Source organism: Actinomycetospora chibensis (assembly GCF_028737215.1).
GTDB lineage: Bacteria > Actinomycetota > Actinomycetes > Mycobacteriales > Pseudonocardiaceae > Actinomycetospora > Actinomycetospora chibensis.
Map to the genome: position 1 here is coordinate 113,147 of NZ_JAQZAM010000010.1, position 56,043 is coordinate 169,189.

At 74.7% G+C, this 56,043-nt stretch carries 56 protein-coding genes and 1 pseudogene (1 of these 57 running past the window's edge); 14 read left to right on the forward strand and 43 right to left on the reverse strand.

Features of this window, described 5'->3' with window-relative positions:
- Positions 1-114: 114 nt before the first annotated feature.
- The gene (locus tag PH189_RS16760; RefSeq protein WP_274189947.1) at positions 115-1,398 is read right to left on the reverse strand and encodes a M23 family metallopeptidase; all 1,284 of its coding nucleotides are present in this window, start codon (positions 1,396-1,398) and stop codon (positions 115-117) included.
- Positions 1,399-1,556: 158 nt separating this feature from the next.
- On the opposite strand from PH189_RS16760, the gene PH189_RS16765 reads away from it, so the two are divergent.
- The gene (locus tag PH189_RS16765; RefSeq protein WP_274189948.1) at positions 1,557-2,279 is read left to right on the forward strand and encodes a Crp/Fnr family transcriptional regulator; all 723 of its coding nucleotides are present in this window, start codon (positions 1,557-1,559) and stop codon (positions 2,277-2,279) included.
- On the opposite strand, the gene PH189_RS16770 is transcribed toward PH189_RS16765, so the two are convergent.
- The 4 genes from PH189_RS16770 to exaC all read right to left on the reverse strand — a co-directional run bounded on the left by PH189_RS16770 (position 2,276) and on the right by exaC (position 5,442).
- Positions 2,276-2,641, reverse strand: coding sequence for a histone-like nucleoid-structuring protein Lsr2 (locus tag PH189_RS16770; protein WP_274189949.1), 366 nt, complete (start codon positions 2,639-2,641; stop codon positions 2,276-2,278). The genes PH189_RS16765 and PH189_RS16770 overlap by 4 nt on opposite strands.
- A 119-nt stretch (positions 2,642-2,760) precedes the next feature.
- Positions 2,761-3,360: a cysteine hydrolase family protein gene (locus PH189_RS16775; protein ID WP_274189950.1), complete on the reverse strand. Its 600-nt coding sequence runs from the start codon at positions 3,358-3,360 to the stop codon at positions 2,761-2,763.
- Between the two features lie 104 nt (positions 3,361-3,464).
- Positions 3,465-3,902, reverse strand: a complete 438-nt coding sequence (locus tag PH189_RS16780) for a DUF779 domain-containing protein (protein WP_274189951.1) — start codon at positions 3,900-3,902, stop codon at positions 3,465-3,467.
- Positions 3,903-3,918: 16 nt separating this feature from the next.
- Complete coding sequence (exaC, locus tag PH189_RS16785) at positions 3,919-5,442, reverse strand: acetaldehyde dehydrogenase ExaC (RefSeq protein ID WP_274189952.1); 1,524 nt, start codon at positions 5,440-5,442, stop codon at positions 3,919-3,921.
- Positions 5,443-5,684: 242 nt separating this feature from the next.
- Here exaC and PH189_RS16790 point away from each other — a divergent pair, with 242 nt between their 5' ends.
- The gene (locus PH189_RS16790) at positions 5,685-7,169 is read left to right on the forward strand and encodes a GAF domain-containing protein (protein WP_274189953.1); all 1,485 of its coding nucleotides are present in this window, start codon (positions 5,685-5,687) and stop codon (positions 7,167-7,169) included.
- A gap of 76 nt (positions 7,170-7,245) precedes the next feature.
- Here the strand turns inward: PH189_RS16790 and PH189_RS16795 are convergent, their stop codons facing one another.
- From PH189_RS16795 to dacB, 22 genes and pseudogenes are all read right to left on the reverse strand, one after another.
- Positions 7,246-8,031, reverse strand: a complete 786-nt coding sequence (locus tag PH189_RS16795) for a hypothetical protein (protein WP_274189954.1) — start codon at positions 8,029-8,031, stop codon at positions 7,246-7,248.
- 150 nt (positions 8,032-8,181) lie between these two features.
- Positions 8,182-9,012, reverse strand: a complete 831-nt coding sequence (locus PH189_RS16800) for a type III pantothenate kinase (RefSeq protein ID WP_274189955.1) — start codon at positions 9,010-9,012, stop codon at positions 8,182-8,184.
- A 251-nt stretch (positions 9,013-9,263) separates the two neighbouring features.
- Positions 9,264-9,647, reverse strand: a pseudogene (gene panD, locus PH189_RS16805) (aspartate 1-decarboxylase); the annotation flags it as partial.
- A 1-nt stretch (position 9,648) separates the two neighbouring features.
- Entirely contained in the window at positions 9,649-10,566 is a 918-nt protein-coding gene (gene panC, locus PH189_RS16810) for a pantoate--beta-alanine ligase (protein ID WP_274189956.1), read from the reverse strand.
- Positions 10,563-11,546 (reverse strand): Rossmann-like and DUF2520 domain-containing protein, encoded by a 984-nt coding sequence (locus PH189_RS16815; protein ID WP_274189957.1) that lies wholly within the window; start codon positions 11,544-11,546, stop codon positions 10,563-10,565. Before PH189_RS16815 ends, panC begins: the two co-directional genes overlap by 4 nt.
- Before the next feature lie 195 nt (positions 11,547-11,741).
- Positions 11,742-12,962: a PrsW family intramembrane metalloprotease gene (locus PH189_RS16820; protein WP_274189958.1), complete on the reverse strand. Its 1,221-nt coding sequence runs from the start codon at positions 12,960-12,962 to the stop codon at positions 11,742-11,744.
- Between the two features lie 51 nt (positions 12,963-13,013).
- A complete protein-coding gene (locus tag PH189_RS16825) occupies positions 13,014-14,021 on the reverse strand; it encodes a DUF6779 domain-containing protein (RefSeq protein ID WP_274189959.1) in 1,008 nt (335 codons plus the stop codon).
- Positions 14,022-14,110: 89 nt separating this feature from the next.
- Positions 14,111-14,590 carry a DUF3180 domain-containing protein gene (locus PH189_RS16830; protein ID WP_274189960.1) on the reverse strand — a complete coding sequence of 160 codons (480 nt, stop codon included), beginning with the start codon at positions 14,588-14,590 and terminating at the stop codon, positions 14,111-14,113.
- Positions 14,590-15,093: a 2-amino-4-hydroxy-6-hydroxymethyldihydropteridine diphosphokinase gene (gene folK / locus PH189_RS16835; RefSeq protein ID WP_274189961.1), complete on the reverse strand. Its 504-nt coding sequence runs from the start codon at positions 15,091-15,093 to the stop codon at positions 14,590-14,592. The genes PH189_RS16830 and folK overlap by 1 nt, the downstream gene beginning before the upstream one ends.
- Positions 15,090-15,464, reverse strand: a complete 375-nt coding sequence (gene folB / locus PH189_RS16840; RefSeq protein WP_274189962.1) for a dihydroneopterin aldolase — start codon at positions 15,462-15,464, stop codon at positions 15,090-15,092. The genes folK and folB overlap by 4 nt, the downstream gene beginning before the upstream one ends.
- Positions 15,461-16,279, reverse strand: coding sequence for a dihydropteroate synthase (gene folP, locus PH189_RS16845; protein WP_274189963.1), 819 nt, complete (start codon positions 16,277-16,279; stop codon positions 15,461-15,463). Before folP ends, folB begins: the two co-directional genes overlap by 4 nt.
- A gap of 70 nt (positions 16,280-16,349) precedes the next feature.
- Positions 16,350-16,964, reverse strand: coding sequence for a GTP cyclohydrolase I FolE (gene folE / locus PH189_RS16850; RefSeq protein WP_274190086.1), 615 nt, complete (start codon positions 16,962-16,964; stop codon positions 16,350-16,352).
- A gap of 73 nt (positions 16,965-17,037) precedes the next feature.
- Positions 17,038-19,590 carry an ATP-dependent zinc metalloprotease FtsH gene (ftsH, locus tag PH189_RS16855; protein ID WP_274189964.1) on the reverse strand — a complete coding sequence of 851 codons (2,553 nt, stop codon included), beginning with the start codon at positions 19,588-19,590 and terminating at the stop codon, positions 17,038-17,040.
- 168 nt (positions 19,591-19,758) lie between these two features.
- On the reverse strand, positions 19,759-21,342 hold the full coding sequence (locus PH189_RS16860) for a helicase HerA-like domain-containing protein (RefSeq protein WP_274189965.1): 1,584 nt from the start codon (positions 21,340-21,342) through the stop codon (positions 19,759-19,761).
- 210 nt (positions 21,343-21,552) lie between these two features.
- Complete coding sequence (locus PH189_RS16865) at positions 21,553-22,194, reverse strand: hypothetical protein (RefSeq protein ID WP_274189966.1); 642 nt, start codon at positions 22,192-22,194, stop codon at positions 21,553-21,555.
- 25 nt (positions 22,195-22,219) lie between these two features.
- Positions 22,220-23,428, reverse strand: a complete 1,209-nt coding sequence (locus PH189_RS16870) for an ABC transporter permease (RefSeq protein WP_274189967.1) — start codon at positions 23,426-23,428, stop codon at positions 22,220-22,222.
- Positions 23,425-24,135 (reverse strand): ABC transporter ATP-binding protein, encoded by a 711-nt coding sequence (locus PH189_RS16875; protein ID WP_274189968.1) that lies wholly within the window; start codon positions 24,133-24,135, stop codon positions 23,425-23,427. Before PH189_RS16875 ends, PH189_RS16870 begins: the two co-directional genes overlap by 4 nt.
- A gap of 2 nt (positions 24,136-24,137) precedes the next feature.
- Positions 24,138-25,754 carry an efflux RND transporter periplasmic adaptor subunit gene (locus PH189_RS16880; protein WP_274189969.1) on the reverse strand — a complete coding sequence of 539 codons (1,617 nt, stop codon included), beginning with the start codon at positions 25,752-25,754 and terminating at the stop codon, positions 24,138-24,140.
- Between the two features lie 65 nt (positions 25,755-25,819).
- A complete protein-coding gene (hpt, locus tag PH189_RS16885; RefSeq protein ID WP_274189970.1) occupies positions 25,820-26,365 on the reverse strand; it encodes a hypoxanthine phosphoribosyltransferase in 546 nt (181 codons plus the stop codon).
- Positions 26,366-26,379: 14 nt separating this feature from the next.
- Complete coding sequence (gene tilS / locus PH189_RS16890; protein WP_274189971.1) at positions 26,380-27,378, reverse strand: tRNA lysidine(34) synthetase TilS; 999 nt, start codon at positions 27,376-27,378, stop codon at positions 26,380-26,382.
- 10 nt (positions 27,379-27,388) lie between these two features.
- Complete coding sequence (locus PH189_RS16895) at positions 27,389-28,462, reverse strand: zinc-dependent metalloprotease (RefSeq protein WP_274189972.1); 1,074 nt, start codon at positions 28,460-28,462, stop codon at positions 27,389-27,391.
- 40 nt (positions 28,463-28,502) lie between these two features.
- Positions 28,503-29,969, reverse strand: coding sequence for a D-alanyl-D-alanine carboxypeptidase/D-alanyl-D-alanine endopeptidase (dacB, locus tag PH189_RS16900; RefSeq protein ID WP_274189973.1), 1,467 nt, complete (start codon positions 29,967-29,969; stop codon positions 28,503-28,505).
- 179 nt (positions 29,970-30,148) lie between these two features.
- On the opposite strand from dacB, the gene PH189_RS16905 reads away from it, so the two are divergent.
- Entirely contained in the window at positions 30,149-30,640 is a 492-nt protein-coding gene (locus tag PH189_RS16905) for an inorganic diphosphatase (RefSeq protein WP_274190087.1), read from the forward strand.
- A gap of 72 nt (positions 30,641-30,712) precedes the next feature.
- Here the strand turns inward: PH189_RS16905 and PH189_RS16910 are convergent, their stop codons facing one another.
- Together PH189_RS16910 and PH189_RS16915 are read right to left on the reverse strand one after the other, a co-directional pair.
- Positions 30,713-33,424, reverse strand: coding sequence for an MFS transporter (locus PH189_RS16910; protein WP_274189974.1), 2,712 nt, complete (start codon positions 33,422-33,424; stop codon positions 30,713-30,715).
- A complete protein-coding gene (locus tag PH189_RS16915) occupies positions 33,421-33,945 on the reverse strand; it encodes a MarR family winged helix-turn-helix transcriptional regulator (protein ID WP_274189975.1) in 525 nt (174 codons plus the stop codon). The genes PH189_RS16910 and PH189_RS16915 overlap by 4 nt, the downstream gene beginning before the upstream one ends.
- A gap of 195 nt (positions 33,946-34,140) precedes the next feature.
- Between PH189_RS16915 and PH189_RS16920 the strand changes: the two genes are divergently transcribed.
- Complete coding sequence (locus tag PH189_RS16920) at positions 34,141-34,920, forward strand: enoyl-CoA hydratase/isomerase family protein (RefSeq protein ID WP_274189976.1); 780 nt, start codon at positions 34,141-34,143, stop codon at positions 34,918-34,920.
- 166 nt (positions 34,921-35,086) lie between these two features.
- Positions 35,087-35,581, forward strand: a complete 495-nt coding sequence (locus PH189_RS16925) for a hypothetical protein (protein ID WP_274189977.1) — start codon at positions 35,087-35,089, stop codon at positions 35,579-35,581.
- 43 nt (positions 35,582-35,624) lie between these two features.
- Here the strand turns inward: PH189_RS16925 and PH189_RS16930 are convergent, their stop codons facing one another.
- Genes PH189_RS16930 through PH189_RS16940 form a run of 3 tightly spaced genes read right to left on the reverse strand, consistent with a single transcriptional unit; the run spans position 35,625 to position 38,394 of the window.
- Positions 35,625-36,836: an acetyl-CoA C-acetyltransferase gene (locus tag PH189_RS16930; protein ID WP_274189978.1), complete on the reverse strand. Its 1,212-nt coding sequence runs from the start codon at positions 36,834-36,836 to the stop codon at positions 35,625-35,627.
- Between the two features lie 26 nt (positions 36,837-36,862).
- On the reverse strand, positions 36,863-37,315 hold the full coding sequence (locus tag PH189_RS16935; RefSeq protein ID WP_274189979.1) for a MaoC family dehydratase: 453 nt from the start codon (positions 37,313-37,315) through the stop codon (positions 36,863-36,865).
- 23 nt (positions 37,316-37,338) lie between these two features.
- Positions 37,339-38,394 carry an LLM class F420-dependent oxidoreductase gene (locus PH189_RS16940; protein WP_274189980.1) on the reverse strand — a complete coding sequence of 352 codons (1,056 nt, stop codon included), beginning with the start codon at positions 38,392-38,394 and terminating at the stop codon, positions 37,339-37,341.
- Positions 38,395-38,493: 99 nt separating this feature from the next.
- On the opposite strand from PH189_RS16940, the gene PH189_RS16945 reads away from it, so the two are divergent.
- Positions 38,494-38,937, forward strand: coding sequence for an acyl-CoA thioesterase (locus PH189_RS16945; protein WP_274189981.1), 444 nt, complete (start codon positions 38,494-38,496; stop codon positions 38,935-38,937).
- On the opposite strand, the gene PH189_RS16950 is transcribed toward PH189_RS16945, so the two are convergent.
- The 3 genes from PH189_RS16950 to PH189_RS16960 all read right to left on the reverse strand — a co-directional run bounded on the left by PH189_RS16950 (position 38,895) and on the right by PH189_RS16960 (position 41,338).
- Positions 38,895-39,536, reverse strand: coding sequence for a flavin reductase family protein (locus tag PH189_RS16950; protein WP_274189982.1), 642 nt, complete (start codon positions 39,534-39,536; stop codon positions 38,895-38,897). The two genes, PH189_RS16945 and PH189_RS16950, sit on opposite strands and share 43 nt — an antisense overlap.
- A gap of 5 nt (positions 39,537-39,541) precedes the next feature.
- On the reverse strand, positions 39,542-41,044 hold the full coding sequence (locus tag PH189_RS16955) for a hypothetical protein (protein WP_274189983.1): 1,503 nt from the start codon (positions 41,042-41,044) through the stop codon (positions 39,542-39,544).
- A gap of 123 nt (positions 41,045-41,167) precedes the next feature.
- Positions 41,168-41,338, reverse strand: a complete 171-nt coding sequence (locus tag PH189_RS16960) for a hypothetical protein (protein ID WP_274189984.1) — start codon at positions 41,336-41,338, stop codon at positions 41,168-41,170.
- 229 nt (positions 41,339-41,567) lie between these two features.
- On the opposite strand from PH189_RS16960, the gene PH189_RS16965 reads away from it, so the two are divergent.
- The 4 genes from PH189_RS16965 (at position 41,568) to PH189_RS16980 (ending at position 43,658) form a co-directional block, all read left to right on the forward strand.
- A complete protein-coding gene (locus PH189_RS16965) occupies positions 41,568-42,644 on the forward strand; it encodes a sulfite oxidase (RefSeq protein WP_274189985.1) in 1,077 nt (358 codons plus the stop codon).
- Between the two features lie 78 nt (positions 42,645-42,722).
- Positions 42,723-42,896, forward strand: coding sequence for a hypothetical protein (locus PH189_RS16970; protein WP_274189986.1), 174 nt, complete (start codon positions 42,723-42,725; stop codon positions 42,894-42,896).
- Positions 42,897-42,963: 67 nt separating this feature from the next.
- Positions 42,964-43,341, forward strand: coding sequence for a YidH family protein (locus tag PH189_RS16975; protein ID WP_274189987.1), 378 nt, complete (start codon positions 42,964-42,966; stop codon positions 43,339-43,341).
- Positions 43,338-43,658 carry a DUF202 domain-containing protein gene (locus PH189_RS16980; protein ID WP_274189988.1) on the forward strand — a complete coding sequence of 107 codons (321 nt, stop codon included), beginning with the start codon at positions 43,338-43,340 and terminating at the stop codon, positions 43,656-43,658. The genes PH189_RS16975 and PH189_RS16980 overlap by 4 nt, the downstream gene beginning before the upstream one ends.
- Here the strand turns inward: PH189_RS16980 and PH189_RS16985 are convergent.
- Both PH189_RS16985 and PH189_RS16990 read right to left on the reverse strand, forming a co-directional pair.
- Positions 43,630-44,538, reverse strand: a complete 909-nt coding sequence (locus PH189_RS16985) for a DMT family transporter (RefSeq protein ID WP_274189989.1) — start codon at positions 44,536-44,538, stop codon at positions 43,630-43,632. The two genes, PH189_RS16980 and PH189_RS16985, sit on opposite strands and share 29 nt — an antisense overlap.
- 70 nt (positions 44,539-44,608) lie before the next feature.
- Entirely contained in the window at positions 44,609-45,853 is a 1,245-nt protein-coding gene (locus tag PH189_RS16990; protein WP_274189990.1) for an acyl-CoA dehydrogenase family protein, read from the reverse strand.
- A 176-nt stretch (positions 45,854-46,029) separates the two neighbouring features.
- On the opposite strand from PH189_RS16990, the gene PH189_RS16995 reads away from it, so the two are divergent.
- The 3 genes from PH189_RS16995 (at position 46,030) to PH189_RS17005 (ending at position 48,944) form a co-directional block, all read left to right on the forward strand.
- The gene (locus PH189_RS16995; RefSeq protein WP_274189991.1) at positions 46,030-47,004 is read left to right on the forward strand and encodes an MSCRAMM family protein; all 975 of its coding nucleotides are present in this window, start codon (positions 46,030-46,032) and stop codon (positions 47,002-47,004) included.
- A 38-nt stretch (positions 47,005-47,042) separates the two neighbouring features.
- A complete protein-coding gene (locus PH189_RS17000) occupies positions 47,043-47,897 on the forward strand; it encodes a YceI family protein (RefSeq protein ID WP_378015038.1) in 855 nt (284 codons plus the stop codon).
- Positions 47,898-48,062: 165 nt separating this feature from the next.
- Positions 48,063-48,944: a hypothetical protein gene (locus PH189_RS17005; protein ID WP_274189993.1), complete on the forward strand. Its 882-nt coding sequence runs from the start codon at positions 48,063-48,065 to the stop codon at positions 48,942-48,944.
- A 75-nt stretch (positions 48,945-49,019) separates the two neighbouring features.
- On the opposite strand, the gene PH189_RS17010 is transcribed toward PH189_RS17005, so the two are convergent.
- Positions 49,020-50,117: a YoaK family protein gene (locus PH189_RS17010; RefSeq protein WP_274189994.1), complete on the reverse strand. Its 1,098-nt coding sequence runs from the start codon at positions 50,115-50,117 to the stop codon at positions 49,020-49,022.
- A 90-nt stretch (positions 50,118-50,207) separates the two neighbouring features.
- Positions 50,208-52,127 carry an MFS transporter gene (locus PH189_RS17015; RefSeq protein ID WP_378015039.1) on the reverse strand — a complete coding sequence of 640 codons (1,920 nt, stop codon included), beginning with the start codon at positions 52,125-52,127 and terminating at the stop codon, positions 50,208-50,210.
- A gap of 236 nt (positions 52,128-52,363) precedes the next feature.
- On the opposite strand from PH189_RS17015, the gene PH189_RS17020 reads away from it, so the two are divergent.
- The gene (locus PH189_RS17020) at positions 52,364-52,882 is read left to right on the forward strand and encodes an FBP domain-containing protein (RefSeq protein WP_274189996.1); all 519 of its coding nucleotides are present in this window, start codon (positions 52,364-52,366) and stop codon (positions 52,880-52,882) included.
- On the opposite strand, the gene PH189_RS17025 is transcribed toward PH189_RS17020, so the two are convergent.
- From PH189_RS17025 to PH189_RS17040, 4 genes are all read right to left on the reverse strand, one after another.
- Positions 52,879-53,478 carry a hypothetical protein gene (locus PH189_RS17025; protein ID WP_274189997.1) on the reverse strand — a complete coding sequence of 200 codons (600 nt, stop codon included), beginning with the start codon at positions 53,476-53,478 and terminating at the stop codon, positions 52,879-52,881. The genes PH189_RS17020 and PH189_RS17025 overlap by 4 nt on opposite strands.
- Before the next feature lie 213 nt (positions 53,479-53,691).
- The gene (pcaC, locus tag PH189_RS17030) at positions 53,692-54,090 is read right to left on the reverse strand and encodes a 4-carboxymuconolactone decarboxylase (protein ID WP_274189998.1); all 399 of its coding nucleotides are present in this window, start codon (positions 54,088-54,090) and stop codon (positions 53,692-53,694) included.
- Positions 54,087-55,484, reverse strand: a complete 1,398-nt coding sequence (locus PH189_RS17035) for a lyase family protein (protein WP_274189999.1) — start codon at positions 55,482-55,484, stop codon at positions 54,087-54,089. Before PH189_RS17035 ends, pcaC begins: the two co-directional genes overlap by 4 nt.
- A gap of 7 nt (positions 55,485-55,491) precedes the next feature.
- On the reverse strand, positions 55,492-56,043 hold the 3' portion of the coding sequence (locus tag PH189_RS17040; protein WP_274190000.1) for a type 1 glutamine amidotransferase domain-containing protein. Its footprint extends 33 nt past the window's final position; the window shows 552 of its 585 coding nt (coding positions 34-585); its start codon lies off the right edge, out of view; the stop codon is at positions 55,492-55,494.

The following is a 56,043-nucleotide window of genomic DNA, read 5'->3' on the forward strand; positions in this document are numbered from 1 at the left end:
CCGGGCCGCTGGAACCCGGGGCACCACGGCCCGTCCAACCACCGGAGACGTTCGCCTCATCCCCACGAACCGTTCGCCACGGGCGAACCATCCACGCCGGTGAGGTCGCCGCGGTCAGGGCGCGTAGCCCATCACGTCGAGGCCGAGCGGCGACACACCCGCTCGCGGACCGGCCCCCGCCCGGTCGATCGGGAACGGCACGGGACCGGCGGTGCCCTGCTGCAGCGCCTCCTCGGACGTCACCCGGCCTTCGAGGGTGAAGGTGTCGAACTCGAAGGGCAGACCGTTCGACGCGAGCGGGTCGGGGCGGTCCATCACGTGGAAGTGCAGATGGGGAGCATCGGAGTTGCCGGAGTTGCCCAGCTTGCCGAGCACCTGGCCGCGGCGCAGCTGCTGCCCGACGGCGAGGTTCAGCGGGTTCCCCGTCTGCAGGTGCGCGTAGAAGGCGTAGCGCCCGCCGCCGATGTCCTGGACGACGTGGTTGCCCCCGTACTGCTGCAGCGTCAGGCCGCCCGGGTTCGCCCCGGGCGGCTGCTGCGGGAGATCGCCCACGAGCCCGACGACCGGGCCGTCGGCGACGGCGAGGATGTCCGCTCCGACGTACGGGTAGCTCGCGATGTCCGTCGGCGGTCCGGTCATCATCCGGCCGGCCGCGTCGGTCCGGACGTAGTCGATGGCGAAGCGCTCCGGCGCCCACAGCTGCCCGTCGATCGGGCTGACCGCGCCACGGTGCGCCCCCAGGCGGCAGCAGCTGTCGCCGTCGAGCCACCCGGGTCCGCGCAGCGGCGGCGAGATGCGCGCCGGCGGCGTCCGGTCGACCGCCGTCGGCGCCACCGTCGCGGTCAGGGTCGGCGGGACGAGCGGCGGCGACGGCTGGGCGAACGCCGTGTCGAGGCGGTGCTCGAGCCGGGCGGGCACGGGGTCGGTCGGCGCGAGGGTGACGTCCAGCCAGATCAGCCCGCCCTGCCCCCCTTGCAGGTCCCGCGAGCCCAGCTGCCCGCCGAACGGCTTGATCCAGGCGGCGAGGGCGTCGCCCTCCAGCCGCAGCAGCGACCGGCCGTCGCCGACGACCTCGACCGCGTTGATCGTGGCCGGAGAGATCAGGATGTTGTCGACCTGGAGCTCGTAGGCCAGGTGCACCCGGCCGTCCGTTGCGGGCACCGGGATCGGGGCCCGGAGCACCGACGCCGCGACCGGGGTGAACACCGACGTCCCGCCCACCACCGTGTCCGAGGCCGACGGGCCGCCGAACGGACCCTCGACGGACACGGCGCCGAGCGCGGGAGACACCGACGGGGGCGGCGGCCCCGCTGCGGGCGAGCCGCACGCCCCACCCACCAGCACGGCCGCGAGCACGGCCCCGATCGCCGCCGCCCGCCGAGGCCCACCTGTCCGCACGCCGTCTCCCCGAGGTCCCGACGCCCGCAACTGTCGGGGATCCGACGGAGGCGTCGACGAGGAAACGTAGGGAGCCGATGATCGACACGCTGTCACCGGCGTGACAGCACCTCTGGGCCGGAGGAGTGATCCACGGCCGACCCGTTCCGGGAGGTGGCATGACGACGACCGCAGCCGTGCCCGTCGGTGACCGGCGCGAGCACGTCCGGGGCGCACTCCTCGCCTGTCCGCAGCTCCACGGCCTCACGCCGGCGGCCCTCGACGCGCTGGCCGGTGCCGCCTCGGTGCGCCACTACGCCGCCGGGGACGCGCTCTTCCGCACCGGCGAGACGTGCGAGTCGATGTTCGTGCTCCTGCGCGGCGCCGTGGTCGCGCGGACCGGCTCGCCGGACGGGGACGTCGTCGACGTCGGGGTCGCCACCGCGGGGCAGGCCTTCGGGTACTTCGAGGTGCTCCGGCCGAGCCCGCGGGCCGAGGACGCCGTGGCGCTGCGCGACGCGACCGTGCTCGTCCTGCCCGCCGCGGTCGCGCTCCGGGCGCTGCGCACCAGCCCCGACACGCTCTTCGCCCTGCTCGGGGACCTCGTGCGGATCGTGCGGCAGCAGAACCGGGCCGTCGTCGAGCGCGTGTTCCACCCGGTCACGCGCCGCGTCGCGACCCTGCTGCTCGAGCTCGAGCACCGGGACGACCACATCGACCTCGGCGGGCCGCAGGTGCTGCTCGCCCAGCGCCTCGGGGTGGCCCGCCAGACGCTCAACACGGCACTGCGGAGCCTGGCCGCCCGGGGGCTGCTCGTCGTCCACCCCGGGGGCCGGACGCTGACGGTCGACCGCGCCGCCCTCGTCGCCTACACGACGGGGGCGTCGTCGGACCCCGTCTAGTGGGCCTTGTGGTAGGCCTCGCTGACCTCGCTGGGGATGCGGCCACGCTCGGAGACCGTCATGCCCTGCTTGCGGGCCCACTCGCGGATGGCCTGGTTCTGCTCACGGTCGACGGCCGCGCGACCGCCCGACCCGCTGCTGCGGCGCGAGCCGGACGACGACGCAGCGGGGGACGACCGCCGCCGGCCGCCGCTGCGCCGCGCGTGGGCCACGAAGTCGGCCAGCCGATCGCGCAGGGCGGCGGCGTTGGCGTCCGACAGGTCGATCTCGTACGTGGCACCGTCGAGCCCGAACTCGACGGTCTCGTCCGCCTCCGACGAGTCCAGGTCGTCGACGAGGGAAACCACGACTTTCTGCGCCATCACGCGACCTCCGCCGATCACCGACCATTAATGTGGCCGGACCCTATTTCCGGAGCCGGGAGTTGTCGAGTGACGCGCGTCGCCCGTCGCGTTTTTTCGCAGGACGGCCACAATTGACCTCAGTCGGGGATCCCCTTGTTGTCCGGAACGACGACACCGAACATGTCGCTGATCGCCGCCAGGCTCGCCGCCTGCAGGCTCGCGGCGGAAACCGTGCCGTCGGGGCCGGGCAGCGCGCGGGTCGCGGTGGCGCCGGCGACGACGGACGGGGCGAAACCGGCGCTGAACGCGCCGCGGGCCGTCGAGTTCACGCACATGTGCGACATGAACCCGGCCAGGACCAGATTCGTCACGCCCGCCCCGCGCAGGTACTCGGCGAGGTCGGTGCCGACGAAGGAGTTGGGGAAGTTCTTGACGATGCGGTGCTCGCCGTCGCGGGCGGCGACGCGGTCGACGATCGCGCCGATGTCGTCGCGGACGTCGTAGGGCGTGCCCTCACCGGCGTCGTGCTGCACGTGGACGATCGGGATGCCGGCGCTGCGCGCGCGGTCCAGCAGCGCGGCGGCCTCGTCGATGGCCGGCTCGACGTTCTCGAGAGCCATGACGCCGCGGGTGTAGGTGTTCTGGAGGTCGATCATCACCAGCGCGGAGTCGCGCAGGCTCGCGGGCGTCGCGGGCATGCCGGTCAGCTCGCGCAATGTCGTGGACGGGGTGCTCATCGTCGAACCCTTCATCGGGAATGGCCTGGACGTGCGAGGGGCGCCCCGGCCGCGTGTCACGCAGTCAGGGCGCCCCTCGATCGTGCTCGTGTTCGGGGACCGCGCTACAGGTCGCCCAGCTCGCGCATCTCGTCGTCGGTGAACAGCCGCGAGCGGATGATGAAGCGCACGCCTTCCGGCGCCTCCACCGAGAACCCGCTGCCACGGCCCTTCACCACGTCGACGGTGAGGTGCGTGTGCTTCCAGTACTCGTACTGCGACGAGGACATGTAGAAGCCGATCGGCTTCTCCAGCCCCTCGATCGTGAGATCCCCGAGGTGGACGTCCGATCCGCCGATCTTGAAGTCACCTTCCGGGTAGCACATCGGGGCGCTGCCGTCGCAGCACCCGCCGGACTGGTGGAACATCAGCGGTCCGTGGATCTCGGTGAGCTTCGGCAGCAGTTCCGCCGCCGCGGGCGTCACCGCGACCCGTGCCGTGCCCGACCCCGGCACCGCGGGGACGGGCAACGTGGAGTCGGTGTCGGTCGTGACCTCGGTCATGGATCCTCCTCGAGGATCAGAAGAAGCCCTGCGCGTTGTCGGAGTAGCTCTGCAGGATGTTCTTCGTCTGCTGGTAGTGATCGAGCATCATCTTGTGGTTCTCACGCCCGATGCCCGACTGCTTGTACCCGCCGAAGGCCGCGTGGGCCGGGTAGGCGTGGTAGTTGTTCACCCAGACACGACCGGCCTGGATGTCCCGCCCCGCGCGGTAGGCCGTGTTGGCGTCACGCGACCACACGCCGGCGCCGAGGCCGTAGAGGGTGTCGTTGGCGATGCTCATGGCGTCGTCGTAGTCGTTGAACCGCGCGACCGAGACGACCGGCCCGAAGATCTCCTCCTGGAACACCCTCATCTTGTTGTGGCCCTCGAAGACGGTGGGCTGGATGTAGTAGCCGCCCGAGAGGTCGCCGCCGAGGTCGGCCTTCTCGCCGCCGGTGAGGATCTTCGCGCCCTCCTGGCGGCCGATGTCGATGTAGGACAGGATCTTCTCGAACTGGTCGTTCGAGGCCTGCGCGCCGATCATCGTGTCGGTGTCGAGGGGGTTGCCCTGCTTGACCTGCTCGGTCCGCTTGACGGCCTGGCCGAGGAACTCGTCGTACATGCCGCCCTGGATGAGCGCGCGCGACGGGCAGGTGCAGACCTCGCCCTGGTTCAGCGCGAACATCGTGAAGCCCTCGAGCGCCTTGTCGTAGAAGGCGTCCTGCTGCGCCGCGACGTCGTCGAAGAAGACGTTGGGGCTCTTGCCACCGAGCTCGAGGGTGACCGGGATGAGGTTCTCCGAGGCGTACTGGGAGATCAGCCGCCCGGTGGTGGTCTCACCCGTGAACGCGATCTTGCGGATGCGGCTCGACGAGGCCAGCGGCTTGCCCGCCTCGACGCCGAAGCCGTTCACGATGTTGATGACGCCGGCCGGGAGCAGGTCGGCGACGACGTCCATGAGGACGTGGATCGAGGCCGGGGTCTGCTCGGCGGGCTTGAGGACCACGGCGTTCCCGGCCGCGATGGCGGGCGCGAGCTTCCAGATCGCCATGAGGATCGGGAAGTTCCAGGGAATGATCTGCCCGACGACGCCCAGGGGCTCGTGGAAGTGGTAGGCGACCGTGTCGTTGTCGATCTGGGAGAGGCCGCCCTCCTGCGCCCGGATCGCACCCGCGAAGTAGCGCAGGTGGTCGATCGCGAGCGGGATGTCGGCCACGAGGGTCTCGCGGCAGGCCTTCCCGTTCTCCCAGGACTCGGCGATGGCGATCATCTCGAGGTTCGCCTCGATGCGGTCCGCCATCTTGGTCAGGACGTTCGCGCGCTCGCCGACCGAGGTCCTGCCCCACGCCGGGGCGGCGGCCTCGGCGGCGTCGAGGGCCTTCTCGATGTCGTCGGCGGTGCCGCGCGCGACCTCCGTGAACGTCTGACCCGTGATCGGGGTCGGGTTCTCGAAGTACTGGCCCTTCGCCGGCGCGACGTACTCGCCGCCGATGAAGTGGTCGTAACGGGGCTTGAAGCTGACGACGGAACCGTCGGTGCCCGGGGCCGCATACGTGGCCATCTGTGTCCTCCACATGCTGGTTTACGTGATCGCGGACACTAGGCACGCGGGGGTTGCACGGGCGTTGCAACCGCAGATTCGGGTAGCTCGGCCGGAAGGCACCGCGCGCGCGGCGTCGATGAAGGATTGCCTCACCAGCCCCGATGGAGCACTCTTCTCGGAGGGACCCCGTGTCCCCGGTGGGACGCCGCAGTGCCACGACGGCACTCGTCCCGCCTCCCGTTCCAGTGCTGGGGGCGCCGATGCCGGTGGGCGACGGCGATGGTGGACGCCCCGCGACGGGGGCCCCCACCGACGACCCGGTGGAGCGCGGCCGGCTGCTCGAGAGGATCCGGGACGCCGTCCTGTCCGGCACGGTGGGTCCCGCCTCGCCCCGCGACGTGGTGTCCGCGTCGTGGCGCCGCTCGCTCGACGCGCACGTCGACCCGGACCACGGGCGCCCGCGTCACGTCTTCGGCGCCGACGAGCTCGACGAGGTCCGCGGCAGCCACGTGCTCGCCCCGGTGCTGCCCGTCCTGCGGCGCACCGTGCTCGACGCGGCCGACGAGGCCGTCCACATGATGATCGTGACGGACGCCCGCGGACACATCCTGTGGCGCGAGGGCAACACCGGCGTGCTGCGCCGCGCCGACGACGTGGCCCTGGTCGAGGGCACGCGCTGGAGCGAGGACTCGATCGGCACCAACGCCATGGGCACGGCGCTGGCCGACGGGCGCGCGGTGCAGATCCACTCGGCCGAGCACCTGGTGCGGCTCTACCGCACGTGGACGTGCGCCGCGGCCCCGATCCACGACCCCGACACGGGCGAGGTGATCGCGGCCGTCGACCTCACCGGCCCCCTGAGCACGTTCCACCCGAGCACGTTGGCCCTCGTGCGCGCCGCCGCCGAGCTGGCCGAGATGACGCTGCGGGCGCGTCTCGTCGAGCGCGACGAGCGGCTGCGGGCGCGCAACGAGCCCCACCTCGACGGGCTGCGCGGCGAGCCCGGCGCACTGCTCGCGCCCCGCGGCAGGGTCCTCACCGCCCGGCCCGACGGCTGGCTGCCCGAACGCGTGCCGATCCCCCAGGACGGCGACCGCGTCGACCTCGGCGACCGCGGCGAGGGCCTGCTCGAGCCGCTGGCCGAGGGATGGCTGCTGCGCCTGGCGCCGCGCACCACGTCGCGCCCGACGCTCGCCCTGCCCTTCCTCGGCGCCGAGCGTCCCGTCGCCCGCCTCGACGGGCGTCCGGTGCGGATCAGCCTGCGCCACGCCGAGATGCTCGTGCTCCTCGCCCTGCACCCCGACGGCCTCACCGCCGACCAGCTCGCCCGGGCGCTCTACGGCGAGGCCGGCAACCCCGTGACGGTCCGCTCCGAGGTGCACCGCCTGCGCGCCGCCCTCGGCTCCTCGATCATCAGCACCCAGCCCTACCGACTGCGGGTCCGCGTCGACGCCGACTTCATCGACGTCCGCGCCGCCCTGCGCGAGCGGCGCCTCCCCCCGCCCGACGTCCTCCGACGCGGCACCCTGCTGCCCACCTCCGACGCCCCCGGTGTGCGCGAGGAGCGCGACGTCATCGAGGTCGGCGTGCGCGGAGCGGTCCTGCGCCGCGGTGACGTCGACGCCCTGTGGGCGCTCGCCCAGACCGAGTCCGGCGCCGAGGACCCCGAGATCGCCCGGCGCCTGCGCCGCCTGCTGCCCGACGGCGACCCGCGCCGCGACCGGATCGTCGACCGGTCGGCCTGAGCGCGCTCGGCCGGTGCTCGCTCGGCCGGTGCTCGCTCGGCCGGTGCTCGCTCGGCCGACGGGCACATGTCCGGCGTCAGCCTCCCGTGCACAGGCTGCCGCGGTCGGCGACCCGGTACCGCGGTGTGGTGGCGTCGGTGGTGCCACCACCGCCACCCCCCGTACCGCCACCGGCCGTTGCCGTCACGGCCATGAACGGGGAGTGCCGGTAGACGTCGACGACCACCGGGGTGGTCCCGGTACCGGGGACGTCGACGGTGCCGGTGTACTGGGTGCGGCAGTCGTCCTGCGCGCGCTGCGTCAGCCCCGAGCCTCCCCACTCCCGCACCATCGTGTCCTGGAAGGTGTCGGTGGGCGCGGTGTACCGGTAGAAGACGAACGCCGTGCCGTCGCCCTGTCCACTGCAGGCCAGCCCCTCCGCGCTCAGGGGGATCTGCGCGTCGGGGGTCGTCGGGGTGCAGGTGCCGTTGCCCCCGAACATGCTGGTCAGTGTGGAGGGACTCGACGGGGGTCCGCTCTGGGCCGGCGGCGCGACGGGCCCCGGGACCGGAGGTGCGGACAGCGCCCGGGCCATGATCGTCACGGCGAGGACGATCCCGCCGAGCAGCACCAGGCCGAGGAGGAACGCGATCAAGGCCGTTCTCCGGCGCGGGGGCGGCGGCGGAGCCGGCGGCATCCAGGAGGTCGGCGGTCCGGCGCCGTAGGGGGTCGGGGGTCCGTAGCCGTAGGACAGCCCGGCCGGTGGGACGTCACCACGGCGGGGCGCGGGCACGTAGGGGTAGGGGGCCGGCGGCGGCATCGTCGCCCACGGCGGCCCGGGGTGGGGTCCGGCGCCGTGGGGGTGCTCGTGGATCTGGCTCATGGTCGTTCCTCCGGCGGGCCGTGCGCGGCGTGTCCGTGCCGGCCCGAGCCTGCGCGGCCGCGCCGCGACCCTCCATCGGGAGCGCCCCCGTGCCGGGCCGGGCAGGCCCCCACCGGGCGCGGGGGCGTGCCCCCTCGCGGAGGTGGTGCCTCAGGAGCGGGCGGCGCGCCGGGCGGCCCGGTCGTCGCGCCGCTCCCGCCACCGGCGGTGCACCGTGCGCAGGCCGAGCAGGGTCAGGTCGGGCACGTGCTCGGTGACGGTCGCGCACTCGCCGACCACCAGCGGCGCCAGGCCACCCGAGGCGAGCACGGCGACCGGCGCGCGCCCGTCGGGGTCGCGGGCGGTGATCTCGCGCGCCACGCGGGTCACGAGGCCGTCGACCATGGCCGCGGCCCCCAGGACGAGCCCGGCCTGCATGCTCTCGACGGTGTTGCGCCCGAGCACCGAGCGGGGCACCACGAGCTCCACCGGGCGCAGCGCGGCGGCACGCACGGCGAGCGCCTCGGCGGACACGGCAACGCCCGCGGCGATCGCACCGCCGAGGAACTCGCCGCGCGCCGACACCGCGTCCACCGTCGTCGAGGTCCCGAACGTGACCACGACGCACGGCCCGCCGTGGCGCTCGTAGGCGGCGAGGGCCTGGACGACGCGGTCGGCGCCGACCTCCTTGGGGTTGTCGACGAGCAGCGGCACGCCGGTGCGGACGCCGGGCTCGACGAGCAGGTGGTCTAGGCCCGCGAAGTGCCGGGTGACCATCCCCCGCAGTTCGCGCAGCAGGGCCGGCACCGTGGACAGGGCCGCCACCGCCGACACGTCACCGACCCGGGTGCCGAGCAGACCGCGCACCAGCAGCGCGAGCTCGTCGCCCGTGGCACGCGGCTCGGTGCGCAGACGGGCGTCCCAGACCGCGGCGCCGGTCTCGTCGTCCGGGTAGAGGGCGAGCGCGATCTGAGTGTTGCCGACGTCCACGCACAGCAGCACGACGGCCTCGCCCTCCCCCCGGGTGCCCGGCCCTAGTGGTCGGCGGACAGCAGCGCGTCGAGACGCCGGGCGTCGGTGGTCTCGGCGGGCTTGCGGCCCGACCGCCCGCCGCGACGGCTCGCCTGCTCCCGGGGCGGCGCGGCCGGCTCGGCGCCCCAGGTGTTGCCGACGGTGGTCATGGCGGGCCCGGCGACGGCCTCACGACGGGCCGGGCGGGCCTCGGTGCCGGGGCGCAGCAGGGACGTGGTCGGCGCGGCCGCGGGCACGCGGGCCGGGTCGGCGCCGCGGTCGAGGACGCGGTTCGCCTCGTCGACGAACACCACGCGCGGCTGGTACGTGCGCGCCTCCGCGTCGTCCATCACCCCGTAGGAGATGAGGATGACGAGGTCGCCGGGCGACACCAGGTGTGCGGCCGCGCCGTTGATCCCGATGACCCCCGAACCGGCGGGTCCGGTGATCACGTAGGTCTCGAGGCGGGCGCCGTTGGTGACGTCGACGATCGCGACCTGCTCGCCGGGGAGCAGGTCCGCGGCCCGCATGAGGTCCTCGTCGACGGTCACCGAGCCCACGTAGTGCAGGTTCGCGTCCGTCACCGTCGCACGGTGGATCTTGGACTTCAGCATCGTGCGCTGCACGTCAGACTCTCCTCACGAGGGACACCGCGGCGTTGTCGATCAGTCGGGTGGAGCCGGCCCGGGCCGCCACGAGGAGCCGTGCCGGACCGATGGTCGGGTTCGGGGCGAGGTCGTCGTCCCGCAGCTCGAGGTAGTCGACCTGCAGGCCCGGCTCGGCGGCCAGGACGGCGTGCGCGGCGTCGAGCACCGCGGCCGCGCCCTGCTCGCCGGCGTACTGCCCCGCGGACAGCGCGGCCGAGAGCGCGACCGCGGCCGCCCGCTCGTCCGGCGACAGGTAGGCGTTGCGGCTCGACAGGGCCAGCCCGTCGTCCTCGCGGACGGTCGGGACGCCGACAACGTGGACGTCGATGTCGAGGTCGCGCACCATCCGCTTGATCAGCGCGAGCTGCTGGTAGTCCTTCTCGCCGAAGAACGCGACGTCGGGCACGGCGATCGCGAAGAGCTTGGCGACGACGGTGAGCATCCCCGCGAAGTGCCCGGGGCGGATCGCGCCCTCGAGCTCGTCGCCCAGGGGCCCGGGGTGGATCGAGGTCGCGAAGCCGTCGGGGTACATGTCCTCGACCTCGGGCGCGAAGACCAGCTCGACGCCCTCCTCCCGGCACATCTCGAGGTCGCCCTCGAAGGCGCGCGGGTAGCGGTCGAAGTCCTCGGTCGGCCCGAACTGGCGTGGGTTCACGAAGATCGAGACGACGGTGGTGGCGCCCGGGACGCCCCGCGCGCGGCGCATCAGCTCGCGATGGCCCTCGTGCAACGCGCCCATCGTGGGCACGAGGTTGACGCGACGGCCGGCGCCGCGCAGGGCCTTCGTGACGCGGCGCAGCGCGGTCGGGTCGCGCTGCACCGTGAGCCGGTCGGCGTGGTACTGCGGACGGGCGCGACCGACGAGGTCGTGCGTGCGCAGGCTGGAGGGCTTGGTCACGAGCGGGGCCTCTCGGCGAGGGCGTCCACCACGTCCTGCGCGGCGGTCGCGTCGAGCAGGCCGCCGGCGCGGGCGCGCTCGGCGGTGCGCCGGGCCAGCGCCCGGTAGAGCGGCACGGCGTCGGGGGCCCGCTCCTGGAGGTGGCGGACGTGGGTGGCGATCGTGCCGGCGTCGCCGCGCACGACGGGGCCGGTGAGCGCGCGGTCACCGTGGCGCAGGGCGTTGTCCAGGGCCGCGGACAGCAGCGGGGCCAGGACCCGCTCGGCGGGCTCGATGCCGGCGCCGGAGAGCAGGTCGGCGGCCTCGCGCACGAGCGTGACCAGGTGGTTGGCCCCGTGCGCGAGCGCCGCGTGGTACAGCGGGCGGACGGCCTCGGGGATGCGCACCGGCTCGGCGCCCATCTCGACGACCAGCGCCTCGCCGACGAGCCAGGCGGCCTCCGCGTCCTCCCCCGGGCCCTCGGGCGCGGTGACGCCGACGCAGGCGCCGGTGAGGCGCGCGACGTCCTCGGCCCGCCCGGTGATCGTCATCGCCGGGTGCAGGGCGATCGGCAGCACCTCGTGCTCGGCGGCGGGGGCCAGCACACCGACCCCGGCCGCGCCGCAGGTGTGCACCACGATCTGGCCGGGACGCAGGCAGTCCGACGCCGCGAGGCCCCGGACCAGGCCGGGCAGCACGTCGTCGGGCACGGCGAGCAGCGCGAGGTCGGCGCGGCGCACGACCTCGTCGGGCGGGAGGATCTCGGCGCCGGGCAGGAGCTCCTCGGCCCGGACGCGCGACGCGCGGGACACCGCGGAGGCGGCGACGACCTGGTGACCGGCGTTCGCGAGCGCGGCGCCCAGCACCGCACCGACCCGCCCGGCCGAGACCACGCCGACCGCGAGCCGAGAGCCCTCACGAGGAGTCGGGGTCGCGCCCCTGGACGGATCGGGGGAGCCCTGCTCCCACCGCCCGGCGCCCCCGTCGGCGTCGGTGCTCACGCGCCACCTCACTCGTTCGGCTCGTTCCCGTCCCGCCAGCGCGGGTACCGGACGATCACTGGGACCCACGGTAGTCGTCGGGGGCGGCGACGGCCGCCGCGGTGAGCGGGTTCACGCCGCGCGGTGGTGGCAGCGAGGGCGTCCCTCGCTGCTTCCGGCGCAGCCGGGGCGACCCTCGCTCCCGGCGTCGCAGGCTCAGGCGCCGGGCGGGCGCAACGGTGGCCCGCCGGGCCAGGACGGCGGCGGGCCGACGTGACCCTGGGTCGGCGCCCCGGCAGGGCCCTGGACGCCGGGCGCGTTGACCGCGGCGAGGCGGGCGCGCACGACGTTGTCGAGGAGCTCCGCGTGCCAGTCGGGCCGCGGCGGCAGGGCCCCGCGCTCCGCCCGGGCGCGCAGGAACGCGAGCTCGGTGACCGCGTGCTGGTAGTCCTCGACCGCCCGTGCCGCGGGCGCCCCGGCCCGCCGGTGCACGGCCGCGCGCCAGCGCCGCCGCCCGGTGAGGCTGGAGAGCAGCGGGACCTCGCTCGGCGCGATCCAGCCGGCGGCCGCGAACCCCGGCATCTGGCGGGCGAGCACCTCGCGCTCGCGCCGTCGCTGCCACACGACGAGCTCGATCATGCCGGCGAAGAGCGGGAGCATGATCAGGACGTAGACGCCGAAGAAGCCGGCGCCCAGCTGCGTCGACGAGTTCCACAGCGCGTGCAGGATGACGGCGAGCACGTAGCCGCCGAGCACCGCGAGCGTGCCGACGACGCGCGACCGCGCCTGCGACGCGATGCCCACCCCGATGCCGATCATGGCTGTGAACAGCGGATGCGCGAACGGCGAGAGCACCCCGCGCAGCACGAAGGTCGCGAGCACGGCGGTGCCCGGCGCGCCCTCGGCGTCGGTGAAGGCGCGCCCGAAGTAGATGATGTTCTCGGTGAACGCGAAGCCCGCCGCCGTGATGCCGGCGTAGACGACGCCGTCGACGATCCCGTCGAACTCCCGGCGCCGGACCAGCAGCAGCCCGACGACGAACGCGCCCTTGACGAACTCCTCGACCAGCGGGGCCGAGATCACCGCGCCGATCACGTCGCCCTGACCGCGCCCGAGCAGCAGCTCGGCGGCGATGATCGCGCTGGAATTGATGACGACCGCGACGAGCGCCGACAGCCCGGCGCCCCAGAGGAACGCCGCGAGCAGCAGCCGCGGGGGCTCGGGCTCGAACCGGTCGATCCAGAGGAACGCCGCCACGACCGGGGCCACGGGCAGCAGCGCGAGCACCACGCCGATGACGACGCCGACGACCCCGATCTCGGTGCTCGCCAGTCCGACCGTCACGAGCCCGCACACGCCGAGCACGATCAGGCCGACGACCGGCCACACGAGCGTGCGGCGCTGCTGCGGCGCGAGCCGTACCGGAGGGGCGATCACCATTCGGGAGGGTAACGACTCCTCCACGCCGCAGCCCGCCCGACCGCCGGGTCAGGGCTCGCGGCGGCGCCTCCCACCGGCGCGACCGTTGGCGGCGTGGGCGGCCAGGAGCTCGGCGACCGTGCGTCCGCCGGAGTCGGAGTCGGTGGACCGGCGGGACGTCTCGTCCGGCGCGCTGCGGCGGCCGGGGCGCTCGTCGGGCCGTCCGGGACCCGGGGCTGGGGCCTGCTCGAGGGCCTGCTCGAGGGCCTGCTCGGGGGCCACTTCAGTGGGGGGCTCGTAGCCGGCCGAGCGCACGTACTGGTCGACGAACGACCCGGTCGCGACCACCGACGCACCGGCCGCGGTCGGCGGGACGTCGGCCCTGGCCGGGGGCGGCGACACGGGCCGCGACGTCACCGCGCGGCGCCCGTCCACGCCCCCGCCGGAGCGGGGCGCAGGCGCGACGGGCACCGCGGGGCGCAGGGGCGTGGGCGGCGGGACCGGGGGCGGTACGGCGGCGGACCGTCCGGCCGGCAGGGGCCCGGAGTCGCCGACGACCCGCAGGCGCGTGTCCCGGGGCCGGGGCGCCAGGGGCCGCAGGGGCTGCGGCGCGACGGGCATCCCGGCCGACTGGAGCGTGACGGCGTCGGCGCCGGTCTCGAGGCGCATCCGCTCGAGCTGCTCGCGCAGGGATGCCGCGTCCTCGCGGGCCTTCTCGGCGGCCCGCTCCGACTCCTCCCGCGCGGCCGCCTCGCGGGCCAGCTCCAGGTCGTGCTCGCGGCGCAGGGCGGCGACCACGTCGTCGGCCTCGTCCTGGGCCGCGGCGAGGTCGGCGGCCGCGTCCTGCGCGGCCTCGTCCGCTCCCGCCGCCCCGCGGGCATGGCGGGCCACCACGATGCCGGCGACGACAGCGGCCCAGAGGGCGGCGACCACGCCGAGGCGCAGCCAGCGGGCGTCGTCGGCGAGCACCACCGCGGCGGCGGCCAGCGCCGCGAGCGTCGCCGCCGTGGCCAGCAGCGCGGCGCGACGGCGGTCGGGGCCGGCGCGTCCGCGCAGCTCCCCGTCCGGGGTGCTCATCGTCGCAGGATAGCCCCGTGCCGGAACGGTCCCGGTCACCCGGCCGGACGAGCGCGTGGTCGCGCCCGGCGACCGGTCCGCCGCCGCGGTCAGGACCGCCGCCGTTCCGGGTCGTCCCGGTGATCGTCCCGGTCGTCGGGGATGCGCAGGCAGTACTCCAGCCAGAGGCCCGCGCCGAGGAGCACCGCACTGCCGATCACGCCGACGATCGCGCCGGCGGTGTCCGCGCCCGCGGCGTCGACCTGGCCGCTCAGCGGGAGCACGTAGGCGAGGACGCCCAGCCACGCGCCGCCGAGCACCGCGCCGGCCACCGAGGACGCCTTGGCCAGCGCGACCGCGCGAGCGGTGGCGATCGCGTCGACGGGACGTGAGCCGGGCCGGCGCCGGATGCGGGCACGCAGCACCGCCGCGAGGACGAGCTCGGCGATGCCCAGCATGAGCGGGGTGAGCCCGGCGAGCAGGGGCAGCGGAGGCAGGTCGCCGTAGGCCACCTGCACCGCCAGGTTGACGGCCAGCCCGACGGCGACCGCGGCGACCACCAGCAGCGACGGGCTCGTGCGCGTCCTCATCACGACACCCGCGCCGCGGGGTCGGGGCGCACCCCGTCGCGCTCGGCGGCGGGCAGCGCAGCGAGCAGGTCGGCGACCCGGCCGTGCCCCGCGATCCGGGCCCCGGGGTCGACGTCGAGCCAGGGCACGAGCACGAACGCCCGCTGCGCGGCGCGCGGGTGCGGCAGCGTGAGCTCGGGGTCGTCGCTGGTCGTCCCGTCGACGTCGAGCACGTCCACGTCGAGCGTGCGCGGGCCCCAGCGGACGTCCCGCGTGCGGCCCGCGCGGCTCTCGGCGGCCCGGGCCCGGGCGAGCCAGTCGCGGGGACGCGAGTTCGGGTCCTCGACGACGACCACGGCGTTGAGGAAGTCGTCCTGGTCCACGCCGCCCCACGGCGCGGTCGCGTAGACCGGCGACACGGCCACCACCCGGGCGCCCGCGGCACGCAGGGTCGCGAGGGCGCCGCGCAGGTTCGCGGCGCGATCGCCGATGTTCGAGCCCAGCGACAGCACGGCCCGGCTCATCCGCGCTCCCCCGCCCGGGACCGCCGCACCACCACCGCGACGTCGTCGAACGGCACGGTGATCGGGGCCTGCGGCTTGTGGAGGGTCACCTCGACGGCGGTGACCCGCTCGTCGTCGAGCACCCGCTGCGCGACCTCGGCCGCCACCGCCTCGATCAACCGCCGCGGCGGGCCGGCGACGACGGCCGCCGCGCCCTCGGCCAGCGCGCCGTAGTCGACGGTGTCGGCGAGGTCGTCGGACGCCCCGGCCTCGGCGAGGTCGACGTCGAGCACCAGGTCGAGGACGAAGTCCTGCCCGTCCCGGCGCTCGTGGTCGAACACGCCGTGGTGGCCCCGCACCGTCAGACCGCGCAGGGCGATGCGATCGCTCACGGCTCGATCTCCGCCGGCGAGGTTCCCCAGGACCACGCCGCCGCCACCGCCACGGCGTCCAGCGACGGGCCGACCTCGTGCACCCGTACGCCCCAGGCGCCGTTCGCGGCGGCGAGCGCCGAGACGGCCGCCGTCGCGATCTCCCGGCCGTCGGGCGGGCGGGGCGTGCCATCGTCGTCGGCGAGCAGGGCGCCGAGGAAGCGCTTGCGCGAGGCCCCGACGAGCACCGGGAAGCCGAGCCCGGTGAAGACCGAGAGCTTGCGCAGGATCTGCCAGTTGTGCGACGCGGTCTTGGCGAACCCGAGACCCGGGTCGAGGACCAGCAGCGACGGGTCGACGCCGGCGAGCACCGCGCGGTCGACCTGCTCGACCATCTCGGCGCGGACCTCGCCGACGACGTCCTCGTAGGAGGCGAGCTCGACCATCCGATCGCTCGGGCCGCGCCAGTGCATGATCACCCACGGCACGCCGGCCTCCGCCACCGTCCGCGCCATGTGCGGGTCGGCCAGGCCGCCCGACACGTCGTTGATCATGCTGGCGCCGGCCTCGACGGCCGCGGAGGCGACGGCCGCGCGGGTGGTGTCGACGGTGACGCGTACCCCGGCCGCCACGAGGTCCCGGATGACGGGCACGACGCGCGCGGTCTCGGTGGCGGCGTCGACCCGCTCCGCGCCGGGCCGGGTGGACTCGCCGCCGACGTCGACGAGGTCGGCGCCGCGCTGGTGGAGGTCGATGCCGTGGGCGACCGCGTGGTCGCGGTCGAGCCAGCGACCGCCGTCCGAGAACGAGTCCGGCGTCACGTTGAGCACGCCCATCACGACGCACCGGCCCGGGTCGGGCAACCGGTGCGAGCGGGGCGGCTCGGACCCGACGGGCGCCCCCACCTCAGCCGCCCCGGATGAGGTTGAGGGCCTCCGCCCGGGTGCTGGCCGAGGTCTTGAAGCTGCCGCGTACGGCCGACGTCGTCGTGCGCGCGCCGGGCTTGCGGACGCCGCGCGACGACATGCACTGGTGCTCGGCGTCGATCACCACCAGCGCCCCCCGGGTGTCGAGACGCTCGGCGAGGGCGTCGGCGATCTGTGTGGTCAGACGCTCCTGCACCTGCGGGCGGCGGGCGTAGAGGTCGACGAGCCGGGCGAGCTTGCTCAGGCCCGTGACGAGCCCCTGCGTTCCGGGGATGTAGGCGACGTGCGCGACCCCGTGGAAGGGCAGCAGGTGGTGCTCGCACATCGAGAACATCGGGATGTCCCGGACGAGGACGAGCTCGTCGTGGTTCTCGGAGAACGTGCGGTCGAGCACGGCCGGCGGGTCGGCGCGCAGCCCGGAGAACAGCTCCTGGTACGAGCGCGCCACCCGGCCGGGGGTGTCGCGCAGGCCCTCACGGTCGGGGTCCTCACCGATGGCGATCAGCAGCTCGCGCACGGCGGCCTCGGCGCGCTCGGCGTCGAACGGTGGCAGCTCCGGCGCCGGGCCGGTGCCGTTCGCCGACTGGCCGTCCAGTTCCTGACTGGTCGTCACGTCTCCCTCGCGGTCTTCCTCGACCGGCCGGCGGACAGCCGGCCCTGCGGTTGGCTCAGCCCTGGCCGCGGGGGGTGTCCCGGCCGTCCGAGCCGGACGAGCCGGTGGTGCCGTCGGACCCGTCGTGACCCCAGCCCGTGGACGACGACCCGGTGTGCCGACCCTCCGACCGACCTTCCGGCCGGCCGTCCGACCGGCCCTCGCGGGTTCGGCCATCCGGGTCACCGTACGGGTTCGGCACGGATTCGCCCGCCGGGCGTGACGCGCCGTACTGACCCGGCGCCTGGCCCTGGCCCGGCCCGCCGGAGCGCCCGGCTCCGCCCGGGTTCCACGTCGTGCCATGCGGCACCGTCGCGGGCGTCCAGCCGGGAGGGGCACCGTAGTTCGGTGCCACCGACGACGGCTTGTCCTCGGCCGAGCGACGGCCGCCGCCGTTGGAGCCCGCGGCGACGCTGCGGTAGACGTCCGGGATGCCCTGCGTGGGCGTGCCCTGGGGCGGGGTGGGCGACTGGCCGCCGTCGTGGGGACGGTCGTGGCCGTTGCCCGCGGCGTGGGCGCCGTAGGAGCCGTTGACGGCGGGAGCCGGCGCGTGGCCGTTGCCGGCGACGGAGCCGACGGCGGCGGGCTCCTCGCGCTGCTCGCCGGGCGGGGGCCACGGCTCGCCGCGCTCGGCGGCCTGCTCGCGCCGGGTCTTGATCGGCGGGCGGTCGGAGGGCACGCGCTCGCCGAAGTCGTTGAACGCGGTGATCCGGGGCCGCTTGGTGACCGACGCGAAGATGCGCTCGAGGTCGCGGCGCTGCAGCGTCTCGTGCTCGATCAGCTCGCCGGTGAGCGCGTCGAGCGCGTCACGGTGGACGTTGAGGATGTCCCACGCCTCGGTGTGCGCCGCCTCGATGAGCTTGCGCACCTCCTCGTCGATCTCGTGGGCGACCTCGAGGGAGTAGTCGTTCTGCTTGCCCGCGGTGCGGCCGAGGAAGGGCTCGCCGCCCTCCTGGCCGTACTTGACCGCCCCGAGCTTGGCGCTCATGCCGTACTCGGTGACCATCGCGCGGGCGATCTTCGTCGCCTGCTCGATGTCGGACGACGCGCCGGTGGTCGGCTCGTGGAACACGAGCTCCTCGGCCGAGCGTCCGCCCATCGCGAACACCAGCCGGGCGAGCATCTCCGAGCGGGTCATGAGCTCCTTGTCGTCCTCGGGGACGACGAGGGCGTGCCCGCCGGTGCGCCCGCGGGGCAGGATCGTGACCTTGTAGACCGGCTCGATGTCGGGCATCGCCCAGGCGGCCAGCGCGTGGCCGGCCTCGTGGTAGGCCGCGACCTTCTTCTCCTGCTCGGAGATGATGCGGCTCTTGCGGGCCGGGCCGCCGATCACGCGGTCGACCGACTCCTCGAGCGCGGCGCTGTCGATCTCGGTCTTGCCCAGGCGGGCGGTGAGCAGCGCGGCCTCGTTGATGACGTTGGCGAGATCGGCGCCGGAGAACCCGACGGTGCGCTTGGCGAGACCGTCAAGGTCTGCCTCCGGGGCCAGCGGCTTGCCCGCGGAGTGCACCGCGAGGATGGCGCGACGGCCGGCGAGGTCGGGCGCGGCGACCGGGATCTGGCGGTCGAAGCGGCCCGGACGCAGCAGCGCGGGGTCGAGGATGTCGGGCCGGTTGGTGGCCGCGATGAGGATGATCCCGCCGCGGGCGTCGAAGCCGTCCATCTCGACGAGCAGCTGGTTGAGCGTCTGCTCGCGCTCGTCGTGGCCACCGCCCATGCCGGCGCCGCGGTGGCGGCCGACGGCGTCGATCTCGTCGACGAACACGATGCAGGGGGAGTTCTGCTTGGCCTGCTCGAACAGGTCGCGCACCCGGGAGGCGCCGACGCCGACGAACATCTCCACGAAGTCCGAGCCGGAGATCGTGTAGAAGGGCACGCCCGCCTCGCCGGCGACCGCGCGGGCCAGCAGCGTCTTGCCGGTGCCGGGCGGGCCGTAGAGCAGGACGCCCTTGGGGATCTTCGCGCCGAGCTGCTGGTAGCGGGTCGGGTTCTGGAGGAAGTCCTTGATCTCGTAGAGCTCCTCCACCGCCTCGTTCGCCCCGGCGACGTCGGCGAACGTGGTCTTCGGCATGTCCTTGTTGAGCTGCTTGGCCTTGGACTTGCCGAAGGACAGGACGCGGTTGCCCCCGCCCTGGGAGTTCATCATCCAGAACAGCAGCAGGAGCACCAGGCCCAGCGGGATGAGGTAGATCAACATCTGGGTGAGGATCGAGTCCTGCGTGACCCGGGTGTCGAAGCCCGACCCGGCCGGGTTCTCGCGGACCAGGGCGAACACCTGGTCGGTCGCTGCGGCCGGGTACTGCGCGTAGATCTGGTTGGTCGTCGTGGGCGCGGCGCCGTCGACGCCGGGCACCTGCACGGGGTTGGTCAGCGTCAGGCGGAGACGCTGCTCCTTGTCCTCGATCGTGATCTCGGACGCGTTGCGGGCCTCGACCTGCTGCAGGGCGAGCGACGTCGGGGCCTCGGTGAACCCGCGGGTGTCGCTGAGCAGCGACGAGACCCCGAGGTAGACGAGGAAGAACACCACGATCCAGATGAGTGGATTGCGGAGAAGGCGCTTGCGGTCCATACGGTTGCGGCCTCCAGGCGGCCCTCGACCCTCCCCGGGTGGACCCTGCGGTCGGTGTCAGTCGTCTCGGCTCGGGGTCCGCCCACGCACGGACGTCCGTGGGGCCCTGATCTGCTCAATGTACCCCGCGGACCCGACGGTGGTCCGGGCGCGCAAGACCGGTGGCCCTCAGCGACGGCGGCGCGCGGTCCCGAACAGCCCGCGGGTGATCTCACGACCGAGCTGGCTGGCGAGAGAGCGGACGAAGGACTTCACCGCCGGGTTGGCCATCGCCTTCTCGACCATGCCCGGGCCCTCGTCCTCGGCGGGCGGCGGAGCCTGCGGCGGTGCCTCCTGCGGGGCCTGCTGCGGCGGCACCGGCTCGGCCGGCGGCGTGCCCGGCGCGCTCGTCGCCCCCGTGCGTGCCGCGAGCTTCTCGTGGGCCGACTCGCGGTCGATGGGCGTGCCGTACTTCGGCCACAGGGGCGAGCCCTGGGCCGCCTCGGTGACCGCGGGCTCCCCGATCGCGGTCATCAGCGAGCGCGGTGCGCGCACCCGCGTCCAGGCCACGGGCGTCGGCGCCCCCCGCTCGGAGAGCACGGTGACGAGGGCCTCGCCGGTGCCCAGCGTCGTCAGCAGCTCCTCGATGTCGTAGACCGCGCTCTTCGGGTACGTCCGCGCCGTCTTCGTCAGCGCCTTCTGGTCGTCGGGGGTGAACGCGCGCAGGGCGTGCTGCACGCGCGCCCCGAGCTGGGAGAGCACGTCATTGGGGACGTCGGTGGGCTGCTGGGTGCAGAAGAAGACGCCGACGCCCTTGGAGCGGATGAGCTTGACCGTCTGCTCGATGCGGTCGAGGAACGCCTTCGAGGCGTCGTTGAAGAGCAGGTGCGCCTCGTCGAAGAAGAAGACGAGCTTCGGCTTCTCGACGTCGCCGGCCTCGGGGAGCTCCTCGAACAGCTCGGCGAGCAGCCACATGAGGAACGTCGAGTAGAGCGTCGGGTCGGCCTGCTGGTCGGCGAGCTCGAGCAGCGTCACCCGCCCTCGCCCCTGGAACGGCCCGTCGGGCTCGACGACGAGCAGGTCCTCCGGGTCGAACTCGGGCTCGCCGAAGAACTCGTCGCCGCCCCGGGCCTCGAGGTTGACGAGCGCCCGCAGGATGACGCCGGCCGTCGACGCCGAGACCCCGCCGATGCCCTTGAGCTCGGCCTTGCCCTCGTCGGAGATCAGGTACTGGATGACCGAGCGCAGGTCCTTGGTGTCCAGCAGCGCGAGGCCCTGGCCGTCGGCCCAGTGGAAGATCAGCCCGAGCGTCGACTCCTGGGTCTCGTTGAGCCCGAGCACCTTGGACAGCAGGATCGGCCCGAACCCGGTGATCGTCGCGCGGACCGGCACGCCGATCCCCTGCCCGAGCGAGAGGAACTGCACGGGGTAGGCCGTCGGGGCCCAGTCGTCCCCGGTCTCGTGCGCGCGCTGGGTGACGCGGTCGGACGTCTCGCCCTCGCGCGCGAGACCGGAGAGGTCGCCCTTGATGTCGGCGAGCAGCACCGGGACCCCGGCTGCGGAGCACTGCTCGGCGAGGTTCTGCAGCGTCTTGGTCTTGCCCGTGCCGGTCGCGCCGGCCACGAGGCCGTGGCGGTTCAGCGTCGCGAACGGGATGCGGACGTGCGCCTCCGGCACCGCGACGCCGTCGATCACGACCGCTCCCAGCTCGAGCGCCCCCGCCTCGGTCGCATATCCGGCGGCGATCTCTGCAGCTGCACCCTGGTCGGCCACGGGGGGAGGCTAGCGGGCCGGCGCGCTCCCGGGGTGGATCACCGGCGTGGGGCTCGCGGGCGTCTGGGAGCGAGGGTCACCTCGGGTGCATCCAGCGCAGGCAGGGTGACCCTCGCTCCACCTCGGGTCCGCGGGCGGCGGTGAGCGAGGGACGCCCTCGCTGCCTCCCACGCAGTCGGGGTGACCCTCGCTCCACCACCCTGCGAGCGCTCAGGACCCCGCGGGCACGTCCACGCGCACCGCGGTGATCGCGCCGTCGGCGCCGCGCTCGGCGTGCACCGTCACCTGCTGGCCCACCCGCAGGCCGGCCGGGCCGTCGGGGCGCGGGACGGCGACGCCGGTGCCCGCCGTGGTGCGCAGCGGCGTGAGGGTGCCGTCGCCGGAGCGGACGGTGACGATCGGGAAGCCGCCGCCCGTCGGCTGGACGGACTCGACGACGCCGAGCAGGTCGGGTACCGAGCCGGGCCCGGTGTCCGGGGCGGTCGCGCGGCCGATGAAGGCCCCGAGCGCCAGGCAGACGACCCCGCCGAGCACCAGCAGCAGGATCCGGGTGGAGCGCGCGAGCCCGGGCCGCTGCAGGCGGGTGGCCAGGTCGACGTCGTCGACGGGGCGGTCGAGCACCGACGCAGCGTCGTCCTGCCGGGGCGCGGGCCGGGTCTGCCGGGCCGGCCCCGACCGGCGCGCCGGGGGCGGCGGGACCGGGAACTGCTCGGTGGGCGCGGCGTCGGGCGTGTGCACCGCCGTGGGGGCCTCGGCATCACGGCCGTCGTCACGGCCGTCGCTCGCGTCGCGGTCGTCCCGCGACGGCTCGGTGTCCGTCGACGTCCCCTCGTCGGGGTCGGGCTGGGTCACGGCTCCTCCTGGAGGTCCACGGGTGTCACTCCCGGCGCAGGGCGTCGATGGGCCGCAGGCGGGCGGCGCGGCGGGCGGGGTAGGCGCCGAAGAAGATGCCGATGGCGGCCGACACCGCGACGGCGGCCACCACCGCGGCGGGCAGGATCACGGGCCGGAAGTCGCCGAGTGGCACGAGCGTCCCGGCGTAGCCGACCGCGACGCCGAGGATGCCGCCGACCACGCTGAGGATGATCGACTCGACGAGGAACTGCCCGAGGATCGCCGACGGCGGCGCCCCGAGGGCCTTGCGGATCCCGATCTCCCGGGTCCGCTCCGTGACCGACACCAGCATGATGTTCGTGATCCCGATCCCGCCGACCACCAGCGAGATCGCCGCGATCGCGGCGAGCAGCAGCGTGAACGCCGAGAGGGTCTGGTCGAGGACGTCGGCGAGCTGGCGGGCGCTGATCACCTGGTAGTCGCGGGCGTCGACGCCGTCGATGCCGTGGCGGCGGTCGAGGATCGAGTTGATCTCGCTCTCGGCGGCGGCCTGCGCCTCGGTGGACCGGGCCTGCACGACGATCTGGCTCAGGTTGCCGAAGCCCGTCAGCGAACCCTGTACGGCGGTCAGCGGGGCGAGGATGTTCTCGTCGGGGTTCGACAGCCCCTGCCCCTGGCCGGCCGGCGCGAGGGTGCCGATCACGAGGAACGGCACGTCGTCCACCAGCACGTTCTGTCCCACCGGGTCCGAACCGGCGCCGAACAGGTCGTCGGCGACCGTCCGGCCGAGCAGCACGACCTTGCGGCCCGCCTCGACGTCGGCGTCGGTGTAGAAGCGGCCGGTGCCCATCTGCACGTTGGCGCCCGAGAAGTAGGACGGGGTGCTGCCGACGACGGTGACGTCGCTGGTCGCCCGGCCGGCGGCGGTGGTCGCCGAGAGCGTCACCACCGGGGACACCGACGCGACGTCCGGGGCGCCCTGGGGATCGGCGAGCGCCCGGGCGTCGGCCGAGGTCAGCGGGCGTCCGTCGGTGCCCGCGGTCTCGGGGGGCTGGCGCGGCAGGACCGTGATGCTGTTGGCGCCCAGGCCCGCGATCTGGCTCTGGATGTAGACCGACGCCCCGTTGCCCAGCGCCGTCAGCAGGATGACCGCGGCGATCCCGATGATGATCCCGAGCATCGTCAGCAGCGACCGCAGCCGGTTGGCGATCAGGCCGCGCATCGCAAAGCGGACGATCTCGATGACGCTCACCGTCGCGCCGCCTCGGTGAGCCGACCGTCGGTGACGACGACCACGCGCTCGGCCCGCGCGGCCACCTCGTCGTCGTGAGTGATGATCACGATGGTGCGGCCGGCCTCGTGCAGGCGGTCGAACAACCCGAGCACGTCGGTGGTGCTCGCCGTGTCGAGGTTGCCGGTGGGCTCGTCGGCCAGCAGCAGCGCCGGGGTGGTGACCAGGGCGCGGGCCACCGCGACCCGCTGCTGCTGCCCGCCGGAGAGCTGGTTGGGACGGTGGTCGGACCGTCCCTCGAGCCCGACGAGCGAGAGCGCCGCCTCCGCCCGCTCGCGGCGCACCCGCCGCCCGACACCCGCGTAGACCAGCGGCAGCTCGACGTTGGCGAGCGCCGTCGTGCGCGGGATGAGGTTGAACGCCTGGAAGATGAAGCCGATCTGCCGGTTGCGCAGCACGGCCTGCTGGCGCTCGTCGAGGTTCGCGACGTCGAGACCCTCGAGCAGGTAGCGACCCGAGGTCGGGGCGTCGAGACAGCCGAGCATGTTGAGCAGCGTCGACTTGCCCGACCCCGACTGGCCGATGACCGCGACGTACTCCCCGCGGCGGACGCTGAAGTCGACGTCCCGCAGCGCGTGGACCGCGGTCTCGCCCTCGCCGTAGACCTTCGAGAGGCCGCGGACGTCGAGGACGTGCTCGACCTCCCCGACGCCCTCGATGGCCGACACCGTCACCCGCCCCCGCCGGAGCCGCCACCACCGTTGTTGTCGAGACGCGGCGGCGGCTGGCCCGGCGCGAAGGCGTTGCCGGTGTTCGGGTCGGGCAGGACGACGAGCTCGCCGGGCGCGAGGCCGGAGCGGATCTCGGTCAGCGTGTCCGAGCTCAGCCCCAGCCCGACGGTGCGGGCCTGCGGGAGGCCGTCGGGCCCGAGGACCTGCACGGTCCCGGAGGTCGCGCCCTCGCCGCCGATCGGCGTCACGGCCACCGACGGGAGGAACGCGACGTTCGGCGACTGCGCGACGGTCACCGCGACGCTCGCGGACATCCCCGGCCGCAGGTTCGGTGGCGGGGTGGTGAGCGTGACGGCGGTGCCGTACTCGACCGAGGTGCCGGCGCCGGGCAGCAGGTCGACCGCGCTCACGATGCCGGGCAGCGCCTGCCCGGGCAGCGCGTTGACCGAGACCTCCACCGGCTGCCCGACCGTCAGCCGCCCGACGTCGAGCTCGGGGACGTCCGCGCGGATCTGGAGGGTCGTGAGATCGAGGACGGTCATGGCCGCCGGAGCCGTCGGCGACCCCGTGACCGACGCGGTCCCCCCGCCCGACTGCGCACCGGCCCCGCCCGAGGCCGCACCGGCCGCCGCGGAGGCGCCGGCCCCGGTCCCGCCCGCGGTGCCGTCGGGCAGCGTGCCGCCGGTCGGGTTGCCCGACGTCGTCGAGCTGCTCACCGTGGCGCCGGCCGACACGATCTGGCCGGGGCCGATGTCGAGGCTGACGACCGTGCCGTCCTGCGGGGACGAGAGCTCGAGGTCGTCGGCGGACTGCTCGGCCTGGATGACCGACGCCTCGGCCTGCGCGAGCGCCGCCTCCGCCGAGGCCACGGCGCCCTCGGGGGTCGAGGCACCGGCGGCGCCTCCCGCGGCGCCCGCGCCCGACCCGCCGGCGGCTCCGGACCCGGTGCTGCCGGTGCCGGTGCCCGGCGTCGGCGTGGGCGTGGGCGTCGGGGCGGCGGCCTTCGGTTGCGAGGAGAAGCCGTGGACGCCGACCAGCGGAGCGTTCTGCTGCTGGGGCTGCTGCTGGCTCGAGGGCGGCTGGCTCGGCGGCGGCTGTTGCTGGGCCGGCGCGGGCTGCTGCTGAACCTGGGGCTGCTGGCCGGCCGTCGGCTGCGCGGCCGGCGGCATCGTGCCGCCCGCCGCCAGCTGCTGCGCCGCGGGCTGCTGGGCCGGCGCGGCGGTGGTCGTCGGCTCGTCGCGTGCCTCGCGGGCGTCGCGCAGCTGCTGGCGGGCGGAGTCCCGCTGGGCGCGCGCGGCCTCGAGGTTCGCCTCGGCGTACTCCGGGTCGAGGGTGGCGACGACCTCGCCCGCCGTGACGGTCTCCCCGATGGCCACCCGGACGTCCTCGACGCGTCCGCCGGCGGCGAAGTTGAGCGTGGAGCTCCGGGCGCTGGTCACGGCGCCGGAGGCAGTGACGGTCTCGGCGACCGTGCCGCGGCCCACCGGGGTGGTGCGCAGGCCGGCGTCGTCCGTGCCGCTCGAGGACAGGGCCACCACGGCGCCGCCCGCGGCGAGCAGCACGACCAGCACGATCAGCCCGTTGACGATCCACAGAGAGCGACGCCCACCGGCCATGTGGCGGACGCTATCCCCACGTCACGCGTCCCCGACGCCCGGGTCCGCACTGGGTGAGTGACGGTTCAGGCGTAGACGTGCGGGTCGAGCGTGCCGATGTAGGGCAGGTCGCGGTAGCGCTCGGCGTAGTCGAGGCCGAAGCCGACGACGAACTCGTTGGGGATGTCGAAGCCGATGTAGGCGACGTCCACGTCGAGCTTGGCCGCCTCGGGCTTGCGCAGGAGGGTGACGACCTGCAGCGACGCCGGCCCGCGCGACTCCAGGTTCTTGCGCAGCCAGGACAGCGTCAGCCCCGAGTCGATGATGTCCTCGACGATCAGGACGTGGCGCCCGGAGATGTCGCGGTCGAGGTCCTTGAGGATCCGGACGACGCCCGAGGACGACGTCGACGACCCGTAGGAGCTCACGGCCATGAACTCGAGCTGCGTGGGCATCGGGAGCTTGCGCGCGAGGTCCGTCATGAACATCACGGCGCCCTTGAGCACGCCGACGAGGACGAGGTCCTGGTCGTGCTCGCCGTACGCGGCGCCGATCTCGGTCGCCAGGTCGGCGATCTTGCTCTGGATCTGCTCCTCGGTGACCAGCACGGACGCGATGTCGCCGTCGTACACCGTTGTCGAGCTCCTCAGCAGATCGGTGGTGGGGCGTGTGGCGCAGTCCCTGCTCCGGCCGCGGCCACGCGCAGCCTGCCACGAGCCCGCACGACCTCCAACCCGCCCGGGAGGGGAGGTGCGCCCTGGCCGCGCCACGCGGCGACGAGCGCGTCGACGGCGCGGAGATGCGCGTCACTGAGCTCCGCGACCCCGGCGGCGTGCAGCCACCCCCGCAGCACCCGCCGCCGGATCGCGGGCGGGTCGACCGCGAGGGCGACGGCGTCGAGGGCGCCGTCGTCGTCGACCAGCTCATGACGACGCCCGTCGGCCAGGGCGGTGAGCGTGGCGTCGTCGTCGGCGAGCTGGGCGGCGGTGCGAGCCAGGGCGGGCGCCACGCCGCCGGCCAGCACGTCCTCGAGCAGGGGAAGGACCTCGTGGCGCAGCCGGACGCGGGTGTAGCGCGGGTCGGCGTTGTGGGGGTCGTCCCACACCGCGAGGCCGGCGGCCGCGCACGCCGCGCGGGTGGTCGCGCGCCGCACGCCCAGCAGGGGGCGGCACCACGGCGGGTCCCAGGCGGCCATGCCCGCGAGCGAGCGAGCGCCCGATCCGCGGCCGAGTCCCAGGAGCACCGTCTCGGCCTGGTCGTCGAGCGTGTGACCGAGCAGCACGGGCGCGTCCCCGTGCTGCTGTGAGATCGAGCGCAGCGCCGCGTACCGGGCTGCCCGCGCGGCGGCCTCGGGCCCGCCGGAGGTGCCGACCTCGACGGCGACGACGTCGGCGCGCGCCGCCCCCAGGTCGCGGAGGAGCGCCGCCGTCCGCGCCGCGTGCTCGTCCGAGCCGCCCTGGAGGCCGTGGTCGACGACGACGCCGAGCACCGGCCCCGGCGCGACGTGGACCGCCGCGGCGGCGAGGGCGAGCGAGTCCGCCCCGCCCGAGCACGCGACGATCACCGCGAACGGGCCGTCCGCTCCCCCGGGCACGGCCTGGCGCACCGCGCGGCGGACCTCGGCCACCGGCTCCGGGACGCGCACGAGCGGGGCGTCAGCCGTGGAGGCGGGCGAGCCAGGCCGCGGGGTCGGTGATCTCCGCGCGCCGGGGCAGGGTGTCCGGCGAGGTCCAGACGGCGTTGAGCCCGTCGAGGCCGACGGCGTCGACGACGTGGTCGACGAACACCCGTCCCTGCTCGTACTGCTTGATCTTGGCGTCGACGCCCAGCAGCGTGCGCAGGAGCCGGTCGACGAGGCTGCCGCCCCGGCGCCGGGTGGTGAAGCGCGCCCGGATCGTGGACACCGACCCGACGACCTCGGGGCCGACGGCGTCCATCACGTGCTCGGCGTGGCCCTCGAGCAGCGTGGTGAGGGCGAGCAGCCGGTCGAGCACCTCGCGCTGCTCCGGTCCCTGGAACATCTCGACCAGGGCGAGCCCGTCGCGCGGCGGGTCGCGGCGCACCGCCCTGACGATCTCGGGCAGGCGGTCGACGGCGCCCGACGCGGTGCGGTCGAACCCGCCCGCGAACGCGGCGACCTCGGAGCGGAAGTGGTCGCGCAACCAGTCGACGGCCGTGAACTGGAGCCGGTGGGTGGCCTCGTGCAGGCAGACCCACAGGGCGAAATCCTCGGCATCGACGTCGAGGGCGCGGCGCGCGGCGACGACGTTGGGCGCGACGAGCAACAGGCGCCCGGCCTTCTCCGGGCCGCCGAACGGGTCGTACTGACCCAGCACCCTGCTGCCGAGGAACGCCAGCAGCGTGCCCATCTGCAGGCCGGCCGCCGAGCGCGTGACGCGGCCGAACGCGTCGCCGACGAGGCCCTCCGGCGCGCGGGGGCCCGGGGTGTCCTCGAGCAGCGTGGCGACGCCGTCGACCGCGGAGCGGATCCACCCGGGCCGGTCGACGACGTCGGCGTCGGGCACGGGCAGGCCGGCGCCGAGCCCGGTGAGCGCCCGCACGTGGCCCTCGCCGACCCGGGCGCCGTCACGCAGCCGCGCGACCTCGATGGCCGCCTCCTCGGGCGTCACCGACGGCCCCGCGGAGACCAGGCGTACCCCGGTGCCGGCGGCGAGGTCCCAGTCGACGGGCAGCCCCGTCGGGGGCGCGGAGGTCAGCTCGGCGGTCACGGTTCCACCGTACGTCGCGCCTCCTCCGCCGGCGGGCCCCTCAGCGGCAGCCGCAGTCGTGCAGCGCCGCGGCCAGCGCGTCGAGGCGCGGTCGGGCGCTGCCCGGGTCGACGCCGTTGCTCATGAAGGAGAAGACGAGCACCCGCCCGTCGGCGGTGCCGACGACGCCGGCGAGCGCGTTGGCGGCGGTGAGCGTGCCGGTCTTGGCGCGGACCCAGCCGCGGCCGTCCGCCGCCGGCGTCCCGGGCGTGTAGCGGTCGGCGAGCGTGCCCCCGCCGCCGGCGACGGGCAGCCCGTCGAGCAGCGGCCGCAGGGCGGGGGTGCGTGGGTCGGTGCCGACGGGGGCCGCGGCGGGGGCGAGCACCCCGGACAGGGCGGTGGCCGGCACGCGGTTGTTCACCGAGAGCCCGCTGGTGTCCGCGAGCGTCACCCCGGCGGTGTCGATCTGCGCCTCGGCGAGCACCTGCGTCACCGCGCGGGCCGCGCCGTCGAACGTCGTGGGCAGACCGACCGAACGGGCGACCTCGCGGCCGAGGGCCTCGGCGAGGACGTTGTCGGAGTTCTGCAGCGCCGTGCGGACGAGCTCGGTGACCGGCGGCGAGACGACCTGCCCGAGTACCGCCGCGCCGGGCGGCGCGGTGCCGACCGTCGCGGTCGGGGCGGTCCCGCCGGCGGCGAGGCGACGACCCAGCTCGCGGGCGGCGTCGGAGGCGGGCGTCGCGGTGCGCGGGACGTCGAGCTGGGTCGGGTCCGAGCGCCCCCCGTCGAGCATCACGGGCACGATCGGCGCGACGAAGCCGCCGGCGACGTCGGTGGGGTCCCACCCCGGCGCGACCCCGTTGCCGCCGCCGTTCTCGTAGCGGGAGACGTCGACGTAGACCCGCGTGACGGCCGGCTGCCCGGCGCGGGCGGCGGTCACCGCCGTGACGAGGTCGTCGAGCCGTGCCGCGTCGGGGTACACGGTCCGTTGCCCGGCCGGAAGCGACGACAGCGTCGGGTCGCCGCCGCCGACGAGCACCACGGAGTCGGGCGTCGGCCCGGCGACGACCGTCGTCGTCCAGCGCATCGTCGGGTCGAGCCGCAGCAGGGCGGCCGTGCCCGTGAGCAGCTTCGTCACCGACGCCGGGACCTGGGGCTCGGAGGACCGACGGTTCCACAGGGTGGTGCCGGTGGCGGGGTCGACGACGGCGCCGGTGAGGTCGCCGAGCGCGGCGGCCCGGGCGTCCAGCGCCGTCGCGAGCCCGGCCTCGGTCGGGACCGGCGCGTCGGCGCCGGCGGCGGCCAGGCGCAGCCGGGGTGTCGAGGGCTCCGGGGGCTCGGCGGCCTCCCCGCCGAGCAGCGAGACGGGCAGCCCGACCGACCGGGCGAACGAGGGCGCCTGCAGCGACGTGCCCACGCCGAGACCGGCGAGCAGGACGACGACGACCGCGAGCGCGAGGAGCGCCGGGATCCACCGGCGACCGGCGGACGACGTCGCGGGATCCGCGCGGTGACCGTCGCCGCTCACGCCCCCGGACCCCTCCTCACCTGCAGTTCACCCCACCCCGGACGAGGGAGAGGTCACGTCGACTCAGGTGACGGTGCACCCCGGTCGGTACCCCACACTAGAGGCCGGGTCGTGGCCCTCCGGCCACGCCGCCGACGAGGCCACGACAAGAGCGAGCACAGGGAGCGGTGAGCGGCACCGTGCAGTTCGACGTACTGATCGAGATCCCCAAGGGGGTCCGCAACAAGTACGAGATGGACCACGAGAGCGGCCGGCTGCGGCTGGACCGGACGCTCTTCACGGCCACTCAGTACCCGGCCGACTACGGATACGTCGAGCACACCCTCGGCATGGACGGCGATCCGCTCGACGCGCTGGTCCTCATCCAGGAGCCGACGTTCCCGGGCTGCCTGGTGGCAGCCCGCGCGATCGGCATGTTCCGGATGACCGACGAGGCCGGCGGCGACGACAAGCTGCTCTGCGTGCCGGCGGGCGACCCCCGCCAGGAGCACCTGCGCGACATCCACCACCTCTCGGAGTACGACCGCCTCGAGATCCAGCACTTCTTCGAGGTCTACAAGGACCTCGAGCCCGGCAAGAGCGTCGAGGGCGCCTCGTGGGTCGGCCGCGCGGACGCCGAGCTGGAGATCAAGGCCTCGCGCAAGCGGGCCGAGGAGCAGGGCACGCACTGAGCCGGTGAGCACGCCCACGCGGCCGCCGGGACCCGGAGGTCCCGGCGGCCGGACGTGACTTGGTGGCGGCGTCTACGGGGCCGACCGCGTGAGGTCGTCGCGGTCCTGCGGTGCCGGCGTGTCCGGCGCCTCGTGGCGACCACCCTCCGGGCCGGGGGTCGCGGGACGCGGCGGGGCCACCGTGAGCGTCACGTCCACCGGGCCGGCGGTGCCGTCGACGACGACCTGCTCGGTGACCGGCGCGAAGCCGCTCGCGGTGAGCATGTGCCGCCCGGGCGCCAGGTCGTCGAGCTGGAAGCGGCCGTCGGCACCGGTGACCGCCGAGGCCACCACGCCGCCGTCGCGTCCGACGAGGACGACCAGCGACTCGGACACGGGCGCCCCGCCCGAGGCCCGCACGGCCCCGGCGAGCGTGTAGCGCGCCACCGGCACCGTCACGTCCGCCCTGCCCCCACCGTCGCCGACCTCGACCCGCGTGGCCCGCGGCGCGCGCCCGGGAGCGAGGACGGTGACCGTGTAGATCCCGGCCGCGACCTCGCCGCCCTCCCAGACGCCCTCGGCGTCGCTGCGGTGCACGCCGACGACACCGCCGGTGGGGTCGGTGACGGTCACGGTGGCGCCGGCGACGCCCGTGCCATCGGGCTCGGTGACCCGCCCGCCCAGGGTCGCCGCGCGGGCGAGGGCCACGTCGCGGCGCACGGGGACGCCGTCCACGGTGACCAGCTCGGCGAAGGGCCGGCGCCGCGGCGAGCTCGCGATGAGCACGTAGGTCCCGGATGCGGGCGCCCGCAGGACGAAGCCGCCGGCGGGGTCGAGATCCGTGCGCTCCACCGGGGCGCCGTCCAGGCCGTGGAGCGAGACGGTCACCTCGTCCTCCGCCTCGACCGTGGCCCCGGTCGTGCCGGTGACGTGGCCGTGCACGGTCGGTCCCGTGGAGCGGCGCGGCGCGGGGCTCGGCGTGTCGGCCGCGCTCGGCGGTCCCCACCCGGGCTCGGCGTCGTGGCGGGACGGCCCGGCGGCCGCCCCCGCCGGGACGGGCGGCGCGGAGGCCGTGGTGTCCAGGGCCGCTGCCCCGGCGGTCGGCCCGCCGACGGCCGCCCCGGTCGTGGTGGGGGTGGCCGCCTGCTCCTCGTCGCGGGCCTGGATGCCCGAGACCGTGCGCAGCGGCAGCTCCCGCATGAACCAGATGAGCACGAAGCCGATCGCCACCACGCAGGCGGCGACGAGGAACACGAGGTCCATCGAGTCCGCGAACCCGACGAGGAACGGCTCGGCGAGGCGGGGGTCCATGCGCTGCAGCACCGAGGAGTCCTGCACGACCTGCGCCGCGCCCGTCACCGGGTTCAGCGCGACGGCGTTGGCCGGGTCGGCCGCCACCGCAGGGTCCGCGGCCGCGGCCTGGAACGCCGGGGTGCCGACGGCGGCGGCGAACGCCGTCCGGATGTTGTCGCCGACGGTGGAGAACAGGATCGACAGGAAGACCGCGACACCGAGCGTGCCGCCCATCTGCCGGAAGAACGTGGCCGACGCCGTCGCGACGCCCATGTCCTTGGCCGGCACCGCGTTCTGCACCGCGAGCACGAGGGTCTGCATGCACAGGCCGACGCCCAGCCCGAAGATCGCCATGAGGACGGCGACCTCGCCGTAGGGCGTGTCCGCATGCAGCCGCAGGTGGAACAGCACCAGGCCGACCGTCATGAGGCCGAGGCCGATCACCGGGAAGATCTTGTAGCGGCCCGTCCGGGAGGTGAGCTGGCCGGAGAGGATCGAGGACACCATCAGGCCGCCGACCAGCGGCAGCATCTCCAGGCCCGCCTGCGTCGGCGAGGAGCCGGTGACGATCTGGAGGTACTGCGGGACGAGCGCGATGCCGCCGAACAGCCCGATCCCGGTGATGATCGCGATGATCGAGGTCAGGCTGAACACCGAGTTGTTGAACAGCCGCAGCGGGAGCACGGCGTCGTCGCCGTAGGCGCGCTCGGCGAGGAGGAACGAGACCAGCCCGACCGCCGCGACGACGTAGCAGACGATCGCCGACGTCGAGGTCCAGCCCCACTCCCGGCCCTGCTCCGCGACGATGAGGATCGGCACGAGCGTGACCGCGAGGGCGATCGCGCCGGGGAAGTCGATGCGGTGGTCGCGGCGGGTGTGCGGCAGGTTGAGCACCCGGAAGACGACGAAGAACGCGACGATGCCGATGGGCACGTTGACGAGGAAGACCCAGCGCCAGCCGGTGATGCCGAAGATCGTGGTCTGGCCCGCGAGGAACCCGCCGATCACGGGGCCGAGCACGCTCGACGTCCCGAACACGGCGAGGAAGAAACCCTGGTACCGGGCGCGCTCCCGCGGCGGGACGATGTCACCGATGATCGTGAGCGCGAGGCTCATCAGGCCGCCGGCGCCGAGCCCCTGGATCGCGCGGTACGCGGCGAGCTCGTACATCGAGGTCGCGATGGTGCACAGCACCGAGCCGACGACGAAGATCCCGATCGCGGAGAGGAAGAACGGCTTGCGCCCGTAGAGGTCGGAGAGCTTGCCGTAGAGCGGGGTCGAGATCGTGGCCGTGAGCAGGTAGGCCGTCGTCGCCCAGGCCTGCAGGTTGAGGCCCTGGAGGTCGTCGGCGATCGTGCGGATCGAGGTCGCGACGATGTTCTGGTCGAGCGCGGCCAGGAACATCCCGAGCATCAGCCCGGAGAGGATGGCGAGGATCTGCCGGTGGGTGAAGCCGGTGCTGCTCGCCGCGGTGGCGGCTGCCGGCGGAGCCGGGGCAGCGGTGGTGCTCATGAAGCCTCCGGGGGAGCCAGCACGGGCGAGGACGCCGCGCTGGAGAGGTGGTGGTTCTCGAAATCGGTGGTCAGCCGGTCGAGGAGCTCGACGAGCCGCAGGCGGTCGGCCTCGTCCCAGTGCGCGGTGAGCGCCCCGATCTCGCGGTTGCGACGGTCGCGGTTGGCCTGGAAGACGCGCAGGCCCTCGTCGGTGGCGGCGAGCAGGGTGGCCCGCCCGTCGTCGGGGTCGGGACGTCGCTCGACGAGACCGGCCCGGACGAGGCCGGCGACCTGCCGGCTGACGGTGGACGGGTCGGAGTGCACCGACTCGGCGAGCGCGTTGGAGCGCCGGGGTCCCTCGAGCACGAGGCGGGCGAGCAGGACGTAGGCCGCCCGCTCGACACCGTCCGGGCCGACGGCCTTGCCGGCCTTCGCCCGCTCGACCGCCCGCATCAGGCGGATCATCTGGTGGCCCAGGCGGTCCGAGACCAGCCAGCGGTCGTCCACCCCCGGCGGTGCCGGGAGCCGCGTGGAATCCATTGCATGCTCCGTACAATCGGTTGCTGACTACAAGCATGCACCCGGCGTCCGTGCTCCCGCCAACCGGGCCCCGATCGAGGACGTCCCTGGGGGGGTCCGGGGCGGGCGGGTTTCCGCGCGAAGGGCACCTTCGGCCGGATAGAGCGGCGACGGGCGCCCTTCGCTGGAACGCGCCGCGCCCTACGGTGGCGAACCGTGAGCAGCGAGCGCGTCACCTACGAGCGCGACGGGCACGTCGCGACGATCACCTACTCCCGCCCCGAGAAGCTCAACGCGATCGACGGCGCGATGCGCGACAGGCTCAACGAGGCGTTCGACCGCTTCCGCGCCGACGACGAGGCGTGGGTGGGCATCGTGACCGGCGAGGGCCGGGCGTTCTGCGTCGGGGCGGACGCGAGCGGCGAGGGCAACCCCGCCGGCGACTTCCCCGGCTCGTTCTGGGAGCGCCCCACGGTCAACTCGTTCGAGAGCGGCTGGGAGATCTACAAGCCGGTCATCGCCGCGGTGAACGGTCACTGCCTGGGCTACGGGCTCACGCTCGTCACCTGGTGCGACCTCGTGATCGCCAGCGAACGGGCGACGTTCGGCTTCCCCGAGGTCCGCCTCGGCATCCCGACGATCGTCGGCGCGATCCGCCTGCCCCAGCGCATCGGCTGGCAACCGGCGATGGAGCTGCTGCTCACCGGCGAGCGGGTCGACGCCGAGCGCGCCCGGGAGATGGGGCTCGTCTCGCGCGTCGTCCCGCACGACGGCCTGCTCACCGAGGCCCGGGCCCTCGCCGATCGGCTCCTCGCCGGCGCACCTCTGGCCCAGCGGGCGATCAAGGAGATGGCCCGCCGGGCGCCGTATCTGGGCGAGACCGACGCCATCCGCTTCGGCGAGACCATGCGCCGCGTCGCGGGCGCGACCGAGGACGCCGCCGAGGGCATGTCCGCGGCGCGCGAGAAGCGCGAGCCCCGCTGGCGGGGCCGCTGAGGTGCGCCTCCGGCGCATGTGAGCACGTCGGAGTGGCTGCTCCGACGTCGTCCTGCACCGGTCGCGCGCGTTCACCCACATCACGGTCGATGACGACCCTCCCCATGTCGGGAAGGCGCACACGATCCTCGACCTGGCCGTCGACGCAGGAGACGCGCGAGAGGCCATGCGGGTCTTCACCTCCCTGGCGGCCGCGGCGCGTGTGCCGGCCCTGCTCCTCGAGGAGGCGATCGAGCTCCGTCGACCACGGCGCTACCTGCGTCCCCTGCGCGATGCCGTGACGCTCCTCCGCGACGGCGTCTGCTCCGTCCTCGAGGCCGATTGGGCGCTCGACGTCGAGCGAGCGCATGGTCTGCCGGCGCCGACCCGCCAGTTCTCCGTGGTCGTCGAGGGGCGCCGGCGCGCGGAGGACCTGCTCTATGCCATGCCACGGGGCGAACTCATCGTCCGCCTCGACGGTTGGCGCCATCAGGCCGACACGACGACGGCACGCAGTGATCGAGCCCGCGACAACGCCGCCGAGCTCGCCCATCGCGCACGGATGACCTTCGGATGGGAAGAGGTGCACCACGAGCCGTGCGAGGCGGCAGTCCTCGTCGGCGTCCGGCTCCGGGAGCTCGGCTGGGAGGACGAGCCTCGGAGGTGCACTTCGTGCATGTGAGCACTTCGGAGTGCCCCAGCACTCCGAAGTGCTCACATGTGCGTCAGCGCACCCGCTCGAAGACCGCCGCGAGGCCCTGGCCGCCGCCGATGCACATGGTCTCGAGGCCGTAGCGGGCCTCGCGACGGTCCATCTCGCGCAGCATGGTCGCCAGGATCCGCACCCCGGTGGCGCCGACGGGGTGGCCCAGCGAGATGCCCGAGCCGTTGGGGTTCACCCGCTCGTCGGTGATCAGGTCGATGCCCCACTCCCGCCCGACCCCGAGGGCCTGGGCGGCGAACGCCTCGTTCAGCTCGATCACGTCGAGATCCGCCAGCGACAACCCGGCCCGGGAGAGAGCCGCCTCCGTCGCCGGCACCGGCCCGATCCCCATCACCTCGGGCCCGACCCCGGCCAGGCCCCACGACACCAGCCGCGCCAGCGGGCGCAGGCCCAGCTGCTCCGCGCGATCAGGCGTCGTCACGATGCACACCGCGGCGCCGTCGTTCTGCCCCGAGGCGTTCCCGGCGGTCACCGTCGCCTCCGGGTCCTGCTTGCCCATGATCGGCTTGAGGGTCGCGAGCTTCTCCAGCGCCGCGTCCGGGCGGATGTGCTCGTCGGCCTCCACGACCGTGTCCGACTTCCGCCCGGGCACCGTCACCGCCACCAGCTCCTCGGCGAAGCGCCCGTCCTTGACCGCCGCGGTCGCCTTCTCGTGCGAGCGCATCGCGAGCCGGTCCTGCTCCTCGCGCCCGATCGAGTACCGCTTCCGGACGTTCTCGGCGGTCTCGATCATCCCGCCCCACACCGGGTGGTCCTTGCCGCCGGCGTGCACGCGGCCCTCGGCCAGCGCGTCCTTCATCTGGAAGCCGCCCGCCTTGGTGCCCCAGCGCGGCGCCTGGGAGTAGTACGTCGCGCCCGACATCGACTCCGCACCGCCGGCGAGCACCAGCGACGCCCCGCCGGTCTGCACCGCCATCGCCGCGTACAGCACCGCCTGCAGCCCCGACCCGCAGCGCCGGTCGACCTGGATCCCCGGGACCGTCACCTCGAGCCCGGCGTCCAGCGCCGCCACCCGCCCGATCGCCGGGGCGTCCATCGTCGGATAGCAGTGCCCGAACGCCACGTCGTCCACGTCCTCGGCCCGCAGACCGGTGCGCGACACCAGCTCGCGGATCACCGTCGCCGCGAGCTCCTGGGCCGCCACGTCCCGCAGCGCCCCGCCGAAGCCCCCCACCGGGGTCCGCAGGGGCTCACAGATCACCGCATCGGCCACGGCCGACCTCCTCGACAACGACAGAGCTAGTACGCGTAGCGCAGGATGACCTCGGCGACGCACGCCGGCTTGGGCCATCCCTCGATCTCGACGGTCCCCCCGATGGTGGCCTGCACACCGTTCGGGACGTCCGTGACGTCCACCAGGCGGCAGTGACCTCGCACACGGGAGCCGACGGGCACCGGGGCCGGGAACCGGACCTTGTTCAGCCCGTAGTTCACGGTCATCGAGACGCCCTCGACCTTGAAGGTGTCCCACCCGAACTTGGGCATGAGGGCGACGGTGAGGAAGCCGTGCGCCACGGTCCTCCCGAACGGCCCCTCGGCGGCCGCCTCCGGGTCGACGTGGATCCACTGGTGGTCGTCGGTGGCGTCGGCGAAGGTGTCGACGCGCTTCTGGTCGACGGTGACCCAGGGGCTGGTGCCCAGGTCCTCGCCCACCGCACCGCGCAGTTCCTCGATGTCGGCGAACACGCGCATGGGGAGCTCCTAGAGGTTCGGCCCTACAGATTGGCGCAGAGTTCCTTGGCCTGCCCCACCAACGACACCCGCTCGGCGGGTGTGCCGGCGAGCGGCGTGACATTGATCGTGGTGATGCCGGCGGCGGCGAAGGCCTGCAGCCGCTCGGCGACGTAGGAGCGCGGCCCGATCAGCGACATCGCCCGGACGAGCTCCTCGGGGACCGCCGCCGCGGCGTCGTCCTTCTTGCCGTCGAGGTAGAGGTACTGGATCTTCTCCGCCTCCTGCTCGTAGCCGTAGCGGCGGGCGACGTCGTTGTAGAAGTTCTTGCCCTTCGCGCCCATGCCGCCGACGTAGAGCGCGACGAACGGGCGCATGCCGTCGAGCATCGCCTGCGCGGTGGCCTCGTCCTCGGTGATGCACAGCGAGGCCTGGAGGTAGACCTGGAGGTCGCCGAGCGCCGGGTCGCGCTTCGCCTTCCCGGCCTCCAGGGACTCGCCCCAGATCTCGTGCGCCCGCTCGGGGACGAAGAAGATCGGCAGCCAGCCCTCGGCGACCTCGGCGGTCAGGGCGACGTTCTTCGGCCCGATCGCGGCGAGGACGATCGGGATCCGGTCGCGCACCGGGTGGTTGATGATCTTCAGCGGCTTGCCGAGGCCCGTGCCCTGGTCGGCCGGCAGGGGGATCGAGTAGTACTTGCCGGAGTACTGGACCTTCTCGCGGCGCCACACCTGCCGGCAGATGTCGACGATCTCGCGGGTGCGCCCGAGCGGCGCGTCGTAGCGCAGGCCGTGGAAGCCCTCGATGACCTGCGGCCCGGACGCCCCGATGCCGAGGGTGAACCGGCCGTTCGAGACGTAGTCGAGGCCCGCGGCGGTCATCGCCGTCAGCGACGGGGTTCGCGTGTAGATCTGCAGGATGCCCGAGGCGATCTCGACGGTGCTCGTGCGCGCAGCGATGTACCCGAGCTGGCTGACCGCGTCGAAGCTGTAGGCCTCGGGCACGAAGACGATGTCCAGCCCGGCTGCCTCGTGCTCGGCCAGCTCCGCGACCGTCTCCTCGAAACCGCCGCTGTAGTTCAGGCCCATCCCGATCCGCACGCTGCCTCCTCGCTCCGCGCCCGACGCCCTGGCCGTCCCGCCGGGGCAGCCTGCCACGATCGCCCGGATCATGGAGCCGGCGGAGGCGAGGGCGCGAGGGTGTTCACGACGACGGTGACGGTGCGCGGCTACGAGACCGACGCGAACGGGCACGTCAACCACGCCGTCTACCACCAGTACGGCGAGCACGGGCGCACGGAGTTCCTCCGCGTCGCGGGGCTCGACGTGCCGGACCTGACGGCCGCCGGCCTCGGTCCGGTGATCCTCGAGTCCACCGTTCGGTTCCTGGCCGAGCTCCGCGTCGGCGACGTGGTCGAGGTGGCGCTCGACGTGCGCTTCGGCGAGGGGAAGACGTTCCGGATGGACACCGAGCTCCGTCGCGGCGAGCAGGTGTGCGCGACGCTCACCGGCGTCATGGGGCTGCTCGACCACGCCACCCGACGGCTCGTCGCCGACCCCCGCGGACGGATGCTCGCGCTGGCCGACCCGGAGACCGGCCCTCAGCTGCTCGGCGAGCCCTCCGAGGCAGCCCCTGAGAAGTGACCGGGCCACTCGTCGTAGCGGATGCGCGGGGTGGCGAGCACCTCGCCGAGGGTGGACCACTCGGAACCGCCGAGACGGGCGATCGGCGCGAGCCGCCGGGCGTCGGGACGTCCGTCGACGAGCGCCTCGGAGTCGACGACGGCGTGCACCACGCGGCCGAGCACGAGCGTGCAGTTGCCCAGCGGGACGGTGCGCTCCAGCCGGCACTCCAGCGCCACGGGTGACTCGGCGATCCGCGGGGTCGCGATGTGCGACGACGGTTCGCGGGTCAGCCCCGTCGCGTCGATCTCGCTCTCGTCCGCCGGGAAGTCGGTGGCCGTGGCGTTGATCTCCTCGATGAGCTTCTCGGGCGTGAGGCACACCGTGAACTCGCCCGTGGCCTCGGCGTTGCGCAGCGAGTCCTTCTCCCCCACCGAGGTGAACTGCACGATCGGCGGGTCGGTGCTCGCCACCGTGAAGAAGGAGTGCGGGGCGAGGTTGTCGACGCCGTCGGCCGACCGCGTCACCACCCAGGCGATCGGCCGCGGCACGATCACCTGGGTCAGGAACTGGTAGAAGCGGCCGGCGCCCAAGGCGTCGGGGTCGAAGTCGGTGCGCACGCCGGTCAGTTACCCGGGAGCAGGCCGCTCGGCACCAGCTGCGGGCGCTCCGAGGTCGTCGTCCGTGACGACGAGGTGCTCCCCGTGGTGCTGGTCGGCGTCTCCTCACCGGACGTCGTCGTGCCCTCCGGCGCGTCGCCGCTGGTGGTGGTCTCCGGTGCGGACGTCGACGTCGTCGGCTCGGCGGTGCCGAACACCTGCCCGAAGCTCGTGCCCGACTCGCCCCCCGAGATCGGCGAGCCCTTGACCCGCTCGATCCCGGTGATCGCGAGCATCGCGATGAGGAAGATCAGCAGCGCCGTGGCTGCGAGCACCCCGTAGCGCTTCCAGGGCGTCCGGCGCGGCGGGTCGCCGTCGTCGCCGTCGTCCGGGTCGTCCGGGCCGCCGGGGACACCGTGCAGGACGGTCGGGTCGCCGTCGGGCCCGCCCATCATGCGGGTGCCGGGACCGACGGCCTGCGTGGCGTCGTCGCCGATCGCGCGGGTGCGGGGGTCGACGGCCTGGGTGGCGTCGTCGCCGATCGCGCGGGTCGGGTCGTCGCCCGGTCCGACGGGACCGCCGCCCGGTCCAGCGCCCATGGCCATCGTGGCGGGCGCCGCCCCGACGCGCGCCGCGCCGCCACCGATCACGACGGTGGGCTGCTCGTCCGGCCCGGCCCCCCGGCCCGGGGCCCCGACGGCCACCGTGCGGCGCTCGTCGGCCCCGTCCTCGGGCTCGCCGGGACGCCCCGGTCCGCGGCGCGCCTTCATCCGGCTGCGGACGTGGTCGCGGGTCCGCTCGACGGACCGCTGGTAGGCCGCGTCGCCGACGGTGGTGATGACCGCGGCGATCCCGGCGCCGGCCACGGTGCCCGCCGCACCGCCCATGAAGGAGCCGGCCCCCGCGGTCAGGATCGCGGCGAAGGCCTGGCCGGAGACCTTGATCGCCGACAGCGGATTTTCGGACGCCGCCGCGGCCCCCGCCGGGCGGTGGCTCGTCGGCTCGTCGCCCGGCTCGCTCGGCCCCGGCTCGCGCGACACCGGCGCGACGGAGGTGCGCTGGTCGTCGGCCGGCGTGCGCCACGGCCGGTCGTCGACAGCCCCGCCGTACGGCGCCGCGGGCCCTCCGTGACCGCCGTGGCCCGGAGGTCCCGGCGCCCCGGGCGGCGGCCCGTACCGGCCGGGCGGCGGGCCCTGCTGTGGGCCCTGCTGTGGGCCCTGCGGAGGCATGCCCGGCGGGGGCGGGCCCTGCGGCGGCATGCCCTGCGGTGGGCCGTACCGGGGTGGGCCGGCCGGCGCACCGTGGCGGCCTCCCTGCGGGCCGGGCTGCGGCGGCGGCCAGGGCGCTCCGGGCGGTCCACCGGGACCGGGTCGCCCGGATCCTGCGGGCGCCGCGCCGGGTCCCTGCGGTGCGGCGGGATCGGCGGCGTCGGAGCCCGACGAGCCCTGCGGGGCGTTGTCCGCGTCCGGCCCGGGGGCGGAGTGGCGCCCGCGTCCGGAGCCGTCCGGGGGTCCGGATTGCTCGCTCATCCCTGCCCTCGCTGACCTCGGCGACCGGTCCCGCGCCCGGACGTGACCGAGTCACCAGGGTGCCCCACGGCCCGGTCCGTGCGTGGGCCGGGCCCTCGGCGACCCCGCACCGGAGGCGTCCGGTCAGCCGCCGGAACGCCGGTGACGGCCGCCGGTGCCGCGGAGCATGACCGGCCGGGACGGCCGGGACTCGCCCCCTCCGGAGAGGTCCTCACGGAACGCGCGCCGCTCGGCTCCACGATCGGACCGGCCGAGGGCCCGGCGGACTTCCTCGTAGATCGGCGTCTGCATCATGCGCGGCACCCTACGACTCCGCCGACGACGCCCGACGGCCACTCCGGCCACACCCACCCGGGGTTTCACACCCCCGCTGAGCTGGGGACACGTCCTCGCGGAGGGCCTTGCCGCCGATCATGACCGGACACCGCACGAGGACCGGTCACGGACCCGCCGACGAGGTCCACCCCAACGGATCAACCAGGCCCGAACAGCCCTCACCCCGTGTCGCCGAGGTCGGAGAATCGTGCCCCACCCACCGGTCGAACTCACCGTCCACTCGGCGCAGCCGTACAACGCCGAGCCACCGCGCACGGCCCTCGCCGACCGCGACCTCACGCCCCTCGAGGCGTTCTACCACCGCAACCACGCCCCCGAGACGCCGTCACCCGATCCCGCGAGGTGGACGCTGCGGGTCGACGGGATGGTCGAGCGGCCGGCGACGTTCTCGCTCGGCGCGCTCCGTGAGCGGTTCCGCGGGCACACGGAGGTCGTGACGCTCCAGTGCGCCGGCAACCGGCGCGCCGGGCTCGCCGAGGTGGCCGACCTGCCGGGCGAGACACCGTGGGGCCCGGGGGCCGTCGGCACGGCGCGCTGGTCCGGTGTGCGCCTCGCCGACGTCCTGCGCGAGGTCGGGGTCGAGGCGGGCGCCACGGACGTGGAGCTCACCGGGGCGGACGTCACCGAGGAGCCGGGCGCCCCCGAGCCGTACGCGGTCTCGGTGCCGCTGGAGAAGGCCCTGGCGCCCGAGGTGCTCCTCGCCTGGTCGATGAACGGCGAGCCGCTGCCGGTCGCGCACGGAGCTCCGATCCGCGTCGTCGTCCCCGGCTGGATCGGTGCGCGCAGCGTGAAGTGGCTCGAGCGCGTCACCGTCGCCGACCGGCCCTCCGACGGGCACTACCAGGCCGTCGCGTACCGGCTGCTGCCCGCCGACGCCTCCCCCGCCCGCGGCCGGGGAGTCCCGCTCGGCCCCATCGCGGTGAACGCCGACGTTCTCGCCCCCGCCGACGGCGCCGAGGTCCCGCCCGGCCCCACGCGGGTCACGGGCTACGCCCTCGCCGGCGGCGACCGCACCGTGGTGCGCGTCGACGTGTCCACCGACGACGGCAGGACCTGGCGCGAGGCGGACCTCGACCCACAGGCCTCGCGGTGGAGCTGGCGGCTGTGGCACGCCGAGCTCGACCTGCCGCCCGGGACGACCCGCGTCGTCGCCCGCGCGTGGGACTCGGCGGCGGGGGTCCAGCCCGCCGACCCGGCCGAGGTCTGGAACCCGAAGGGCTACGTCAACAACTCCTGGGCCCGCGTGACGCTGCACGCGATCTGACCGGAACACGGGTGGGCGGGCGCGCACCGGATATCCGCGACGGCACCGTCGTGGTGCGCATCCGGAGGTCGTCATCCCATGAGCACCGACGCTCGCTCGTCCCGCCGCCCACCCGTCGGCGTCCTCGTCGCCGCCCTGCTGGCGGTCCTGCTCGTCCTGGGCGGGGTGCTGTTCTGGCTCGCGCAGGGCACCGCTCCCTCCAGCGGCTCCACCACCAACGGCTCCCTCGTCGTGCTCCTCGCACCCGCCTGATCCCACGCCCGCGCCTCCGACCGGGCACGATGCGCACGTCGTCGCTCGTGCACCGGAGGGAGGGTCCGTGGGTCAGGCCCCCGACAGCGACACCGACACCGACACCGAGGAGCACGAGCCCGACTACCGCTTCACCCTCGCCAACGAGCGCACCTTCCTCGCGTGGCTGCGGACGTCGCTCTCGCTGCTGGCCGCGGGGGTGGCCGTCGTCCAGCTCCTGCCCGAGTTCGCCGTCCCCGGGACGCGGGTGGTCGTCGGCGGCCTGCTCGCGGTGCTGGCCGTCATCACCGCCGCCGGCGGGGTGCTGCGCTGGCGCGGGGTGGAGGTCGCGATCCGGCGGGGCCTGCCGCTGCCGACCCAGCGGATGCCGTGGGTGCTCGCGGGCGGGCTCGTCGTCCTCGCCGTGTTCGGCCTCGTGCTGATCGCCCTGCGCGGGGCGGCGTGACCTCCCCGTCGGACGGGGGCCTGCAGGCCGAGCGGACCGGGCTGTCGTGGAGCCGGACGTCGCTCGGTGTCGGCGCCAACGCGGTGCTGCTCGCGGTCCGGGAGCTCACCCACGACGAGCCGGGACAGGCGCTCGTGCTCGCCGGGGCCGCGGCCGCTCTCGCGGTGGTGATCGCCCTCTACGGGCGGCACCGCACACGGCTGCTGAGCCGCGCCCCGCTGCCCTCGCCGCTGGCCGCCGACCGCGCCGTCCCGCTGCTCGGGGGTGCGGTGGCCCTGCTGGCGCTGGTCACCGGTGTGGTGCTGGTGCTGCCGTAGCCACCGGGGCACGCTGCTCCGGGGTGGGCCCGGAGCGGATGAGCGTGACGAGCCCCGCGACGGCGACCACCGCGCTCAGCCCGGCGAGGATCCCGCCCGACAGACCGAGCGCGAAGCGCTCGCCGAGCACGACGATGCCGATCGCCATCGCCGTCACCTGATCGGCCGTGATCTGCGTGGACAGCCCGGCGTCGAGCCCCCCGTCGCGGTAGGCGGTCTGCAGCAGCAGGACCGACGCCACGGGCAGCACCACGACCGCGGCGAGCACCGCCCCGATGAGCCACGGCGAGCGGCCGTCCTGCACCAGCCGGAACGTCAGGCGGACCAGGCCCGACGTCGCCCCGGCGCACAGTCCGGAGACCGCCGCGCGCATGACCGCCCGCGGCATGGCCGGGGCGCGGCCGCTCGCCCCGGCCACCAACAGGGCGACGAGGGGGATGACGAGCAGGGTCGTGAGCACGATCCCGGCGTCGGGGCGGGTGTCCGACGGCTGGTGCTCGGCGAGCCCGAAGAGCCCCGCCAGCCCGATGACGAGCACCACGGCGCCGATCCACTCGCGGCGGTGGATGCGGCGACGCTCGAGCCACGCGTCGAGGGGCAGCGCCAGGATCAGGGACGTCACGCCGATCGGCTGGACGAGCGTGATCGAGCCGAAGCCGAGCGCGACGACGTGGATGAGCGCCCCGAGCACCATCGCGGTCACCCCGCCCCACCACCAGGGCCGGCGCAGCAGCGCCCCGAAGAACGGCACGCCGGTGCCGGTGCGGGTGGAGCCGTCGACGGTGCGGGCGGTCTCGCGCCGCTGCAGGGCCGCGGAGAGCGCGTAGGCCAGCGCGGAGCAGCAGGCGAGGGCGACCGCGAAGGAGGCGTTGGCGGTCACCGTCGGCGCCCGGGAGGAAGTGGTGACACGGGGAGGGGTGGCACGGCGGCGAGGTACCCGGTCCGGGGGGTCAGCGCACGAACGCGCTGTGGCCGGTGACCGCCTTGCCGACGATCAACGTGTTCATCTCCCGGGTGCCCTCGAACGAGTACAGCGCCTCGGCGTCGGCGAAGTAGCGCCCGACCCCGTTGCCCAGGATCACCCCGTTGCCGCCGACGAGCTGGCGGGCCCACGCGACGGTCTCGCGCATCCGGCTCGCGCAGAACTCCTTGGCCAGCGCCGAGTGCGCGTCGGAGCCCCGGCCGGCGTCGAGGAGCTGGGCGTTGCGCACCGCCATGCCCAGCGACGCGGTGACGTTGCCCAGCATCTGCACGAGCAGCTCCTGCATGAGCTGGAACCCGGCGATCGGGCGACCGAACTGCTCGCGCTGCAGCGCGTAGGACAGGGCGAGCTCGTAGGCGCCCATCTGCGTGCCGACCGCGCCCCAGGAGGCGTTGCCGCGGGTCAACCGCAGGACCCCGCCGGCGTCGTCGAACGTGCCCGTGCCGCCGGAGAGGCGGTGGTCGTCGGGCACCCGGACCCCGCGCAGGGCGATGTCGGCGTTCTGGACGATGCGCAGGGCCGTCTTGCCCTCGATCTTGGCGATCGTCATGCCCTCGGTGTCGCGGGGGACGACGAACCCGCGCACCTCGTTCGTCTCGAGGTCGCGCGCCCAGATGACGACGATGTCGGCGAACGTCGCGTTGCCGATCCAGCGCTTGTCGCCGTCGAGGACCCACTCGTCCCCGTCGCGGCGGGCGGTGGTCCGCATGCCGCCCGCGACGTCGGACCCCCCGTCCGGCTCGGTGAGCCCGAACGCGCCGATCGTCTCCATCCGCGCCATCGAGGGCAGCCAGCGCTGCCGCTGCTCCTCCGTGCCGCCCGCGTGCACCGAGCCCATCGCGAGGCCGGTGTGGATGCCGAAGAAGCTGTTCACCGACGGGTCGACCCGCGCGATCTCCGCGTGCAGGAAGCCGAGGAACAGGCGGCGGGCGGGCTCGGTCCGGCCCTCGCCGAGCCCGTACGGCAGCCCCGCGAGGTCGAGGTCCGCGAAGCCCTTGACCAGCTGCATCGGGAACTCGGCGCGCTCCCAGGCGTTCTCGACCACCGGGGCGACGTCCTCGCCGAGGTAGGAGCGCAGGCGCCGCAGCGTGGCGGTCTCGTCGTCGGTGAGCAGGTCCGCGTAGTCGAAGAAATCGGCCACCGCATCCCGGTCCGGGGCGAGGTCGAGGGCGGGCCGCGGCAGGGCAGGGAAGTCGGATGGGAGCTCGGGCATGCCCTCCAGCGTGGCCCGCGCCGCCGGGGCACGCCACTGATCACCGGCGGGCCGCGTCGAGATGATGCTTGTACTATCCAAGCAAATGGGGCCCGGTCGTGCCCGCTCCCGGCCGGTGGGGTCCGACCGGTGGACGATGGGAGCGGCCGGACGCGTGTCGAGAGAGGTGGACGTCGGTGGACGGACAGGAACCGATCATGATCTTCGGTCGGGTCACGCGGAGCGACGGCGCCCCGGTGCCCGGCGCCGCGCTGACGCTGTGCGACCTCTCCGGTGACCAGCTCGACCGCGCCGCCGCGGACGAGGGCGGGCACTTCCAGCTCGTGCCGCCGACCGGCGGGACCTACCTCGTCATCTGCGCGTCCTCGACCCATCAGCCGCACGCCTCGCTGGTCGCCGTCGCCGACCGCCCGCTGCGCCACGACGTCGGGCTCTCCGGCGGCGGGGCCTCGCTCGGCGGCACCGTCGGGGTGCGCCACGGGGCAGGGACCAACGGGGCGTCCGAGGCCGGCAACGTCCGCGGGTGGGACGACGTCGTGCTCACCCTCACCGACGTGCGCGGCGCCGTCGTCGCCGTGACCCGCTCGGGCAGCGACGGCGGCTACCGCTTCTCCGACCTCACCGAGGGCACCTACACGCTGACCGCCGCGGCGCCGCGCCTCGCGCCGGTCGCCGAGACCGTCCGCGTCCCCGGCGAGGGCCACGTGACCCACGATGTCGCGCTGGCCACCCGCACCCAGCTCTCCGGCACCGTCCGCTCGGCCGGCGCCGGGCGTCCCGTCGCCGAGGCCCTGGCCACCCTGGTCAGCGAGGACGGCCACGTCGTCGGCTCGCGTGTCACCGGCGAGGACGGTTCGTTCCGCTTCGACGACGTCGCGCACGGCGTCTACACGATCACCGCGAGCGGCTACGCCCCCGTGGCCTCGGAGATCGAGATCGGACCGGGCCACCCGTCCGACGTGGTGCTGAGCCTGGTGCCGCCCGCCGTCGACGGTGCGCCGTCGCGCCCGGCCGCGCCACCCGGTGGCGACGGGGCGGCCGCGGGCAACGGCGACGGCGCCACCGGTGGGCGCCACGTCCACCACCTCGACACCGACGACGTCGCCGGGACGCCGCGGACCGACAGCCAGGCCGGCGGCGAGCCGCGGTGAGTGACGGCGGGAGACGGAGCGTTCAGGGGAGCACGCCGATGGGGGAGCTCGACCATCTCTCGCAGCGCACGGCGGAGACGGCTTCCGGCGCACCCCGGGGCGATGGTCAGGTTCGTGGTCTCGCCGTGACGAGCGACGGCTGGCCCGTGCCGTTCGCCGTCGTCACGGTGATCGACGCGTCCGGCACCCAGGTCGGCGGCGCGTCGATACGCGGGGACGGCACGTTCGAGGTCGAGGGCCTGCCCTCGGGGCCGGTCACCGTGATCACCTCGGCGGTCGGGCACTCCCCGGCGGCGCGCCCGCTGTCCGGGCCGGGCGACCTGGGACGCGTGGTCCTGACGCGCTCCGGTGCGCTGCGCCTGCCCGCCCCGGGGCGCTGGGAGATCGATCCCGTCCACTCGCGCATCGCCGCGTCGGCGTTCCACCTGGGCATCACCAAGGTCCACGGACGCCTGCGGAGCTTCTCCGGGGCGATCGAGATGGGCGCCGACCTCGCAGGGACGCGGGTGCACGCCGCCATCGACCCGGCGAGCGTCGACACCGACGACGACACCCGCGACCAGCACCTGCGCGCCGGCGACTTCCTCGACGTCCTCGCGTTCCCGCGCATCGAGTTCTCCTCGACCGCGATCACCGCCCGGAGTCCCGACCACTGGACGATGACCGGCGACCTGGTGCTCAAGGGCGTGCGCAACACCGTCGCCCTCGACGTCGTCTACCACGGTTCCGGGCCGGACCTCTGGGGCGGCGAGCGCGCGGGCTTCAGCGCGACCACCCAGCTCTCGCGCGACGACTTCGACATCCGCTGGAACCAGTCGGTGATCGCCGGCATCTTCGCCGTCGGCCGCACCCTGCGCATCGAGATCGACATCGAGGCGGTGCGCACGCCCTGACCGGCGGTTAGCGGGCCGGGGGGCTCCTCCGGCGCTGTGATCATCGGGTGGCGGTCGGGCTTCGGAGCACCGAGGTCGCCCCGTCATCACCCGCTGATCACCGAGCTGTCCACAGCTCCGCCGATCCGATGGATCCCGGACGCCGCGGGCTGCGTCGAGACCGGCATGGATGTCATCACCCGGTTCACCAGCACACCGTTCCGCGCCTCGGAGGCCGTCGCCGCCGGCCGTATCACCTGGGATCGCCTGCGCGGCCCGGACTTCGTCGCCCTCGCCCGCGACGTCCACGTCGGCGCCGCGACCGAGATCGGCGTGCGCGTCCGGCTCGAGGCCCTCGACGCCCGGAGCCGCGGTCGGGGCATGGTCGCCGGCCCGCTGGCTGCGCTGGCGTGGGAGGTCGAGTGCCCTTGGGACGACGCCGAGCTGGTCCTGCCCGGGCACTGGAACCCCGTCCCCGCCGGGGTGTGCGGGCGCAGCGACCGCCTGCGACCAGAGGAGATCGCGACCCGGCACGGGGTGGCGATCACGACGCCCGTGCGCACGGCGTTCGACCTGGGCCGGCGCGCACCGCTCGTCGAGGCCGTCGCCGCGGTGGATGCGCTCGCGCACGCCTGCCGCTTCGACGCCACGGCGCTCGACGCGCTCGCGGAGCACCATCCGCGGACCCGCGGACCCGTGGCGCTCCGGCAGGTCCTCACGCTCGTCGACCCGCGCGCCGAGTCGCTGATGAAGACCCGCACGCGGCTGCTGTTCGTGCTGCGGGGAGTGCCCGCGCCGATCCCCCAGTACCGGGTCCGGCTCCCCTCCGGGCGGTACGTGCGCCTCGATCTCGCATGGCCGGACGTCCCTCCCGGTCGGCGCAAGGTCGCTGTCGAGTACGACGGCCCCGAGCACCGCACCATCACCGGCCAGAACCGCGACCACTTCCGCGACGCGGCCCTGGACGACCTCGGCTGGGAGATCCTCCACGTCCCCTCGGCGCCCGTCCTCGACCCCGTGGCCGCCGACGCCCTCGCCGCCCGCGTCGCCCGCAAGGTCCTTCCGTGATCAGCAGGTGGCCGCGAGGGATCAGAGCTCGCCTGAGCCCTCCCACCACCCGATGATCAGGTTCCGGCGCCCCGGTCAGGTCGGCACCGGCTCGTGGTCGCTCTCGCCCGGGGCGGCGCCGAGCACGAGGTCGTGGACGACCGGGCGGCCGTCGACCGAGATCAGCACGGCGCGGGGCCGGGCGGCCCGTCCTCCCATGCGGTGCGGGGTGCAGACCAGCATGAAGTCCCCGGACCCCGGCGGATCGAGCTGGTAGGTGCCGTCGACCTCGGTGTGCACGCGCGCGACCTGCTCCCCACCGTCCGAGACCAGGGTCAGCACCGCCGGGCGGGCGTGGCCGTCGAGCCCGAGGACGCGACCGTGCACGGGACCGGCCGTCACGCCGGCGTCCCCGTCGGCCTCCTCGTGGGCGTCGGCGTCGGGGACCTCCTCGCGCGGGTCGGGGGCGAACTGCGGCTCGCCGGCGGTGAGCCCCCCGCTGTTGGCCCGCGTCACGACGGCCATCAGCACGATCGCGACCAGGACGAGCACCACCGGAGCCACGAACGACCAGTCCGGGGCGAAGCGCTGGACCACGGCGTTGCCGCCCGCGGCGGCGATCACGGCGAGCAGGCGCAGCGGCGAGTTCCAGTTCCACGTGAAGGGCTTGTGCAGCTCCACGAGGCTCGAGACCCAGTTGGTGATCGTCCCGGACATGAAGCTCGTCGGGGTCCCGGCCGGACCGACGTAACGCACGGCCGCCGCCTGGACGCCCATCGCCAGCCCCGAGCCGACGACGAGCACGACGACCTTCCACTGGACGAGCGGACTGTCCCCGTCGACCCCGTACCAGAACCCGCCGAGCAGCAGGAGCAGCGCGAGCTCGAACGTCAGCGTCGCGCCGACGGCGTTGCGCCACGGCCAGCGACGCATCGCCAGCCCGCAGAACACGGTGCCCGCGATCAGACCGCCGCAGTAGCCGGCGATGGCGCAGACGTTGTCGAGGATCTGCGGCCAGTCGCCCTGGCCGAGGCCCAGCCCCAGCATGACGAGGTTGCCGGTCATCGTGCTGGCGAAGACCTGGTTGAAGGCGAAGTACGTGACGACGTCGATCGCACCCGCGGCAGCGGTGAGGACGACGGTCACGGCGCTGAGCGTGCGGGGACGCTGCTCGGGTTCGTCGAATCCGGTCACGCACACCGACGCTGACAGCGGGTCTTGACGAACTCATGACCTACGGACTGCGTTCGTGTGAGGCCGCTCGGACGTCCGGTCCAGCGTGGCTCAGCGCACGGCCGCACGCTCGCGCAGCACGACGTCGACGTGCACCGGCGACCCGTTGACCGTCACCCGGGTGGCGGCCGGGGCCACCGCACCGCGCCCGCGGGGCGTCGCGATCACCAGGTAGTCCCCGGAGCGCCCGCCGGCGCTGAGCGCGAAGCGGCCCTCGTCGTCGGTCTCCGCGCGGTCGGCCTCGTGTCCGTGGGCGTCGACGAGCGTCAGCACGGCCGCCGCCGGCGCCTCGTCGGGCGCCAGGATGCGGCCCGCGACGGCGACGGAACGAACGTCCACGGGGTCACCCCGGTCCTCCTCCCCCAGCGCCTCGCCGGACGATTCGGCCTCCCGCACCGACGGCTTCGCGCTGTCGAACAGCGACGCGATCGCGGCGACGAGACAGCAGACCGCGGCGAAGCCGAGCGCCAGGAACAGGCCGTCGGCGAAGGGGCCGGAGATCAGCTCCGGGAAGAAGCTGCGGCCGGTGAGGAACCCCGCCTGCTGCGGGCCCACCTGCGACAGCACGCCGGGCCCGAGCAGCGTCTCGATCGGGTTGTAGCCGAGCAGGGCGGCGAACAGCGTGCTCACCGGCGGGAGCTCGGCGATGCGGCCCGCGACGTCGGCGGGCACGCCCTGCCCGGTCAGCCCGGTGAACAGCGCCGCGGGCAGCGTCGAGGCGAGGCCCAGGATCAGCATCGAGAAGAAGATGCCGATCGAGAGGACGGTGGCGCCGTTCTGGAACGTCGCCGTCATCCCCGCGGCCGCGCCGCGCTGGCGGGCGGGGACGCTGTTCATGATCGAGGCGCGGTTCGGTGACGAGAACAGGCCCATCGCGAGCCCGTTGACCGCGAGCAGGATCGCGAACAGGGAGTACGGGAAGTCGACCGGCAGGAACCCCATGAGCAGGAAGCTCACCGCGGCGACGAGCATGCCGCCGGCGGCGTACCAGCGGGCGCCGTGCCGATCGGAGAGCACGCCGGAGAGCGGTCCCGCGACGAGGAAGCCGATGGTCAGCGGGACCATGTAGATGCCGGCCCACAGCGGCGTCGACTCGTAGTCGTAGCCGTGGCGCGGCAGCCAGATGCCCTGCAGCCAGATGATCAGGATGAACTGCAGGCCACCGCGCCCGAGCGCGGAGAGCAGGTTCGCGATGTTCCCAGCCGTGAACGAGCGGATCCCGAACAGCGACAGGTGGAACATCGGGTGCGGGACGCGCCGCTCGACGGCGACGAAGACCGCGAGGACGACGACGCCGCCGATGAGGCAGACGAGGACCGTCGGGCTCGTCCAGCCCATGACGTGCCCGCCGTAGGGCTGGATGCCGTAGGTGATGCCCATCAGCACCGCGACGAGGCCGACGGCGAAGGTGACGTTGCCCCACCAGTCGATGCGGCCCTCGTGGCGCTCGCTGGTCTCCCGGAGCTTGGACCAGGCCCAGATCGTGCCGCCCACGCCGATGGGCACCGAGACGATGAAGACGAGGTGCCAGGCCACCGGGGCCAGCACCCCGCCGATGATCAGCCCGAGGAACGACCCGGCGATGGCGGCGATCGAGTTGATGCCGAGCGCCAGGCCGCGCTGGTGGGCCGGGAACGCGTCGGTGAGGATCGCCGTGGAGTTCGCGAGCAGCAGCGCGCCGCCGATGCCCTGCAGGACGCGCATGGAGATCAGCCAGATCGCGCCCGCGTCGCCCTTGAGCCACGTGACGGCCAGCAGGATCGAGAACACGGTGAACACCGCGAACCCGAGCGTGTACATCCGGGTCCGGCCGAACATGTCGCCCACGCGGCCGAAGGTGACGACGAGGACGGCCGTCACCACCAGGTAGCCCATGATCAGCCAGAGCAGGTAGCTGATGTTCTCGGGCCGCAGCGGGTCGAGCGCGATGCCGCGGAAGATGTCCGGGAGTGCGATGAGCAGGATCGACATGTTGATCGTCACGATCAGCACGCCGAGCGTGGTGTTGGTCAGCGCGATCCACCTGTAGCGGGGCCCCAGGTGCGCCACCGCCGGCGCGACCGCCGCGTCCGCCCTCGTCGTCACGTGGCCTCCGCCGTCTGACCGTTAGGTTTGGTCAACTATAGGCACGCATCGTCGAGCCCCGCGGTGTGACGTCCTCGTACCGTGCCCGGGGTACGCCGCATGCCCACCCCGGAAGGCCGCCCGTGACCGCCCTGACCGCCGACGCCGCGCGCCGCTCGATGATCAACTGCTCGAAGGGCGACGCGAAGCGGATGACGCTCGCCGACGACGTCGTCGACACCGACCTCACCGACGTCGAGTTCGTCGGCTGGCGCGACCCGCGCATGCCGCAGCGGGCGTACGTCGTGAGCCTCCACGAGGGCGCGGTCACCGGCGTGCTCCTGCGGCCGGCCGCGGGCGGCGGGCCGCGGCGCACGGCGATGTGCGCGCTGTGCCGCACCACCCGCTCGGGCGGCGACGTCACGCTCTTCACCGCGCCGCGCGCGGGTGCCTCCGGGCGGGACGGCAACACCGTCGGCACCTACATCTGCGACGACCTCGCCTGCCCCGCGACGACGCGCCTCGAGAAGGCGACGCCGGGCGTCGCGCCCGATCTCAGCCACCCGGTGGACGAGCGCGTCGCCGGGCTGCGCGTCCGGCTCGACACCTTCCTCGCCTCGATCCGCGGGACGGTCGACGCCGCGGGAGCCCCGGCCCCCTAGGACCCGGCCTGCGGCACGAGGACGGGCAGGGCGCGGAGCGCGAGGTCGACGAGCACCGGCTGGGCCTGGTCCTCCGGGATCGGGCGGTCGGGCGTGAGCGTGAAGCTGGCCGTCACCCGGCCGTAGACGACGACCAGCACCGGGCCTTCGGGGTCGGGGTAGAACACCGCCTCGGCGGCGCCGAAGGGCACCGGCTGGGCCGGCACGCCGGAGCTGGCCTGGGCGTCACGGTTGACCCGCGACTGCGCGCTCGCGGCCTCGGGAGTCGTGTAACCGCTGGTCAGGACCTTGAGGATGAGGGTGTTCGACGGCGGCGCGCCGGGGCCGCCGAGCGAGGTGTAGTTGCACGTGACTCGCTCGAGGCGCCCGACCGAGGGCGCGGGGACGTCGCGCAGGTCGGTGACGCGCACGGTGCCGAGCGGCAGGCCGAGGTAGTTCGGCACCTGGTCGGACGGCAGCACCTGGTCGCAGTCGGTCGGCAGGATGCTGTTGCGCGGCGGCGGTGCGCTCGTCGCCGGGGCCGCGCCGGGGCCGGGGAACGTCGGGATCGGCGGGGTGCCGCTGGGCAGGCTGGACGAGCAGGCGCTCAGCAGCATGGCGAGCCCGGTGGCCGCGCCCGCGAGCGCCAGGTGCCCGCGTCGGGGCCCCCGCCGCGCCGGCCCCCTCGCCGGACACGTCGCCGGACCCGTTCCCGCGCGCTCCATCGGCCCCCGCTCGTCGTCGCCGTCGCCCGCCCTCGCCGCAGGTGCCCGTGACGGTACTGCGCCGACCACGGTAGTAGCGGTCACCGGGGCCGGGCGCGGCGCACCTCAGCCGTCCGACTCCTCCTCCGCCAGCACCTGCTGCGCGACGCCGAACGCCCGGTTGGCCGCGGGGACCCCGGCGTACACGCCGACCTGCAGGAGGACCTCCTGGATCTCCTCGCGGGTCAGGCCGTTGCGTCGGGCCGCGCGCACGTGCATCGCGAGCTCGCCGTCGTGGTGCAGGGCCGCGAGCACCGAGAGCGTGACGATGCTTCGCTCCCGGCGGGCGAGCCCGGGCCGCGTCCAGATACCGCCCCAGGCGTAGCGGGTGATGAAGTCCTGGAAGTCGGCGGTGACGTCGTCGGTGTTCGCGACGGCACGATCGACGTGGGCGTCGCCGAGGACCGCGCGGCGCACCTCCTCGCCGGCGGGGTCCCAGTGCTCGGTGGAGGGGTGCGGGCTCACGGAGTCTCCTCGGTGTTCCTGGGTCGAGCTCCCCTATCGGCGTGCTCGTCTGGATGCTGCGGGTTCCGCGATCGGAGCAGGTCGTCGACGAGTGCAGCGGCCTCGCCCACGGCGCGGGCCGGGTCGAGCAGCGCGCGCACCTCGGCGGCGGGGTCGGCGGGCGGGTTCTCGAGACCGGCGAGGGCCTCGGCCAGCACGTCGGCGAAGGGCCGGTGCTCGTCCTGGGCGGTGCTCGCCGCCGCGGAGACGAGGTCCTTGGCGGCGGCGTGCCCGAGCCGCTCGCGCAGGCCGGTGGTCGCCTGCTCGGCGAGCAGGAGTCCGCCGGTGACGTCGAGGGAGGCGGCGACGCGGTCCGGGTCGACGACGAGGTGCGTCACCGCGTCGGCGAGCCAGGCCGCCCCGGACCCGACGGTGCGCAGCAGCTCGGTGAGCGGGCGCCACTCGGCGTGCCAGGGTCCGGCGGCGCGCTCGTGCTCGTGCAGCGACGCAGCGGTGAGCACGGAGGCGACGAGGCCCGGCGCGGCGAGGGCGGCTGCCCGCGCGGACACGGCGGCGACGGGGTTGCGCTTGTGCGGAAGCGTCGAGGACCCGCCGCGGCCCGGGACGTCCTCGCGCACCTCGCCGACCTCGGTCTGGGCCAGCAGCACGAGGTCGGTGGCGACCGAGCCGACCGCGGCACCTGCGCGGCCGAGCAGGCCCGCGAGCTCGGCGATCCGCCCGCGCTCCGTGTGCCAGGCGAGCGGGGGGTCGACGAGGCCGAGCCGGCGGGCCAGCGCGGCGCGCACGCCCCGGCCGTGGCCGTCGAACGCGGCGAGGGTGCCGACGGCGCCGCCGAGCTGGACCGCGGGCCGCCAGGCGGCGAGCGCGTCGGCGGCGGCGTCCAGCCCCGAGCACCACCCCGCCGCCCGGAGCCCGAACGTGATGGGGGCCGCCTGCTGCAGCAGCGTGCGGCCGGCGGCGGGACGGTCGCGGTGTGCCACAGCGAGACCGGCGGCTGCGTCGGCGGCGGTGCGGAGGTCGGCCGTGATCGCGCCGATCGCCGCACGCGCCACCAGCATCGCGGCGGTGTCCATGACGTCCTGGCTCGTGGCGCCACGGTGGACCCCGGAGGCCGCCGCGTCGCTCAACGCCCCCCGCAGGTGGGCGACCAGCGGCACCACGGGATTCCCGGACGCGGCGGCCTGCTCGCCGAGAGCGCTCGCGTCGACGGGGCTACGACACGCCTCGGCGATGGCGTCGGCGTCCTCGCGGTCGAGCGTGCCCACATCGGCCGCGGCCGCGGCGAGCGCGGCCTCGACCTCGAGCAGGGCGGCGACCCAGGCGTCGTCGGCGACCGCCGCCCGGGTGTCCCCGCGCGCGAGCACGGGGTCGAACAGCCCGGGACGGTCGGTCACGCGGGCATCATGCCTGGGCGGTGGCCCCCGCGTGGCGGACGCTGTGCGCGCCCTCGCCGAACTCCTCGACGATCTTCGCGCAGAAGGCGTCGAGGTCGTCGGGGGTCCGGCTGGTCACGAGGCCGCGGTCGACCACGACCTCCTCGTCGACGGCCTCGCCGCCGGCGTTGCGGATGTCGGTGCGCAGGCTCGGATACGACGTCAGCGTGCGGCCGCGCACGAGGTCGGCCTCGACCAGCGTCCACGGCGCGTGGCAGATGGCGCCGACCGGCTTGCCCGCCGCGAAGATCGCCTGCACGAACGACACGACGTCGCCGCTCTGCCGCAGCTGGTCGGCGTTGATCGTCCCGCCGGGCAGGACGAGCGCGTCGAAGTCGTCGGCCGAGACGTCGGAGATCGCCGCGTCCGGGGTGAACGTGTCGCCCTTGTTGATGTCCGAGTTCATCGCCTGGATCGCGTCGGTGGAGAGCGAGACGAGCGTGCTGCGCGCGCCCGCCTCGTCGACCGCAGCGCGGGGCTGCTCGAGCTCCGCCTGCTCCACGCCGTCCGTCGCGATGAT

What these genes read in the sequence shown, in the direction of transcription:
- PH189_RS16790 (WP_274189953.1), top strand. Translation starts at nt 5,685, where the DNA reads ATGCCGGTGGGCGACGGCGATGGTGGACGCCCCGCGACGGGGGCCCCC.
- PH189_RS16830 (WP_274189960.1), bottom strand. Translation starts at nt 14,590, where the DNA reads ATGAGGACGCGCACGAGCCCGTCGCTGCTGGTGGTCGCCGCGGTCGCC.
- folK (WP_274189961.1), bottom strand. Translation starts at nt 15,093, where the DNA reads ATGAGCCGGGCCGTGCTGTCGCTGGGCTCGAACATCGGCGATCGCGCC.
- exaC (WP_274189952.1), bottom strand. Translation starts at nt 5,442, where the DNA reads ATGGCCACGTATGCGGCCCCGGGCACCGACGGTTCCGTCGTCAGCTTC.
- PH189_RS17015 (WP_378015039.1), bottom strand. Translation starts at nt 52,127, where the DNA reads ATGTCGATCCTGCTCATCGCACTCCCGGACATCTTCCGCGGCATCGCG.
- PH189_RS16960 (WP_274189984.1), bottom strand. Translation starts at nt 41,338, where the DNA reads ATGATGCAGACGCCGATCTACGAGGAAGTCCGCCGGGCCCTCGGCCGG.
- PH189_RS16795 (WP_274189954.1), bottom strand. Translation starts at nt 8,031, where the DNA reads ATGAGCCAGATCCACGAGCACCCCCACGGCGCCGGACCCCACCCCGGG.
- PH189_RS17025 (WP_274189997.1), bottom strand. Translation starts at nt 53,478, where the DNA reads ATGCTGCTGAGCGCCTGCTCGTCCAGCCTGCCCAGCGGCACCCCGCCG.
- PH189_RS16925 (WP_274189977.1), top strand. Translation starts at nt 35,087, where the DNA reads ATGCGGGTCTTCACCTCCCTGGCGGCCGCGGCGCGTGTGCCGGCCCTG.
- PH189_RS16915 (WP_274189975.1), bottom strand. Translation starts at nt 33,945, where the DNA reads ATGGATTCCACGCGGCTCCCGGCACCGCCGGGGGTGGACGACCGCTGG.
- PH189_RS16825 (WP_274189959.1), bottom strand. Translation starts at nt 14,021, where the DNA reads ATGAGCACCCCGGACGGGGAGCTGCGCGGACGCGCCGGCCCCGACCGC.
- ftsH (WP_274189964.1), bottom strand. Translation starts at nt 19,590, where the DNA reads ATGGACCGCAAGCGCCTTCTCCGCAATCCACTCATCTGGATCGTGGTG.
- PH189_RS16880 (WP_274189969.1), bottom strand. Translation starts at nt 25,754, where the DNA reads ATGGCCGGTGGGCGTCGCTCTCTGTGGATCGTCAACGGGCTGATCGTG.
- PH189_RS16990 (WP_274189990.1), bottom strand. Translation starts at nt 45,853, where the DNA reads ATGCCCGAGCTCCCATCCGACTTCCCTGCCCTGCCGCGGCCCGCCCTC.
- PH189_RS17005 (WP_274189993.1), top strand. Translation starts at nt 48,063, where the DNA reads ATGGATGTCATCACCCGGTTCACCAGCACACCGTTCCGCGCCTCGGAG.
- PH189_RS17000 (WP_378015038.1), top strand. Translation starts at nt 47,043, where the DNA reads ATGGGGGAGCTCGACCATCTCTCGCAGCGCACGGCGGAGACGGCTTCC.
- PH189_RS16935 (WP_274189979.1), bottom strand. Translation starts at nt 37,315, where the DNA reads ATGCGCGTGTTCGCCGACATCGAGGAACTGCGCGGTGCGGTGGGCGAG.
- PH189_RS16780 (WP_274189951.1), bottom strand. Translation starts at nt 3,902, where the DNA reads ATGACCGAGGTCACGACCGACACCGACTCCACGTTGCCCGTCCCCGCG.
- PH189_RS16765 (WP_274189948.1), top strand. Translation starts at nt 1,557, where the DNA reads ATGACGACGACCGCAGCCGTGCCCGTCGGTGACCGGCGCGAGCACGTC.
- PH189_RS16770 (WP_274189949.1), bottom strand. Translation starts at nt 2,641, where the DNA reads ATGGCGCAGAAAGTCGTGGTTTCCCTCGTCGACGACCTGGACTCGTCG.
- PH189_RS16955 (WP_274189983.1), bottom strand. Translation starts at nt 41,044, where the DNA reads ATGAGCGAGCAATCCGGACCCCCGGACGGCTCCGGACGCGGGCGCCAC.
- PH189_RS16970 (WP_274189986.1), top strand. Translation starts at nt 42,723, where the DNA reads ATGAGCACCGACGCTCGCTCGTCCCGCCGCCCACCCGTCGGCGTCCTC.
- PH189_RS16910 (WP_274189974.1), bottom strand. Translation starts at nt 33,424, where the DNA reads ATGAGCACCACCGCTGCCCCGGCTCCGCCGGCAGCCGCCACCGCGGCG.
- PH189_RS16775 (WP_274189950.1), bottom strand. Translation starts at nt 3,360, where the DNA reads ATGAGCACCCCGTCCACGACATTGCGCGAGCTGACCGGCATGCCCGCG.
- folP (WP_274189963.1), bottom strand. Translation starts at nt 16,279, where the DNA reads ATGGGCGTGCTCAACGTGACGCCGGACTCGTTCTCGGACGGCGGTCGC.